Annotated in this window: 56 protein-coding genes and 1 tRNA gene (2 of these 57 cut by a window edge); 21 read left to right on the top strand and 36 right to left on the bottom strand. The window is 71.5% G+C overall.

Going from position 1 to position 54,961, the window contains the following annotated elements:
- The 5 genes from AC07F3_RS11965 to AC07F3_RS11945 form a co-directional block, all read right to left on the bottom strand.
- A protein-coding gene (locus tag AC07F3_RS11965; protein ID WP_479112961.1) for an alanine--tRNA ligase-related protein crosses the window boundary here: on the bottom strand, positions 1–1,115 show its 5' portion. It extends 61 nt beyond the left edge of the window; the window shows 1,115 of its 1,176 coding nt (coding positions 1–1,115); it begins with the start codon at positions 1,113–1,115; its stop codon lies off the left edge, out of view.
- A 389-nt stretch (positions 1,116–1,504) separates the two neighbouring features.
- Positions 1,505–2,818, bottom strand: a complete 1,314-nt coding sequence (locus AC07F3_RS11960; RefSeq protein ID WP_479112959.1) for an alpha/beta hydrolase family protein — start codon at positions 2,816–2,818, stop codon at positions 1,505–1,507.
- Positions 2,819–3,442: 624 nt separating this feature from the next.
- The gene (locus tag AC07F3_RS11955; RefSeq protein ID WP_479112957.1) at positions 3,443–3,943 is read right to left on the bottom strand and encodes a histidine kinase; all 501 of its coding nucleotides are present in this window, start codon (positions 3,941–3,943) and stop codon (positions 3,443–3,445) included.
- Between the two features lie 308 nt (positions 3,944–4,251).
- Positions 4,252–5,979, bottom strand: coding sequence for a TIGR03767 family metallophosphoesterase (locus tag AC07F3_RS11950; RefSeq protein WP_479113111.1), 1,728 nt, complete (start codon positions 5,977–5,979; stop codon positions 4,252–4,254).
- Between the two features lie 231 nt (positions 5,980–6,210).
- Positions 6,211–6,657: a MerR family transcriptional regulator gene (locus AC07F3_RS11945; RefSeq protein ID WP_479112955.1), complete on the bottom strand. Its 447-nt coding sequence runs from the start codon at positions 6,655–6,657 to the stop codon at positions 6,211–6,213.
- 99 nt (positions 6,658–6,756) lie between these two features.
- Between AC07F3_RS11945 and AC07F3_RS11940 the strand changes: the two genes are divergently transcribed.
- Positions 6,757–7,545, top strand: coding sequence for an amidohydrolase family protein (locus AC07F3_RS11940; RefSeq protein ID WP_479112953.1), 789 nt, complete (start codon positions 6,757–6,759; stop codon positions 7,543–7,545).
- Here AC07F3_RS11940 and AC07F3_RS11935 read toward each other — a convergent pair.
- Positions 7,532–8,149 carry a TetR family transcriptional regulator gene (locus tag AC07F3_RS11935; RefSeq protein WP_479112951.1) on the bottom strand — a complete coding sequence of 206 codons (618 nt, stop codon included), beginning with the start codon at positions 8,147–8,149 and terminating at the stop codon, positions 7,532–7,534. The two genes, AC07F3_RS11940 and AC07F3_RS11935, sit on opposite strands and share 14 nt — an antisense overlap.
- Before the next feature lie 178 nt (positions 8,150–8,327).
- Between AC07F3_RS11935 and AC07F3_RS11930 the strand changes: the two genes are divergently transcribed.
- Positions 8,328–9,173: a class I SAM-dependent methyltransferase gene (locus tag AC07F3_RS11930; protein WP_479112949.1), complete on the top strand. Its 846-nt coding sequence runs from the start codon at positions 8,328–8,330 to the stop codon at positions 9,171–9,173.
- A 54-nt stretch (positions 9,174–9,227) separates the two neighbouring features.
- Here AC07F3_RS11930 and AC07F3_RS11925 read toward each other — a convergent pair whose 3' ends face one another.
- Together AC07F3_RS11925 and AC07F3_RS11920 are read right to left on the bottom strand one after the other, a co-directional pair.
- Entirely contained in the window at positions 9,228–9,827 is a 600-nt protein-coding gene (locus AC07F3_RS11925) for a DUF2867 domain-containing protein (RefSeq protein WP_479112947.1), read from the bottom strand.
- A 171-nt stretch (positions 9,828–9,998) separates the two neighbouring features.
- Positions 9,999–10,394, bottom strand: a complete 396-nt coding sequence (locus AC07F3_RS11920; RefSeq protein ID WP_479112945.1) for an SH3 domain-containing protein — start codon at positions 10,392–10,394, stop codon at positions 9,999–10,001.
- A gap of 253 nt (positions 10,395–10,647) precedes the next feature.
- On the opposite strand from AC07F3_RS11920, the gene AC07F3_RS11915 reads away from it, so the two are divergent.
- Positions 10,648–11,304, top strand: a complete 657-nt coding sequence (locus tag AC07F3_RS11915) for a peptidylprolyl isomerase (RefSeq protein ID WP_479112943.1) — start codon at positions 10,648–10,650, stop codon at positions 11,302–11,304.
- 160 nt (positions 11,305–11,464) lie between these two features.
- The gene (locus tag AC07F3_RS11910; RefSeq protein WP_479112941.1) at positions 11,465–11,728 is read left to right on the top strand and encodes a DUF6225 family protein; all 264 of its coding nucleotides are present in this window, start codon (positions 11,465–11,467) and stop codon (positions 11,726–11,728) included.
- 90 nt (positions 11,729–11,818) lie between these two features.
- Here the strand turns inward: AC07F3_RS11910 and AC07F3_RS11905 are convergent, their stop codons facing one another.
- The 3 genes from AC07F3_RS11905 to AC07F3_RS11895 form a co-directional block, all read right to left on the bottom strand.
- Positions 11,819–12,793: an aldo/keto reductase gene (locus AC07F3_RS11905; RefSeq protein WP_479112940.1), complete on the bottom strand. Its 975-nt coding sequence runs from the start codon at positions 12,791–12,793 to the stop codon at positions 11,819–11,821.
- Between the two features lie 124 nt (positions 12,794–12,917).
- Positions 12,918–14,030 carry an alpha/beta hydrolase gene (locus AC07F3_RS11900; protein ID WP_479112939.1) on the bottom strand — a complete coding sequence of 371 codons (1,113 nt, stop codon included), beginning with the start codon at positions 14,028–14,030 and terminating at the stop codon, positions 12,918–12,920.
- Between the two features lie 226 nt (positions 14,031–14,256).
- Positions 14,257–14,694: a DUF4345 domain-containing protein gene (locus AC07F3_RS11895; RefSeq protein ID WP_479112937.1), complete on the bottom strand. Its 438-nt coding sequence runs from the start codon at positions 14,692–14,694 to the stop codon at positions 14,257–14,259.
- An 89-nt stretch (positions 14,695–14,783) separates the two neighbouring features.
- Here AC07F3_RS11895 and AC07F3_RS11890 point away from each other — a divergent pair, with 89 nt between their 5' ends.
- The gene (locus AC07F3_RS11890; protein WP_479112935.1) at positions 14,784–15,407 is read left to right on the top strand and encodes a TetR/AcrR family transcriptional regulator; all 624 of its coding nucleotides are present in this window, start codon (positions 14,784–14,786) and stop codon (positions 15,405–15,407) included.
- A gap of 76 nt (positions 15,408–15,483) precedes the next feature.
- Here AC07F3_RS11890 and AC07F3_RS11885 read toward each other — a convergent pair whose 3' ends face one another.
- Entirely contained in the window at positions 15,484–17,367 is a 1,884-nt protein-coding gene (locus AC07F3_RS11885; protein ID WP_479112933.1) for an ABC transporter ATP-binding protein, read from the bottom strand.
- 375 nt (positions 17,368–17,742) lie between these two features.
- Between AC07F3_RS11885 and AC07F3_RS11880 the strand changes: the two genes are divergently transcribed.
- Positions 17,743–18,990: a lanthionine synthetase C family protein gene (locus AC07F3_RS11880; protein ID WP_479112931.1), complete on the top strand. Its 1,248-nt coding sequence runs from the start codon at positions 17,743–17,745 to the stop codon at positions 18,988–18,990.
- A gap of 93 nt (positions 18,991–19,083) precedes the next feature.
- Here the strand turns inward: AC07F3_RS11880 and AC07F3_RS11875 are convergent, their stop codons facing one another.
- Positions 19,084–19,323, bottom strand: a complete 240-nt coding sequence (locus AC07F3_RS11875; protein ID WP_479112929.1) for a chaplin — start codon at positions 19,321–19,323, stop codon at positions 19,084–19,086.
- Positions 19,324–19,528: 205 nt separating this feature from the next.
- On the opposite strand from AC07F3_RS11875, the gene AC07F3_RS11870 reads away from it, so the two are divergent.
- The 3 genes from AC07F3_RS11870 (at position 19,529) to AC07F3_RS11860 (ending at position 21,096) form a co-directional block, all read left to right on the top strand.
- Positions 19,529–20,161, top strand: coding sequence for a hypothetical protein (locus tag AC07F3_RS11870; protein ID WP_479112927.1), 633 nt, complete (start codon positions 19,529–19,531; stop codon positions 20,159–20,161).
- The gene (locus AC07F3_RS11865) at positions 20,158–20,709 is read left to right on the top strand and encodes a hypothetical protein (protein ID WP_479112925.1); all 552 of its coding nucleotides are present in this window, start codon (positions 20,158–20,160) and stop codon (positions 20,707–20,709) included. The genes AC07F3_RS11870 and AC07F3_RS11865 overlap by 4 nt, the downstream gene beginning before the upstream one ends.
- Before the next feature lie 99 nt (positions 20,710–20,808).
- On the top strand, positions 20,809–21,096 hold the full coding sequence (locus tag AC07F3_RS11860; RefSeq protein WP_479112923.1) for a hypothetical protein: 288 nt from the start codon (positions 20,809–20,811) through the stop codon (positions 21,094–21,096).
- A 159-nt stretch (positions 21,097–21,255) separates the two neighbouring features.
- Here the strand turns inward: AC07F3_RS11860 and AC07F3_RS11855 are convergent, their stop codons facing one another.
- Entirely contained in the window at positions 21,256–21,750 is a 495-nt protein-coding gene (locus tag AC07F3_RS11855) for an NUDIX hydrolase (protein WP_479112921.1), read from the bottom strand.
- 197 nt (positions 21,751–21,947) lie between these two features.
- Between AC07F3_RS11855 and AC07F3_RS11850 the strand changes: the two genes are divergently transcribed.
- From AC07F3_RS11850 to AC07F3_RS11840, 3 genes are all read left to right on the top strand, one after another.
- Complete coding sequence (locus AC07F3_RS11850) at positions 21,948–22,322, top strand: hypothetical protein (protein ID WP_479112919.1); 375 nt, start codon at positions 21,948–21,950, stop codon at positions 22,320–22,322.
- Between the two features lie 600 nt (positions 22,323–22,922).
- A complete protein-coding gene (locus AC07F3_RS11845) occupies positions 22,923–24,398 on the top strand; it encodes a condensation domain-containing protein (protein ID WP_479112917.1) in 1,476 nt (491 codons plus the stop codon).
- Between the two features lie 195 nt (positions 24,399–24,593).
- On the top strand, positions 24,594–25,583 hold the full coding sequence (locus AC07F3_RS11840; RefSeq protein ID WP_479112915.1) for an alpha/beta hydrolase: 990 nt from the start codon (positions 24,594–24,596) through the stop codon (positions 25,581–25,583).
- 55 nt (positions 25,584–25,638) lie between these two features.
- On the opposite strand, the gene AC07F3_RS11835 is transcribed toward AC07F3_RS11840, so the two are convergent.
- Positions 25,639–25,890 carry a hypothetical protein gene (locus tag AC07F3_RS11835; RefSeq protein WP_479112913.1) on the bottom strand — a complete coding sequence of 84 codons (252 nt, stop codon included), beginning with the start codon at positions 25,888–25,890 and terminating at the stop codon, positions 25,639–25,641.
- A 541-nt stretch (positions 25,891–26,431) separates the two neighbouring features.
- Between AC07F3_RS11835 and AC07F3_RS11830 the strand changes: the two genes are divergently transcribed.
- Both AC07F3_RS11830 and AC07F3_RS11825 read left to right on the top strand, forming a co-directional pair.
- The gene (locus tag AC07F3_RS11830) at positions 26,432–27,502 is read left to right on the top strand and encodes a cytochrome P450 (protein WP_479112912.1); all 1,071 of its coding nucleotides are present in this window, start codon (positions 26,432–26,434) and stop codon (positions 27,500–27,502) included.
- Positions 27,495–28,694, top strand: coding sequence for a cytochrome P450 family protein (locus tag AC07F3_RS11825; RefSeq protein WP_479112910.1), 1,200 nt, complete (start codon positions 27,495–27,497; stop codon positions 28,692–28,694). The genes AC07F3_RS11830 and AC07F3_RS11825 overlap by 8 nt, the downstream gene beginning before the upstream one ends.
- Positions 28,695–28,725: 31 nt before the next feature.
- Here the strand turns inward: AC07F3_RS11825 and AC07F3_RS11820 are convergent, their stop codons facing one another.
- From AC07F3_RS11820 to AC07F3_RS11795, 6 genes are all read right to left on the bottom strand, one after another.
- Positions 28,726–29,361, bottom strand: a complete 636-nt coding sequence (locus AC07F3_RS11820) for a hypothetical protein (protein ID WP_479112908.1) — start codon at positions 29,359–29,361, stop codon at positions 28,726–28,728.
- 116 nt (positions 29,362–29,477) lie between these two features.
- Positions 29,478–30,848 (bottom strand): FtsW/RodA/SpoVE family cell cycle protein, encoded by a 1,371-nt coding sequence (locus AC07F3_RS11815; RefSeq protein ID WP_479113109.1) that lies wholly within the window; start codon positions 30,846–30,848, stop codon positions 29,478–29,480.
- A 211-nt stretch (positions 30,849–31,059) separates the two neighbouring features.
- On the bottom strand, positions 31,060–32,418 hold the full coding sequence (locus AC07F3_RS11810; RefSeq protein ID WP_479112906.1) for a cytochrome P450: 1,359 nt from the start codon (positions 32,416–32,418) through the stop codon (positions 31,060–31,062).
- 243 nt (positions 32,419–32,661) lie between these two features.
- The gene (locus AC07F3_RS11805) at positions 32,662–33,111 is read right to left on the bottom strand and encodes a hypothetical protein (protein ID WP_479112904.1); all 450 of its coding nucleotides are present in this window, start codon (positions 33,109–33,111) and stop codon (positions 32,662–32,664) included.
- A gap of 125 nt (positions 33,112–33,236) precedes the next feature.
- Positions 33,237–34,787: an MFS transporter gene (locus AC07F3_RS11800; RefSeq protein ID WP_479112903.1), complete on the bottom strand. Its 1,551-nt coding sequence runs from the start codon at positions 34,785–34,787 to the stop codon at positions 33,237–33,239.
- A gap of 269 nt (positions 34,788–35,056) precedes the next feature.
- On the bottom strand, positions 35,057–35,869 hold the full coding sequence (locus AC07F3_RS11795; protein WP_479112901.1) for a class I SAM-dependent methyltransferase: 813 nt from the start codon (positions 35,867–35,869) through the stop codon (positions 35,057–35,059).
- 293 nt (positions 35,870–36,162) lie between these two features.
- Here AC07F3_RS11795 and AC07F3_RS11790 point away from each other — a divergent pair, with 293 nt between their 5' ends.
- From AC07F3_RS11790 to AC07F3_RS11780, 3 genes are all read left to right on the top strand, one after another.
- Complete coding sequence (locus AC07F3_RS11790) at positions 36,163–36,375, top strand: hypothetical protein (protein WP_479112899.1); 213 nt, start codon at positions 36,163–36,165, stop codon at positions 36,373–36,375.
- A gap of 214 nt (positions 36,376–36,589) precedes the next feature.
- On the top strand, positions 36,590–37,156 hold the full coding sequence (locus AC07F3_RS11785) for a cysteine hydrolase family protein (protein ID WP_479112897.1): 567 nt from the start codon (positions 36,590–36,592) through the stop codon (positions 37,154–37,156).
- Positions 37,157–37,235: 79 nt separating this feature from the next.
- Positions 37,236–37,312: transfer RNA gene (locus tag AC07F3_RS11780), tRNA-Trp, on the top strand.
- A 59-nt stretch (positions 37,313–37,371) separates the two neighbouring features.
- On the opposite strand, the gene AC07F3_RS11775 is transcribed toward AC07F3_RS11780, so the two are convergent.
- From AC07F3_RS11775 to AC07F3_RS11760, 4 genes are all read right to left on the bottom strand, one after another.
- Positions 37,372–38,259, bottom strand: coding sequence for a hypothetical protein (locus AC07F3_RS11775; RefSeq protein ID WP_479112895.1), 888 nt, complete (start codon positions 38,257–38,259; stop codon positions 37,372–37,374).
- Positions 38,260–38,520: 261 nt separating this feature from the next.
- On the bottom strand, positions 38,521–39,516 hold the full coding sequence (locus tag AC07F3_RS11770) for an FAD binding domain-containing protein (RefSeq protein ID WP_479112893.1): 996 nt from the start codon (positions 39,514–39,516) through the stop codon (positions 38,521–38,523).
- Positions 39,513–40,004 (bottom strand): (2Fe-2S)-binding protein, encoded by a 492-nt coding sequence (locus tag AC07F3_RS11765; RefSeq protein WP_479112892.1) that lies wholly within the window; start codon positions 40,002–40,004, stop codon positions 39,513–39,515. The genes AC07F3_RS11770 and AC07F3_RS11765 overlap by 4 nt, the downstream gene beginning before the upstream one ends.
- Before the next feature lie 207 nt (positions 40,005–40,211).
- Complete coding sequence (locus AC07F3_RS11760; RefSeq protein ID WP_479112890.1) at positions 40,212–40,919, bottom strand: SDR family NAD(P)-dependent oxidoreductase; 708 nt, start codon at positions 40,917–40,919, stop codon at positions 40,212–40,214.
- A gap of 102 nt (positions 40,920–41,021) precedes the next feature.
- Between AC07F3_RS11760 and AC07F3_RS11755 the strand changes: the two genes are divergently transcribed.
- Positions 41,022–41,852, top strand: coding sequence for a helix-turn-helix transcriptional regulator (locus tag AC07F3_RS11755; RefSeq protein ID WP_479112888.1), 831 nt, complete (start codon positions 41,022–41,024; stop codon positions 41,850–41,852).
- 19 nt (positions 41,853–41,871) lie between these two features.
- On the opposite strand, the gene AC07F3_RS11750 is transcribed toward AC07F3_RS11755, so the two are convergent.
- Positions 41,872–42,303 carry a nuclear transport factor 2 family protein gene (locus AC07F3_RS11750; RefSeq protein ID WP_479112886.1) on the bottom strand — a complete coding sequence of 144 codons (432 nt, stop codon included), beginning with the start codon at positions 42,301–42,303 and terminating at the stop codon, positions 41,872–41,874.
- An 88-nt stretch (positions 42,304–42,391) separates the two neighbouring features.
- Here AC07F3_RS11750 and AC07F3_RS11745 point away from each other — a divergent pair, with 88 nt between their 5' ends.
- A complete protein-coding gene (locus AC07F3_RS11745; protein WP_479112884.1) occupies positions 42,392–42,961 on the top strand; it encodes a PadR family transcriptional regulator in 570 nt (189 codons plus the stop codon).
- A gap of 134 nt (positions 42,962–43,095) precedes the next feature.
- Positions 43,096–43,926: an ammonia-dependent NAD(+) synthetase gene (gene nadE, locus AC07F3_RS11740; protein ID WP_479112882.1), complete on the top strand. Its 831-nt coding sequence runs from the start codon at positions 43,096–43,098 to the stop codon at positions 43,924–43,926.
- 21 nt (positions 43,927–43,947) lie between these two features.
- On the opposite strand, the gene AC07F3_RS11735 is transcribed toward nadE, so the two are convergent.
- The 3 genes from AC07F3_RS11735 to AC07F3_RS11725 form a co-directional block, all read right to left on the bottom strand.
- Positions 43,948–44,256: a hypothetical protein gene (locus AC07F3_RS11735; RefSeq protein WP_479112880.1), complete on the bottom strand. Its 309-nt coding sequence runs from the start codon at positions 44,254–44,256 to the stop codon at positions 43,948–43,950.
- A 115-nt stretch (positions 44,257–44,371) separates the two neighbouring features.
- Positions 44,372–45,697 (bottom strand): efflux RND transporter periplasmic adaptor subunit, encoded by a 1,326-nt coding sequence (locus AC07F3_RS11730; RefSeq protein ID WP_479112878.1) that lies wholly within the window; start codon positions 45,695–45,697, stop codon positions 44,372–44,374.
- A gap of 306 nt (positions 45,698–46,003) precedes the next feature.
- Positions 46,004–46,708, bottom strand: coding sequence for a hypothetical protein (locus tag AC07F3_RS11725; protein ID WP_479112876.1), 705 nt, complete (start codon positions 46,706–46,708; stop codon positions 46,004–46,006).
- Positions 46,709–46,905: 197 nt separating this feature from the next.
- On the opposite strand from AC07F3_RS11725, the gene AC07F3_RS11720 reads away from it, so the two are divergent.
- Positions 46,906–47,769: an arylamine N-acetyltransferase family protein gene (locus AC07F3_RS11720; protein ID WP_479112874.1), complete on the top strand. Its 864-nt coding sequence runs from the start codon at positions 46,906–46,908 to the stop codon at positions 47,767–47,769.
- Between the two features lie 4 nt (positions 47,770–47,773).
- Here the strand turns inward: AC07F3_RS11720 and AC07F3_RS11715 are convergent, their stop codons facing one another.
- The 7 genes from AC07F3_RS11715 to AC07F3_RS11685 form a co-directional block, all read right to left on the bottom strand.
- Positions 47,774–49,018 carry a sensor histidine kinase gene (locus AC07F3_RS11715; RefSeq protein ID WP_479112872.1) on the bottom strand — a complete coding sequence of 415 codons (1,245 nt, stop codon included), beginning with the start codon at positions 49,016–49,018 and terminating at the stop codon, positions 47,774–47,776.
- A 10-nt stretch (positions 49,019–49,028) separates the two neighbouring features.
- A complete protein-coding gene (gene cseB, locus AC07F3_RS11710) occupies positions 49,029–49,754 on the bottom strand; it encodes a two-component system response regulator CseB (RefSeq protein WP_479112870.1) in 726 nt (241 codons plus the stop codon).
- An 89-nt stretch (positions 49,755–49,843) separates the two neighbouring features.
- Entirely contained in the window at positions 49,844–50,758 is a 915-nt protein-coding gene (locus AC07F3_RS11705; RefSeq protein WP_479113107.1) for an endonuclease/exonuclease/phosphatase family protein, read from the bottom strand.
- Positions 50,759–51,201: 443 nt separating this feature from the next.
- Positions 51,202–51,834: a DUF1707 SHOCT-like domain-containing protein gene (locus AC07F3_RS11700; RefSeq protein ID WP_479112868.1), complete on the bottom strand. Its 633-nt coding sequence runs from the start codon at positions 51,832–51,834 to the stop codon at positions 51,202–51,204.
- 311 nt (positions 51,835–52,145) lie between these two features.
- Positions 52,146–52,928, bottom strand: coding sequence for an SDR family NAD(P)-dependent oxidoreductase (locus AC07F3_RS11695; protein WP_479112866.1), 783 nt, complete (start codon positions 52,926–52,928; stop codon positions 52,146–52,148).
- The gene (locus AC07F3_RS11690; protein ID WP_479112864.1) at positions 52,925–53,941 is read right to left on the bottom strand and encodes an ornithine carbamoyltransferase; all 1,017 of its coding nucleotides are present in this window, start codon (positions 53,939–53,941) and stop codon (positions 52,925–52,927) included. Before AC07F3_RS11690 ends, AC07F3_RS11695 begins: the two co-directional genes overlap by 4 nt.
- A gap of 4 nt (positions 53,942–53,945) precedes the next feature.
- Positions 53,946–54,961: the 3' portion of an APC family permease gene (locus tag AC07F3_RS11685; RefSeq protein ID WP_479112862.1), read on the bottom strand. 349 nt of this gene lie beyond the right edge of the window; the window shows 1,016 of its 1,365 coding nt (coding positions 350–1,365); its start codon lies off the right edge, out of view; its stop codon occupies positions 53,946–53,948.

Raw genomic sequence — 54,961 nt, 5'->3', positions numbered from 1 at the left:
TGCAGATAGCCGTAGTCCTCCTCATCGAGCGGACCGGAGAACCGGCTCTGGGACAGGACACGGCGGCCCCGCTCCAGGAGCCGGGAGAAGCGCCGCTCCTCGTCGAGCAGCACGTCGCGCACCGGACCGGTGGGCCCCCGCTGCCCGAAGTGGTCCAGCGTGTGCGGGATCAGCTCCTCGGGCAGATCGCCGAGCGTGCGGGACGGGTCGCCCCGCCACAGGGTGGTGAGACCGCGCCGCACCAGACGCCGCAGGACGTAACCCCGCCCGGTGTTCGACGGCAGCACGCCCTCGCCGATCACGACGATGCTGGACCGCAGATGGTCGCAGACCAGCCGCAGCGAGGGTTCGTCCAGCAGCCAGAGCGACGGCACGGAGCCCATCCACGGCTCGAACAGATCGGTCTCGAAGACCGAGCTCCTGCCCTGGAGGACGGCGGCGAGCCGTTCGAGCCCCATCCCCGTGTCGACGTTCGGCCGGGGCAGCGGGGCGAGGGTGCCGTCCTCCCCGCGACGATGGCGCATCATCACGTGGTTCCACACCTCCACCCATCGTTCGTCGCCGGTCGGTGTGGACGTGGGCGGGGTGTCTCCGGTCCAGACGAAGATCTCCGAGTCCGGCCCGCACGGCCCGGTGGGGCCGTTGGACCACCAGTTCTCCTCGGCGGTCAGCTCCACCGGCACGCCGAGCTCCTCCCAGGTGCGCAGTGATGCGGTATCGGGCCCGCAGTCCTCGTCACCGCCGAAGACAGTGGCGTGCAGCAGCCCCGGGTCGACGCCGAAGCCATCGACCAGCAGGTCGTGGCCCCAGCGCAGGCTCCGCGAGCCCTCGTAGTCGCCGAGCGACCAGGAACCGAGCATCTCGAAGACCGTCAGATGGCTGCCGTCACCGACCTCGTCCAGATCCGTGGTGCGCAGACAGCGCTGAACGTTGACCAGCCGCCTGCCGAGGGGATGGGGGCGCCCTTCCAGGTAGGGGGTGAGTGGATGCATTCCCGAGGTGGTGAACAGCACCGGATCGCCCTGCGGCGGCAGCAGGGTCGATCCCGTGATGCGCCGATGACCCCGCTCCTCGAAGTACTCGACGAAGGTACGGATGATGTTCTCGGTGTTCATGACTGAGGATCCTTCGGTGTGGGGCAGCCGGAAGGGTCCGCGGGCACGGGGCGGGATGAGGAATCCAGAGGGGGAATCCGGGACGGGAATCCCGAGAGGATTCCGGAACGAGGAGTCCGACGCACCACCGGCGGGCCGTTTCCGGTCGCCGGGGGAGTGGGGAATGAGGTCAGGCGGCGGCAACCGGCGAGCTGGTCGCTCGCGCGGTCGCGCTGTCGATAGGGCTGATGACCTTCATGCCCTCCACGGTACCGAGCGCGTCGCCGTGCGGCACCCGAATTCCTGCCGGGGTGGTTGGCGCGCACTGCTGTGCGGGAGGGGCCCGGGTCTTCCTCCTCACGACCGTACCGTCGTCGGCGGGGCGGCCCGGCGCGGCGGATGATGTCCGGTCAGTCCACGAACCGTATGTCCGGAAAGCGGGCGGAGGGCTCGTCGAGCAGGGGCCGGTCCCGTCCGCGCAGCCACCGGTCGAAGAAGCCGGTTATATATGCCTCCTGCGCGGTCACCGAGCGCCCGGGCCGGACCGTACCCACGTTGGCGGCGAGGGTGTGCGGTGAAAGCCCCAACGGGCCTGCCAGTTGCGGTATTTCGGACTGGAGGTCGGTGTAGCTCGCATGCTCGGAGCCGGTGAGGGTGAGGTCCCTGAGCCAGCCCTGGCTGTGTTGCCACACGGCGTCCCAGGACGCCACCGTGTGGGGGTTGTCGCCCTCCTTGCCCATCAGGAGCAGCGGCCGGTCGACTCCGTCGGTGCCGACGGAGGACGGGTTGGCGGGGTCGTTGTCGCGCTGGGTGTAGCCCATGACGCCGTCCAAGTCGGCCGCGGCCCGTATCCGCGAGTCGTCGTGCATCGTCTGGGCCGCCGTGAAGCCTCCCGCCGACTGCCCGAACATCCCGACGGCGTTCAGATCGAGCGCCCCGCGCAGCGCGTCCGGCAGCCGCCCCAACTGGTTCAGCACGAACCGGGTGTCGGCCACCCGCACCGCCACGGACTTCTTCAGCAGAGCGGTGACCTCCTCCTTTCCCGCCTTGTCCGCCTTCTCGAACTCCCGCGGCAGCACCGTCTTCTCCACGCGGCCGCCCGGAAACTCCACCGCCCCCGCGTCATACGTGTGGTCGACCATCACCACCACGTAGCCGCGCGAGGCGAGCTCGTCGCACAGCGTCGTACCCAGAGTGCGAGGATCCCCGACACCCGGCGAGTACAGCACCACGGGGAAGCCGTGCGGGCGGTGTCGGGCGAGCGGCGCGTCGGTGTGCGCATGGCTTCGGGTGGCCGCCCAGTCGACCCGGCCCCGCGGTATGCCGGTCAGGTTGTTCACCGCGTCGAACCCGGCGGCCTCACCCACCTGCATCTGTGGGGCCCGCGGGTGCCCGGCCACGTCCCGCGCCGGATAGCGGACGCTGACCATCAGCTCGCGGTACGGCTGAGAGCCCACCCAGGGGTCGGGCCGACCACGATCGGTGAGATGGAGGGAGGTCGTGCCGACGGGGTAGGCACCCGTCGGTGTCGGCAGCGACACCCGCGCCATGGCTGCCGGAGGCGGGGGGCCCGACGCGCCCCATGGGCCCGACCGGCCCGAGGGATGCGACGGGCCCGCCGGGGATGTGGGCGCGGCGGCGGCCGTCGCCGCGCCCGTCAGGCACGCGGCCAGGGCCAGTGCGGCGGTGGACAGGAGCAGTCTGCGAGAGGACGACGTGGTCATGGATCAAGGCTGACGCAGCGGCCCCCCTTTCCACCATCGTGGAGCCCCCCGCTTCGGGGGTTCGGATTTTCCGAACCCCCCGGAAGGCGCACCCGATGCCCCGCGCCCTTGGTCTCGCTCACCGGAGTCCTCAACTCGCCTGAAACCAAAGCCAGTTGCAGTCACCACCAGTCGCCACCTCATCCGGCCGGAATCGCGGGCAGGCGGGAGCAGAGGCGATGGATTCGTCGCGGATGAAAGAGCGGGCCCGGCGAGTGAGGGGCTCGCCTGGTGGGGGGAGTACCAGGGAACCTGTCGGCCCACTCGCCGGGCGCCTTCCCGGTGGCGGCATGGGCGGCCAGGAACTCCCGCGACGGCTGCCCTGTGCCTCGTACTGCACACCGGGAGCGCGTGATGGTGCGTTCGGGCCGAGCGGGACGGGACCGGCCTTGCCACCAGAAAGACAGGTCTCTCACCTCTGCCTTCACCATCGCAGCGGGCAGGTGTCCTGTACAGGTCGATTCTGGACGGTGACGGACAGCGATGCGCGCGTCGACCTGCGGTAACCGGCCTGCGGAACAAGGGGGTTGAGCTGGCGCTGCGCACCGTCCGTGCCGTTCGTGCGCGCCGGGTCGCTCCGGTGCGTCACGCTTCTTCGGTGTCCTGCGCGGCCCGTTCCGCCGCCTCCACCTGTGCGGCGAAGTCCTTGGCCGACAGGCGTTGAAGGCTGCCGCCGTGGCGCTGGGCCAGCTCGTCCGCGGGCTGGGGAGAGGACTCGTGGAGATCGACGACCAGCATCGACGTACCGTCCTCGACCCGACTGCTCAGGACGATCAGGCCGGCGCCGTCCTCCAGGAGCTGACGGTTCTCCGCCGCGTTGGCCAGGGTGGCTCCCGCAGCGCTGCCGAGCAGGACGCCGATCGGGCCGCCGAGGAGCCCGACGAGACCGCCGACCAGGCCCCCGCCCACCGTGGGCACACCGGCGCCCCGCACATGGTTGTCGGGGACGTCCAGCAATCCCTCGGCCGACCGCTCCAGGATGGCCGCCTGGCGCAGCCCCGGCAGCGACACGGCCTCCTCGAAGGCCGCGCGGCACCGCGCCGCATCGGTGAACGAGATCAGCAGAACATGGTGGGTGTCCGCCATCGCAGGTGTACTCCTCGTCATCTGTCGCCCGACTCCCGGCCCTCCCAGTGGAACGCCCACCCGGCCGCCTCGCCAGGCGGACACGGCCGTCGGAGAACCGGGCCCGTCGACGGCGCCAGGCTCCATCGGCCGTCAGCGGACGGCCAACGAGGCGCGATTGGCCCGGTACGCACTGGGCGGCGACGCACAGCGTCCCCTGGGGCAGGAAGTGCGCCGCACACCTGCCGGGATCACGGTGCTGCGGTACGACGCGGCCGCTCGACCGTCCCTGGCGCGGGGCGGTCGAGCGGCCGCGGCGTGAGGCGCCGTCACTTGCCGGGGTGGGCCAGGAGCAGCTCGGTGTTGTGGTCGAGGGAGGTGCCGAGCTTGACGGCCGGGGTGGCGTACGGGTCGTTGTAGGACAGCTCGCGGTAGAGAGCGGCCAGCCCCCGGTCGGAGGTGTCCGCGAAGTCCGTCCTGTAGGGCGCGGCGGACTCGATGAGCGTGGTGAACAGTGACAGGGTTCCGTCGCCGTTGTCGGCCAGCTCGATGATGCGGGCGTGCTGCGGGTAGTCGATGTGGGAGGCGGTGTTGATCTCCCAGAAGGCGCGCTCGGGGACGGCGTGGCCGTGCGGGAGGATCCGGTTCTCGTGGGTGTGGCCGTTCACCCAGGCCACCACGTTCGGGTAGCGCTGGAGCAGCGAGACCAGCGCGTTGCCGTCGTGGCGCCCCTCGAAGGGGTGGTACGGGTCGGGCAGCAGGTTGCCCATCGTGGCGCTGGTGTGGTGGCTGAACAGGACGATGAGCGAGTCGCTCGAACCGCCGCGCACCACATGCCCGTCGGTGTCGTACCAGCGGGTGCTGTGCGACTTGAGCACCGATTCCAGCCAGTTGAGCTGGGCCGTGCCGAGTGAACCGTCCGCGAATCCGGCCCGGTTGGTGGTGTCCAGGCTGATGCCGAGGACGCCGCTCGCCAGCGGGAAGGTGTAGTACAGGTGGCCGCTGCTCGCCGCGTCCGACGTGAAGCCGTGGCCGACCGGCCCGGCGCCGGTGTGGGCGGGGTTCAGGTGGGCCTTGGCGAACTCGGCCGGGGTGAAGGGGCGACGGCGCTCGTCCGGGGTGACCCGGCGGATCGCCCCGCCGTTGGCGAGCAGCTTCCCGAGCAGGATGGCCGCCTGGGCCGGGTCGTGGCGAAGCGCGTACGCGAGCTTCGCCGCGGTGGCGTCGTCGCAGCCCTCGATCTTGCGGTCGCCGGTGTACAGGTCGTTGAGGAGACCCAGGTCGGGCAGGCTGCCCTCGATGCTGTCGTCGTGGTTTCCCACGGTCGTGTACCAGGGCACGCTGAGCCCCGGCGCGTCGAAGGGGCGGCCGGCGCCCGACAGGAAGCCGGGGATCTGCGGGAGCCCCTTGGCCTTGTAGGTGTCCTGGAAGGACGATTCAGGGTTCCAGTAGTCCGCGCTGCCGGAGTTCTGGACGCCCTCGTAGCGCGTGGGGTCGCCGCTGCTCGGGGTGATCCGACCGCCGCTCATGACGGTCAAGTACCAGTCCAGCTCGATGAGTTGATGGTTGTCGGTGTTGTCGCCGGTGGCCATCACCATGCCGAACGGCATTCCGGTGTACGGGCCCTGGCGCACGGCGTTGACTCGCTCGACCAGCGACGAGGCACCGCGCACCGTCAGGGTCTCCTGGGGGCGGTGAGCGCTGTCGTTGTACTGGGCGAGGTACTCGAACCGGACGGGCGACTCGGTGTCCGCCAGGTGCAGGTCGGTGAACTGGACGAAGGAGGCGAGCCCGGTGCGTCGGTCGTCCCGGCCGGATCCGGCGGCGGCCAGTTCGCCGCGGACCACCAGCGGCCATCCCGGCCCCGCCACGAGCCGCTTGTACGGGCCGTTGCCTATCGGCATCGCCGCCTGTTCGAGGGTGGTGCCGCCGATGCGCACGGCCCGCGCGGCGGTGGCCGCCAGGGCCCGGTCCTGCGCCGTCGCCGACCACAGGGCGGCCCCCGCGGCCACGGCGGACATCCTCGAAACGAACTGGCGGCGGCTCATCCCGCGCATGGGTATCCCCCTGGTCATGCGGTCAATTGAGGGCACGGTGCTTATCGGCCACGACCGTGCGGCCACACACTACTGGTGGGTAGTCGTATGTACAGGTGCCAGGAGGAAACTTGAGGGAAACAAGAGAGGGCAGCGCTCGACGAAAACACCACACTCCGGGGCGACTGCCAACGGGTCGTGCGCACACTCCCCATGGGCAGCCCGAGGTCCGTTCCTGCGCGAGGTCCGTTCCTAGACGGGCTCGGCAGCTCGGCCCTTCGTATACGGAACTCCCGCCGGGCCCCCGTCGAGTTCCGGCGGCGACACCGGAGAGGGATCGGAAACCGCCGATGCCCGCTCGGTCGCCGTGATGGTCCGCACCAGGATCTCCCTCGCCGAGGCGATCTGGGCCGCCCGCTCGTCCAGGGCGCTCAACTGCCCCCGCAGGGAGGCCAGTACGCCCGGACATGGCAACACCGTGGCGCTCGGCGTCGTACAGGGGAGCACCTGCCTGATGACGCGGGTCGGCAGGCCCGCGGCGAGGAGCGCGCGGATCCGCGTGACGGACTCCTCGGCGTCGGCGCCGTAGACCCGGTAGCCGTTGGGGCGGCGCTGGGGCGTGAGCAGGCCCATCCGTTCGTAGTAGCGCAGCAGGCGCTCGCTGGTCCCGGTCCGTTCGGCCAGCTCACCGATGAGCACGCGCGTTAGCCCTTTCGCACTTGACCTTCCAACAGTGTCAAGGAGCAACAGTGGGCGCCGGCGGCCGCATTCCCGCGGCCCGTGAACGAGAGGGCCCCAGTGATCATCGACGCCCACAGCCATGTGCACGACCCGGTGGACGTCCACCTCCGGCTCCTGGACGAGGCGGGAGTGGACCGAGCCGTGCTCTTCGGCACCCGTCCGCACCCCGAGCGGGCCACCGGCCTCGATTCGCTCCGCGACGAGATGGGCGCCCTGCACCGGGCGCTGGCCGGCGAGGGAGATCCGGACAACGGGCACCGCGTCGCACGGCAGGAGTTGGACGACGCTCTGGCCGCGCACCCGGAGCGGTTCATCGGGTTCGGGTCCGTGCGCACGGACCTTCCCGCCGAGCAGATCGCGGCGGTGGTTCAGCGGGACATCGTCGGACGCCGGCTGCGCGGCATCGGAGAACTCACCCCGCCCCCGGGCCAGGCCGCACGGCTCGCGCCCGTCATCGAGGCCGCGCACGAGCACGGAGGGCTGCCGGTCGTCGTGCACGGCTTCGCCCCGACCACGGCCGAGGACCTCCACACGCTGGCCGGGCTCGCCGCGCGGTACCCCAGAGTGCCGCTGATCGTGAGCCAGCTCGGCGGGCTCAACTGGATGACCGCCATCGAACTGGCCCGGGACACACCGAATATGTACCTGGAACTCTCCACGGCCAACGTCATCTTCGCCGTGAAGCTGGCCGTCCAGGAACTGCCCGAGCGCACCCTCTTCGGCTCGGACGCGCCCTATGGCGACCCCGTGCTCGCCCGCGCGACCGTCGAGCGCGTCACTCCGCCCGGCGAGCTGCGCGACCTCGTCCTCGGCGGAACCCTGGGGCGGCTGCTCAACATCCTCTGACCCCGTGCCCTTGCCGGAGGGCTCCCCCGACGAGCAGGTCGACCAGTCGCAGAGTCTGGTCGCGAGGGTCCGGCTCGCCCGTCCAGCCGGTCATCACCAGGTGGTGGAGCGTGCCGACCAGGGCGAGGCCGATCGTTGCCGTGTCGGTGGTCTCCGCGAGACGGCCGAGGCGGACCTCGGCGTCCAGATAGGCGGCGATCGAATCCTGGATGGCCCCGAACGCCGGAGCGCCCGCGTCCAGGGCCTGGCGAATGCGCAGGGAGGTGGCGGGGCGCGTCATCGCCAGGCCCGCCACCGTGGGGTCGAGCGAAGTGAGCAGGGCGAGGGCGAGACCGCCGAGGTTGTCGGCCACATGGGCCCGGCCGGCCTCTCCGGGCAGCTCCGCGGCCTGTCGCGCACAGCGGGCGAACCGGTCAAGGACCAGCTCGGCCACGAACTCGTCCAGGCCGTCGAAGTGCGCGTGCAGCATCCCCTTGGCGCAGCCCGCCTCACTGGTGATGGCCCTGCTGGTGAGCGCGGCCGGACCCTCACGGGACAGCACCCGTACCGCGGCGTCGAAGAGCCGCTCGCGGACATCGGGAATGGCAACTCCGCGCGGTGACATGGGGGCAACTCCTTGAACGTGGCCGTCGACGTGCGGGACGGAAGCGAGGCTACCTACGCGCCGCCTGTCAACCACCTTCTGCTGCAAGGGGATTGTCAGTATGGGCGCCCGCCCATACGCTTTGGGCGAGCGCCCATACTAGCTTCAGGGCGCCGCATCCAACAGGGGGCGGATCACCATGGGGCACATCGTCAACACCGCGCAGGCGCAGGCGTGGAACGGGTACGAAGGTGAACACTGGGCTCGCCACCAGGAGCGCTGGGACGCGGTGAACAGCGGCTTCAACCACCTGCTGCTCACCGCCGCGGAGCTCACGGACCGCGATCGCGTTCTGGACGTCGGGTGCGGGGCGGGACGCACCACGCGGCTGGCCGCCCAACAGGTGCCGGACGGCTCGGTGTTGGGGCTGGACCTGTCCGCGCCGATGCTGGCCCGTGCCCGCGAGTCCGCGCGGCGCGAGGGCGTCGGCAACGTCAGCTTCGTGCAGGCCGACGCACAGGTCCACGACTTCGTTCCGGGCACGCACGACGTGGCGATCAGCCGGTTCGGGGTGATGTTCTTCGACGACCCCCTAGCGGCGTTCGCCAACATCGCCCGCGCCCTGCGGCCCGGCGGGCGACTGGCGTTCGTCTGCTCCGCGGAGGCCCGGGGCAACGAATGGTTCCAGGCCCTGATGGAGCTGGGCGACATCCTGCCGGTCGGCGGCTTCGGGGCCCCGGGCGGCCCGGGCATGTTCTCCCTGTCCGAACCGGACGCCGTCCGCTCGCTGCTCTCCGCCGCCGGATTCGGGCAGGTGGAGGTGGTGAGGGCGCAGGAGCACGGGACGTGGGGCCGGGACGCCGAGGACGCCGCCGACTTCATGCTCGACTCGGGGCCGGGCCGCCACCTGCTAGGGCAGGTCGACGAGCGGGCTCAGGAGCGCGCTCGCCGCAAGCTGACGGGCATCCTGCGCGACCACGAGAGCGACGGCGCGGTGCGACTGCGCAGCAGCGCCTGGCTCGTCACCACCAACCGGCCGAACTGAGCAGGTCGTTCGGGACGGTCCGGCACCGGCTCGCGCGAAACCCGTGGGTGTACGTCAACTGGCCGTCGGCGCAGGCGGATTCGCCCGCCACTGTTCGCCGATCGACCGGATCATCGCGGGGTACACCCCGAGATGGCGCATGGGCCTGATGCCCGCCATGTACAGGGTGCCCAGGCGACCGTTGGGCTTCACCAGAATGGCCATCTGGCCGCGGTAGCCACCTGACTCGTCGGGGACCCAGCCGATGTGCAGCACCGCGTGCACCGTCTTGTTGGCCAGCTCGGCCGCCCACTCGTCGTGGGTCTGGTAGACGGAGGAGAAGGGGTCGCCGCCCTTGAACGCGGGCCCCTGGGGCCCCGCGAGAAGGTCTTCCGGAAGCCGGTCGCGCAGCGTGGACACTCGGCCGCCCACGCCCGCGTCGGCTTTGTCCCAGCCGAACAGCTTCCCGAGCTGCCACCGGACGGCGAAGAGGAAGCGCGGCACGGCGGAAGAGGGCTGCGCCACCCTGCCTTCCGCGAACAGGCGTACCAGGCGGTCGAGTTCGTCCGGACCGCCCGGAGTCGGCAGCGCCCACACGTCCTCAAGAGTGAAGTCGTCCGCGATCTCGTGGATCCGCCACGGCCTTGAGGTGTGCGCGGTTGCGGGGAGTCTCATGACGGGGCCCCTATCCATACGGCTATCTATACGGTTCCGTATAAGTCGAGGCTAGCACTGACGGGACGACGCCACATAGAGGGGGCGGTGGAGTGTGGCCGGAGCTCATCCCTCGCCAAAGGAGCGCCAACGGCCGTTGGTCAGGCGGACGTTGGCGCTCCGGGGGCTTCGCTACTTGCAGTACGGCACGGCCGCGAGGTTCTGCACGTAACGGGCGCTGACCCAACCGGGCTTGCCCGCGCCGAGCTTGTACCAGATCTTGTTGCCGTCGACGTTCTGGCCGGCCTTCTTGCACTCCAGTGCGGTGACCGTGCCCTGGGGCAGCAGGTTGAGCCGCTTGGAGGTGGTGTTCGCCTCCTGGTGGACCCACAGTCCGCCCTTGGCGACGACCTTGCCCGTGGGCCCGGCCGTCGGCGTGGCGGCGGGCGCCTGCTGGGCGGAGCCGCTGACGGGCTGCGGCGTCGGCGTCGCCGCCGAAGCCCCGCCCGCGCTGAGGAGGATTCCCGATCCGGCGAGGGCCGCCACGGCGCCTGCGGTGACGATCCTGCGCATGCCAGATACGTACATGCTGTTCCCCTTTCGTTCCCTTATGGGATGTGCGCCCTGTAGGACAGTGGATCGCGGCGATCCGTTCCACCCGGACCAAATAACTTCCGGAATGTGTATGGCAGTTGATGTGCCGATAGGACGTTCTCGGGTCCGGAGCGAGTGCGTTCGGCACGCGGGAGGGGCGGCCTCCCCCTGGGCGCATGGTGCGCGGACGAGGGGGAAGGGATGATGCGCCCATGTCACGCCCGTCCCTTCGGAAGGAACCCCTCAAGTGCTCCGCAGAAATGGCGCGTTGCTTGCCGCAGTCGTCCTGATCCCGCTCGCCACGGCAACGCAGGCAGGCGCCGCCACCCCGGCGCAACCGGCCGCGGCCTGCACCTACACCCCGGCCGTCCCCGCCGACAACTACAAGGGGATACCGGACTTCGACCCGGTCAAGGCCGCCCGTTCGTTCAACGCCACCCTGCGCACCAGCCAGGGCTCCATCACCTTCAAGGCGCTGACCGACAAGGCGCCGTGCACCACCAACTCCTTCCGGTTCCTCGCCGAGAAGCACTACTTCAACGGGACGCACTGCCACCGGCTCACCACCGCGCGGCTGTACGTGTTGCAGTGCGGCGACCCGACGGGCACGGGCAGCGGCGGTCCGGGGTACTCCTTCCCGGACGAGAACCTCACGGGGGCCACCTACCCGGCCGGGACGGTGGCGATGGCCAATGCGGGACCGAACACCAACGGCAGTCAGTTCTTCTTCGTCTGGAAGGACACCAAGCTCTCGCCCGCCTACACGCCGTTCGGCAGGGTCACCTCCGGGCTCGACGTCCTGCAGAAGATCGCGGCCGGCGGCGAGGACGACCAGAACGGCCCCGGCGACGGGTACCCGACGCTGCCCGTGAACATCAAGCGGGTGCAGATCAAGCGGACGTGATCACGCGGGACGGCGGGACATGATCAAGGCCGTGTGCCCGGGCCCGTGCGACCGCCCGGGCGCGGCAGATCCGTCCGGCCGCGTAGGCCAAGCGACTGCTGTTGTGGTTCCGTTGGCGGGGGAGCGCCGGGTGGGCCTCAGGCGCGGCTACTCTCCGCCCATGACGGACACTTTCCACCACGCCCCGCAGGTATGGACCGCGGGCCGCTTGCGAGAAGCTCTCACCGGCCTGCCCGACGACACCCCCATCCACATCGCCGTCGCGGACGGCCCCGGAGACTTCGAGGGCTACAGCGAGTACGCCCTGGTCGACCTGGAGCCCGTCGAGAAGGACCTCGGCGAGGACCCGGCGGCCAGCACCGAGGTCGAGTACACGCTGTTCGCCGACTTCAAGGCGGGCCAGTACCACGTAGACCTGGTCTGACCCGGGCGCAGTCCGCTCCGTAGGGCCCCGGGCGGGAAAGCGGTATCCGTACCGCTCCCCGCCCGGGGCCACGAGCCGCCGGACCGGGGCTCAGGCGTAGAAGTTGCGCTGCCACCGGTGCTTGGCCAGCACGGCCAGCTGGTCGGCGGTCAGCGCGCGGCCGTCGCTGAGGGCCGTGTTGCGCTCCACGTTGCGCAGGCTGCGCATGCCCGGAATGACGGTGGACACCGCCGGGGAGCTCAGGACGAAACGCAGGGCGGTCTCGGCGATCTCGTCCTGGGCGATGCCGAGGTCCTCGACGAGCGCGGCGACCCGCCGCTCGACCTGGGCCGGGCGGTCGCCCCTGAAGTACCGGTTGCGCCAGTCGCCCTCGGGGAACTTCGTGTCGGCGGTGATCCGGCCGGTGAGGCCGCCCTCGTCGAGGGCCACCCGCACGATGACTCCCACCCCGTGCTCGCGGCAGGCCGGGAACAGCGCGTCGTCGGGAGACTGGTCGAAGATGTTGTAGATGACCTGCACGCTGTCCACGACGCCGCTGCGCACCAGAGCCAGGGCGCTGTCGGGCCGGTGGTCATTGACGGACACGCCGAACAGGCGGATCGTGCCCTCGCGCTTCAGCTCGGCGATGGTCTCCAGCCAGTCGCCCCGGCCCACCCACTCGTCGTTCCACACGTGGAACTGCAGGACGTCGAAGTGGTCGAGGCCGCTCGCGCGCAGACTGGTCTCCAGGCTGGCGCGGATATGGGCGCCGGAGAACACCTGCGCCACGTCGGTGCCCTCGCGCGGCGGCCATATGCCGTTCTCCGGGGGCACCTTGGTGGCGACGAGCACCTCCTCGCCCGAGCCGGCGGAGCGCTCGCGCACCACCCGGCCGACGATCCGCTCGCTCTCGCCGTAGCCGCGGGCGGTGTCGATGAAGTTCACCCCCAGGTCGATGGCCCGGTGCAGGGCGCGTACGGAATCGTCCTCGGTGGCACCCACCCAGCTGGACGCCCCGATGCCCCACGCGCCGTAGCCGATCTCGGACACGGACAGCCCGCTGCGTCCCAGCTCGCGGTAGCGCACAATCGTCCTCCACGTCGTCGTCCGTTCCGGCCGCACCAGGGTGGCGGCCGGAAATCACGTTGACGATAGGTGACTTGACTGCGAGGGGCAGGCGATTTTTCCCGGTGGGCGGGGCCGGTCCGGGTCAGTTCGCGTTGAGCCGGGCGCTCAGCCACTCCAGGGACGGCGGAATCTCCCGGAGCCACGTGTTGAAGTTGTGGCCGCCGGAGTCGAGCGTGATCGAGGAGACCTGTGCGGGCTTCTTGACCTTGGCGATGAACTTCTTGGTCTCCTCCAGGTTGCTCTCACCCTGCTGCGACGTGGTGACCAGGAACGAGGAGTTGCCCTGGGGCAGGTGGTCGAGGGCCCACAGGAGGTCGGCGCGCTTCTCCTGGTGCTTGTTGCCGTGGAAGAGGTCGCCCGAGTCCATGTCCACGTCCGGCTTGTAGTCCGCGGAGAGGCCGATCCCCGCCGCGTACGCCTCCGGGTGCTCCAGAGCGATCTTCAGCGCGCAGTAGCCGCCCGTCGAGTCGCCGATGAACCCCCAGTTCCGCGCCTTCGTGCCGACGCGGTACGTGCCCGCGATGGCCTTGCGCACGTCGTCCGCGAAGAACGTCTCCGTCTGAGGACCGCCGGGGATGTCGATGCACTGGGTGTTGCGCGGCGGCGCCACGGTGGGCCGCATCATCACCAGGATCATCGGCTGGGTCTTCTTCTCCTTGGACAGCGTCCACGCCGTCTTCGGGTAGTGCAGCCCCTTGATGAGGTTCTCGGCCGTGCCGGGGAAGCCCGTCAGCACCACGGTGACCGGGAAGGACTTCTTCTCGAACCCCTTCTGGAAGTACTCCGGCGGCAGATAGACGTACGCCGGGGTGGCTATCCGGGAGCGCGCGCCCTGGATCGAGACGCTCTGCACCTCGCCGCCGATGCTGGGCTTCCCGGCGCCGGGAACGTCGACCTTCTGCTTACCGGCGATCTTCACGCCCGGGCTGGCCACCGCCTTCGCGTCGAGGACGCCCACGCCGTCCTGCTGGCCGAACAGATCCGCCCACGAGCCGTAGAAGAGGAACGTCTTGTTGGCCGCGAGACCCACGGCGGAGAAGAGCAGCAGCTGTACCGCGCACATCAGGCCCACCCGCCCGACAACCTGCCGCCACCCCTGCTTCGCCAGCCGCGGCCACTGCCATACGACGACGAGGGACAGCAGCACCGTGCAGAGCACGGCCAAGGCCAGAACGGTGGTACTTGTCAGCCCCATGGATCAAGAACACTCTCTGCAATTGGTCGTTCCGGACGCCGCCCCGGCGGACGCGTCCAGCCGCACCGACTCAGGGGTGCGCACCGAACTAGACAGGGATCCGGCGCGATCCGTTGCCTCGTGATCGCCAAGCTTTCGTCCGCGTACGGAATGTGGCGTAATCGGCCCCGATCGCGGACCCGGATGCCCTCCGGTCCGGTCTGGCGCGCCGGCGCCGTGTCGTTCGCTACGGCGCGGGGCGGGCCGCGGTGCGAGCCGACTCCCCGGCCGTGCGGCCGCGGGCCGCGGCCGCGCGTTCGTCGGCGGGCGCGAGCCAGAAGTAGAGCGGGGGCAGAGCGAGTTCGATGCCCATCAGGACCAGCTGGAACCAGTCCGGGCGGCCGAGAGCGGCCCACGACACGAGCCTGGAGGCACCGCCGAGGAAGAAGATCCCCGCGAGCAGACGCACCGCCCGCGCCGGGATCGGCGACTGCCGTGCCACCCAGATCCAGGCCAGTCCGTAGCCGAGGAAGATGGCGGCGAAGAAGCGCATCAGGCTGTCGACGGTCGGATTGGGCGAGCCCGCGCGCGGAACGGAGTCCATGCCGATGACGAGATGGACGGCGCCGATCAGCACATCGGCGATGCCCATCGTCCAGGAAAGCCACTTCAGGAGCCTGGCCACGGTGTGGTCCCCCTCCGCCTTACTAGGCAAGTGTCTACTAAGGCGACCATAGGTTCGTTGGTAGACACGCGTCAAGTAACCTGGGCGCCGTGACCGTGCGCCGCAGGCTGAGCCCCGAAGAGCGCCGCAGGGAGCTGGTCGACACCGGAGCCCGCCTCTTCGCGGCGAAGCCCTATGACGACGTGCTCATGGAGGACGTCGCCGAACGGGCCGGTGTCTCCAGGGCGTTGCTCTACCGCTACTTCCCCAACAAGGGCGCGCTGTTCGCCGCCATCTACCAGCAGGCCTCCGACCGGCTCCTGGACGGAACGCCGATCGACCCGGCGCGGTCGCTGTACGACCAGCTGTCCGCGGGGCTCGATGTCCACTTCGACTACTTCGCCGCGAACAGGCACACCGTGCTGGCCGCGAACCGGGTGCTCGCCGGAGACCCGGTGATCCAGGCCATCATCAACGACGAGCTGGCCGAGCTGAGCCGGCGCGTGCTCGACGCGACCGGTCTGGAGGGCCGGGCCCGGGACACCGTCTCGGCCGCGCTCACCGGCTGGCTGGTGTTCGTCCGCGCGCTGTGCGTGGACTGGCTGACCAACGAGACGCTCTCCCGGGCCGAGCTGCACGCCATGTCGGTGGGCGCCCTGCGCGGTGCGCTGGGCGCCGTCACCGATGTCGACCGGCTCCTCGGGCCGCCCACCCGAGCCGGCCGCCACGCCTGACCGACCCGGCTGTCGCCGACGAGACGGCCTACCGCCACCGCCGCGACGGCCGACCGCCGCCGGTCCGCTCGCGCGGTCAGCCGAGGGCGGGTGCGCCGCCGGGGCGTTCGAACTGGGTGCGGTACAACTCCTCGTAGCGGCCGCCGAGTTGGAGGAGTTCGTCGTGCGTGCCGCGTTCCACGATGCGGCCGTCCTCCACGACCAGGATCAGATCGGCGGAGCGCACCGTGGAGAGCCGGTGGGCGATCACCACCGCGGTGCGTCCCTCCAGCGCCTCACCCAGGGCCTCCTGGACCGCGGCCTCGGACGTGTTGTCGAGGTGGGCGGTGGCCTCGTCGAGGATGACGACACGCTGGCGGGCCAGCAGCAGGCGGGCGATGGTCAGCCGCTGGCGCTCGCCGCCGGACAGCCGGTAGCCGCGTTCACCGACCACGGTGTCGAGCCCGTCGGGCAGCGAGGCCACCAGACCGTCGAGACGGGCCCGGCGCAGCGCCTCCCACAGTTGCTCCTCGTCGGCGTCCGGCCGGGCCAGCAACAGATTGGCGCGGACCGACTCGTGGAAGAGGTGCCCGTCCTGGGTGACCATGCCGATCGTGTCCCGGATCGAGTCGGCGGTCAGGTCCCGTACGTCGATGCCGCCGAGACGCACCGTGCCCTCGTCGGCGTCGTACAGCCGAGGCAGCAGCTGGGCGACCGTCGACTTGCCCGCGCCCGACGAGCCGACCAGTGCCACCATCTGTCCCGGCTCGGCCCGGAAGGACACCCCGTGCAACACCTCGGTGCCGCCCCGGGTGTCCAGGCTGGAGACCTCTTCGAGCGAGGCGAGCGAGACCTTGTCGGCGGACGGGTAGCCGAAGCGCACGTCGTGGAACTCCACGGACACCGGACCCGCGGGGACCGCACGGGCCTCGGGCTTCTCCGCGATGAGGGGCTTGAGGTCGAGCACCTCGAAGACCCGCTCGAAGCTGACCAGCGCGCTCATCACCTCCACCCGCGCCCCGGCCAGCGAGGTGAGCGGCGCGTACAGCCGGGTCAGGAGCAGGGCCAGCGAGACGACCGCGCCCGCTTCGAGGGTGCCGTGCAGTGCGAAGTAGCCGCCGAGCCCGTAGACGAGGGCGAGCGCGAGGGCCGATACGAGGGTGAGGGCCGTGATGAACGCGGACTGCGCCATCGCCGTACGGACGCCGATGTCGCGCACCCGGCCCGCCCGCGCGGCGAACTCGGCCGACTCATCGGCGGGCCGCCCGAACAGCTTGATCAGGGTCGCGCCCGGCGCCGAGAACCGCTCCGTCATCCGGGTGCCCATCGCGGCGTTGTGCTCGGCTGCCTCCCGCTGGAGCCGCGCCATTCTGGTGCCCATGCGGCGCGCGGGCAGCACGAACACCGGCAGCAGGACGAGCGCGAGCAGCGTGATCTGCCAGGAGATGCTCAGCATCACGGCGAGGGTGAGCAGCAGGGTGACCAGATTGCTGACCACACCGGACAGCGTGTTGCTGAAGGCGCGCTGGGCGCCGATGACGTCGTTGTTGAGGCGGCTCACGAGCGCGCCGGTGCGCGTCCGTGTGAAGAACGCGACCGGCATCCGCTGGACGTGGTCGAAGACGGCGGTCCGCAGGTCGAGGATCAGCCCCTCGCCCAGTGTCGAGGACAGCCACCGGCTCACGATGCCGAGCGCCGCCTCGGCCAGGGCGATCGCGGCGATGAGCAGGGCGAGCCGCGTCACGGTGCCGCCCTGCTTGCCGCCGACGATCGCGTCCACGACCCGGCCCGCCAGGAGCGGCGTGGCCACCGCGAGCAGCGCCGTCGCGACGCTCAGGACCAAGAAGAGGGCGATGCGACGCCGGTGCGGACGGGCGAACGCGCCGATGCGGCGCAGGGTGGCCCGGTTGAAGGGGCGTCGTTCCTGCTGGGCGGTCATGACGTTGTGGAGCTGCGTCCACGCGGTGGCTTCCATACTCATGCGAGGAACGTACGACCTCGACCGAGCTTGAGGTCAATGATTCACCGCAACAGGACCGCCGAGGGTCGATGATCTTCCGAGTGTCGTCGTCGACACCCTGGACGCGGAGGGCGCGCCCGGCCGCCCGGTGCCGTACGCAGGGAACGCCCCCTGCTCGATACGCTGACCGCCCCGGTGCCGGACGCGCCCCAGCTGCCCGCGCATCAGCCGCCGCCTCCAACTCGCCTGTCGGCAAAGGGGTTTGTTCCCGCAAGCACGTACCGTGGGGTACGTGCTCCTTCAGGAGGAACCGGTCGGTGCGGGCCGGTCGACGCCGAGCCCATGCCCTGGCCAGGCGCGTCTTCGAGGCGTACGGCGCCCGCGCCCGGGGCGCTCGTGACCGTCGAGGCCGAGGCGCTCTCCAGAGAGCGGGCGCGGGAGGTCCTCGACTCGCTGGCCGCGCGGCTGCGCGCCCCGGACGCGCTCCGCACCGAGCGGGTCGACTCGCTCGCCTTCGGGCACCCGGGCATCGCCCTGCTCTTCACCGCCCTCGCCGCAGACGGGGACACCGAGGCCCGGGCGGCCGCCCACGCCCACCTCGCCGCCGCGCTCCGCCCCGCCGGCGGACTGCGGGCCTCCGGGCTGTACGGCGGGGCGGCGGCCGTGGCCTTCGCCGCCCGCCACGCCGCGACCGGACCCGACGCCCCCCGCTCGCTGGTGGACGCAGTCACGCCCCGCGTCGCCGGGTCCGCCCTGCTCCGCGCACATGCCCTGCGCGCCGGGCGGGCCGCGGGCACCGGCGTACCGCCGCACCTGTACGACACGGTCTCGGGCGTGTCGGGCCTCGCCCGGCTGCTCCTCGCGCTCGATCCGCACGGCCCCGCGGCGAGGGAGTGCCTGGAGGCCTTGGTTGACCTCGCCGGACCGGCCGCCACCGCACACGGCACCCTGCCCGGCTGGTGGACGGCGGACGCCCCCGGGCCGCGGGGGACGAGCCCGGACTTCCCCAAGGGGCACCTCAACTTGGGCCTGGCGCACGGCATTCCGGGCCCCCTCGCCCTTCTCGCCGTCGCATACGAGCAGGGCGTACGCGTGCGGGGCCAGGAGGAGGCGATCGGACGGTTCGCCGGGTGGCTGATCGGGTGGGCGCACGAGGACGCCCATGGAACGTACTGGCCCCTGACCGTACGGGCCGAGGACGAGCTCAGCGGCGAGCGTCCCCGGAACCCGCCGACGCGAGACGCCTGGTGCTACGGCGCACCCGGCGTCGCGCGCGCCCTGTTCCTGGCGGGACGCGCGCTGAACGAGCGGGGGTGGCAGGAATGGGCCGCCCGCTCACTGCGCGCGACACTCGCCCGGCCGGTCGGCTCCCGGGCCCTGGAGGGGCGGGGACTCTGCCATGACGCCGGGGGCCTGTTGCACATCGCCGCACGCATGGCGTACGAGCTGGAGGACCCGCAGATGGCCGATCAACTGCCCTACCTGGCAGGGCAGTTGGTGAGCCGCGAGCCGTCGGGTGGGGCGGGGTTTCTGGAGGGGGAGGCCGGGACGGCGTTGGCTCTCCACACCTACGTCGAGGGACCTGCGGGCCTCGCGATGGGCCCCGAACCGCTCGGCTGGGACGCGGCGTTGCTCCTCGGCTAGGTCAGCCACGGCAGGGAAGCGCGGCTGAGGACGCCCGACCGCCCCGGAACCAGACCGCGGCTCCGGGGCGACGTGGTGTGGCGGAGGCGGGGATCAGCTCGAGTGGCAGGTGTTGTTGGAGGCCGGGTTGAGTAGGCCGATGATGTCGATGGTGTCGCCGCACACGTTGACCGGGATGTCGACGGGAATCTGGATCACATTGCCGGACACGACCCCGGGGGAGTCCTTGGCCACGCCGGTCGGCGGCTCCGGGTCCGCGGCAGCGGCTCCGGCGCTGCCTATCACGGCGGTGGCGGCCAGGACGCTTGCGACGAGAGCGGTGCGAATACGCACGGTTTCCTCCTGTATGTGAGGGATGACCCTCACAGCCTCTCCGCACCGGGCCCTGGTGGAAAATCGCGTGACCCGATGGGGTGAACGCCGCCGCGGTCCCGTGGGGAAAGCCGCTTGCCGAATACCGCGTTTATCCGGCCTCCTCGCGCCTACTCGCACCAGGACGGCCCGTGGTGCGGGCCGTCCACCGACGGGAAGGCAGGCCATGTCCAGTGGTGTCCTCATCATCCTCATAGCCGTCGCGGTGATCGTCGTCGTGGCGGCGGTTCTCGGAACGTTCCTCGCGCGCCGGGGCAGCGGTCTGCGCCGCCGGTTCGGGCCGGAGTACGACCGGACCGTCGCCCAGCACGACGGCGACGTCAAAGCCGCCGAGAAGGACCTCGACGAGCGGGTCCGGCGGTACGGCAACCTGAAGGTCGAGCCTCCGACGCCCGAGGCCCGCAGTCGCTACGCCGTCCAATGGGCCCGCGTCCAGGAGGAGTTCGTCGATTCGCCCACCCGCGCGGTCGCCCACGCCGAGGCACTGCTCGGCCGGCTCGCGCAGGAGCGCGGCTTCCCGGACGGCTCCGCGGAGGAGCAGCTGGCCGCCCTCTCGGTGCACCATCCCCAGCACCTCGACGGCTACCGCCGGATCCGTGGCGTGGCGCACGGCGCGAACGGGCGTGAGCCCAGCACGGAAGAGCTGCGCGAAACCCTCGTGCAGGCCCACGAGTTCTTCGCGGTTCTGACCGGGGAACGTCGGGGTGGCAAGTCCGGGGGCACCACGCCCCGAAGCGGCCGGCACGCGTCCCGCGGCGGCCTGCGGCACAGCGACATCGCGCGAGGGAGTCAGTCATGACCCAGGCCGAGCGACCCCAGCCCGGGCAGCCCGTACCCGACCAGCCCCTGGTCGAGCGGCCCGCAGCCCAGCAGCCCACGACGGAGCAGCCCATGACCGACCGGCCCATGACGGGTCGTCCCGGGTCCGAAGGGCGTGTACCGGACCAGGGCGTGCCCGTCCGGCCCCTGGCCGAGCGGCCCGCCGCGGGTCAGGGTGCGTCCGACGCGTTCGCCTCGGACCGGCCCGACTCCGGTCGGCCCACACGGGAGGCGGGGCCCGACGGCGACGCGGAGGCCGACAGGGTGCTGGCGCCGCAGGACCGGGAGAAGTTGCAGCTCAGGATCCAGCAGGCGGTCGGCGGCTTCGTGGACGATCCTCGCTCCGCCGTGAAGGAGGCCGCCTCGGCGGTCGACGCCCTCGCCGAGCAGATCGTGGAGACCCTCGAACGGCGGCGCGGCACCCTGCGTTCGTCCTGGAAGGACGCGTCCGGCGGGACGGGCACGGAGGACCTGCGCATGGCCCTGCGTGAGTACCGGCGCCTCGCAGAGCGTCTGCTCAGCCTATGACCCCCGACACTCCCCGGCTTCGGACGGGCGCGGCCCCGCACCCCACGACGGTTCTGCGGTCCAGAGACTCAACCCACCAGTAGAGGCAAGGAGTTGGACATGTCCAGGCGCTATGGCGGCAATCCCGCGGCGACCGGCATCCTCATCATCGCGGACGTGACGGCACTGATCCTGATCCTGTGGATCGCCTTCTTCCTCATGAACGCCAACACGGCCAACGACCTCGTGTCGTGGGTCCGGAACGCGGCGGACTGGCTCTCGGGCTGGTCGCGCGACATGTTCAACATCAGGTCCGACGCGTGGCGCACGGTGGTCAACTATGGCCTGCCCGCGGTCGTCTACCTGCTGATCGGTCACGCGGTGGCGGGCCGGGTGAACCGTCCCTGACACCGGAGGCCCCAGGGAGCTGAAGGACCGCAGACACTGAGGACGCTCGGCGGGGGCCGGGGAGGGGCGGCACGCTCCTGGCGCCGCGGGGAGGGCCGGGCAAGGCCCTGGTTGTCGGGAGGGCCGGGAGTTCTGGATGGTCCAGAGCTCCCGGCCCTTTCAGCGGGTCAGGGCGAGGTAGCGGCCGTAGGCGTCCCGGCTGTCCGAGACGAACGTCCAGCCCGCCATCGCCGCTCCGAGCTCGTCTTCGGTCAGCCAGCCGTGCCAGGCGACTTCGGTCGCGTCCGGCACGACCTCCGCCTCCGCCACCACGGCCTCGTACACCGCGAACCAGTACGGGCTGAGCTCGCCGTCGCACAGGAACGTGAAGAGCGGCCGCACCTCGGCCGCCACCCCCAGCTCCTCACGCAGTTCCCGGCGTGCCGCGTCCTCGTAGGACTCGCCCACGTTCACCGCACCGGCCACGAGCCAGCTGTACTCGCCGGGGAACCGCGCGCTGTGCTCGGGACGCCGGTGCACCAGATAGCGGCCGTTCGCATCGCGGCACACCACCATGGCCATCCGGTACAGCCACCCCTGCCGCACCGCCTCGCCGCGCTCGACGACGCCCAGGACGCGATCGTGCTCGTCGACCCGCTCCACCTGTTCACCCATGGGCCGATCCTCTCCCACAGGGTGCGCGGCACATGGGGCGGCCCCACACAGAGCGGGCCCCCATGGGGCGCCCCCACGTGTGGGCTGGCTCCTGGCTCACTCGTTCGGCAAGGTCGGCTGGCCGTCCCGCCGAGGGTGCCGAAGAGTGGATCAAGAGTGGGTTGACCTCCATGCCGTCCATTTGATGAGGAGCGTTCATGCGCCGTTGTGCCACCGTCGCCGCGATCGCCCTGTGCGGTGCTCTCGCCGCCAGTACCGCAGCCCCTGCCTTCGCCGCCGCCCAGCCGCCCACCGCGTCCGCCCCGGTGGCGCCGCCCGCGCCGCCGGACGGGCGGGTCGGTGCCGACGACCTCAAGACCGAGCTCGCCGAGATGATGAAGGAGGTCAACCAGCTCATCGCGGACGAGAAGAAGGACATCGCGGATACGAAGAAGGAAGTCGACGCGGACGTCGCCAACATCAAGAAGGAGGTGGAGGCGATGCTGAAGGAGATCGCCTCCATGGTCAAGAGCGACGTGGCACAGGCCAAGCCGACGACGCCCACGACGCCGACGGTGCCGAAGACCGGCTGACTCCCTCCTCCTCCCGCCCCGCCGCGGTCGAGGGGAGCAAGACGCCTGGAGACGGGGTCAGTTCGCCGCCAGGAAGGGACTGCGGCGACGTGGAGCGGCGCGGTGAGTCCGGGGCGTGATGGCGCGCGGGGTGGCGCACGCGACTCGATGGGGTGGATTTGCGTGCCCGAGGGCGCTCATCCCGCGTTGGTCACCGCATGACCGTATTTCCTGAGCCGCGGTACGCCGCTGCCGCCATCCCACGCCGGCCGGATCCGCGAACGGATCTCCCCGCCCCGGGAGTTGGCCACGCCGCAAAGCGGGACCGGCTACGTGAAGGGGGCGAACTCCACGTGCTGACCAAGGGGTTGGGAGGCGGCGTTATGAGCGTCCGCTGCGACGGAACGGCCCTGAGCTGGTTCACGGCCGCACGCCCGCCCCGGAAACGGCCCCGGGAACACGCGGCAGAACCTCCCCGCCCGGGCCGCTTCCCCTGCCCGGCCGACTCCCCGGCGGCGGCCCGGAGGATTGGCCCGCGCGGGCGCGTCCTCGCGGGGCATCCGGCTCCCTCGACCTGCTGCCCGCCCGTGCTCCCCGCCGGTTTGTGAAGGGAAGACTCCCGTGCGAATTACCGACATTCACGGCTGCGAGGTCCGTCCCGGACGACTGGTCGAGTGGAGTCTGGACCCCGCCATGGTCGAGGCCGCCACGAGCCAGCCCGATGACTCCCGGCCTCCCGCCTACGTGCAGGAATCACATATCCGGACGGCCCGTTCGGTGCGCCGGGACGGCCTGTTCGTGCCGACCTGGCTCGGCGCCGCGTTCGACATTTCCGGGCCCGTCGACCTCGACGCCCTGGAAGAGGCCCTGCGCACCTGGACACTGCGGCACGAGACGCTGCGCAGCGGCTTTCGCTGGGTCGGCGACGAGATGCGCCGGTTCACGGCCGGGCCCGACGACGTGGCACTGCGCCGGGACGTCGTGGGCGACTTCACGGACGGGGAGGAGCTGAGCCACCATCTCCAGGACCGTTTCGATGTGGCGGCGGATGCGCTCGGCTGGCCGAACTTCCTGTACACGGCGGTGGTCAGGGATGAATCCACCAGTGTGTACATGGCGTTCGACCACAGCAACGTCGACGCGTACTCGATCCAGCGCATCCCCTCCGAGATCCACGCGCTCTACTCCGCGCGGATCGCGGGGCTGAGCGAGGAGGCGGCGCCGGTCGGCAGCTACGTCGACTTCTGCGAGATCGAGCGTGCCAGTGCGGACCAGGTCGACGACACGCACGCGATCGTGGCGCGCTGGCGGGAGTTCATCACCCGCTGCGACGGCAGGCTGCCCGCCTTTCCGGTGGACCTGGGTCTCGAACCCGGCGGCAGGCTGCCGGAGCAGAAGCTCCTGTACGAAATGCTGGTGGACGACGCGGACGCCGCCGCGTTCTCGGCGTACTGCCGGCCCTTCGGCGGTGGCCAGGTGGGCATCCTCGCGGCCACCAGCCTCATCGTCCACGACATCGGCGGCGAACCCGTCTACCGCACCGTGGTGCCCCTCCACACCAGGGCCAAGTCCCGCTGGGCGGAGTCGGTGGGCTGGTACGTCGGCGGTGCCCCGATCGAGATCCCGGTGGCGGGGGCCCTGGGCTTCGACGACGCCCTCACGATGGTCCACGGTGCGCTGCGGGCCAACAAGTCCCTCGCCCATCTGCCGATCGCCCGCGTGCTGCGCCTGCTCGGCTCGGACTTCCGCCCGACGTCCCCCGATCTCTACTCGATCGTGTCGTTCGTCGACGCGCGGGACATCCCGGGGGCCCGGCAGTGGGCCGAGCAGAAGGCGTACGCCATGCTCAGGGTGTCCTACGGGGACCAGGTCTGTGCCTGGTTCACCCGCCTGCACGGGGGGCTGCACCTGGCCATCCGCTACCCGGACACGGCAATTGCCCACAAGAACATCCACCGCTATGTGGAGCAGCTCCGGGAGCTCGTCACCTCGGTCGCTCGCAGCGGCGGCGTCCGGCCCACCCCGCTGCGCGCACGCGGGGAGCGTGCGGTTCCGTCGCCCAGGCCGAGCAGCGAGACGACCCGGCTGACCCTCTGAGCCACCGGCCGGCGCGGCGGAGGCCCCACGGGGTGGCGGCGCTCCATGGGTTCGGCCCACACGTGGTGAACCCACGGTTGGGCCGGGAGCGCCTCTCGCGCACACGGGGCCGCGACTGGTAAACCGTTGGAGCCGTCGGACACCGGACGGCTCGGCGGTGCCAACAGAGCCTGGGGCTCACACAAAGGGGTCGGGATGCGTCGCGTACCGGTCGTCACACTCGTCACGTTCCTGCTCGCCGTCCTGGCCGGCGCCCTCACGGCGGGGACAGGCCATGCGCAGGACCGGCCCGTACGTGCCGACGACGGAGCGCGGGTCGTCGCCGAACAGCGGGTCGGCCCCCGTCAGCTGGATCTCACCATCGACTCCCCGGCCCTGGGCACGAGGGCGCACGTGCGCCTGCTCACCCCGGACGGTTGGTCGCCCGGCAGGCACGACTGGCCGGCGCTGTGGCTGCTGCACGGCTGCTGCGGGGGCTACGCCGACTGGACGAAATACACGAACGTCGCTCAACTCCCGCAGCTGCGCCACGTATTGGTCGTCATGCCGGAGGCCGGGGCGGCCGGCTGGTACAGCAACTGGTGGAACTACGGCAAGGGCGGCGCGCCCCGCTGGGAGACCTTCCATCTCAGCGAGGTCAAGCAGATCATCGAGCGCGGCTACGGCGCGGGCGGACGGCGCGTCGCGGCGGGGCTGTCGATGGGAGGCTTCGGCGCCCTCTCGTACGCGGCCCACCACCCCGGCTTCTTCCGGGCCGTCGCCTCCTACAGCGGAACCGTGCACCCGCTGCTCCAGGTGCCCGGCGGCTTCGGCCCCGAGTGGTTCCTGAACCTCGACCGGCAGGTGGGCGTCGATCCGTACGCCATCTGGGGCGACCCGGTGCGCCAGCGCTCGGTGTGGGCCGCACACGATCCCACCGTCCAGGCCGGTGCGTTGCGCGGGCTGCCGATCTTCCTGTCCTGCGGGAACGGGCAGGCCGGTCCGTTCGACCCGCCCGGGGCGAAGGACCCGAGCGAGGCCTTCTTCGAGCAGCAGAACCGGGCCCTCGCCGCCCGCCTGCGCGCCCTCGGCAGCCCGGCCGTCACCGACTTCTACGGGCCCGGCATCCATGAATGGCCGTACTGGCAGCGCGAGTTGGGCCGGTCCCTGCCGATGCCGATGCTGCTGTCCGCGCTCCGGGGCTGACGCGAAGGTGCGCGTCGTGGGTGTCTCCGGGCGGGCCGGCCGGGAGCGCGCCTGCTCACAGCAGAAAGAGCACGAGGACGACCAGCGCGAGCACGGCCCAGGTGAGGACGCTGAGGCGGCTGCCGCGTCCCCTGGGGCGGCCCTGGTTCCACTCCGGTTGTGACCTGAGGTCGCGGAACCGCTCGCGGCGCTCGACGCGTACGGCCCGCTCCTCGCGGGTCAGCGGGCAACCGGGCGGCGGTGCGCTGTCCGGGGCGAGGTTTCCCCGGCAGGGGAAGGGCCGGGACGAGCAGACCGGGCAGCTCACTGGGCGTCCTCACTCGTGGGTCTCGAAGCCGGAGCGGTCTACAGCTTACCGGCGGATTCCCTTGCTAGCAGGGCCCCGCAGGCGTTGAAAGGTATTCCCGGGCATCCCGCGATGACCGTTCGGGCAGGGTTTTCCGGAACGCCAGAATGAATGTTTGCGAGAAGTTCCCCATGGGCTCCGGTGCCCCTTCGGGCAAAGAAATGCGCAGCCATTGACAACGCTCGCCGCAGCCAGCTTCACTTCCCCTCAGCGGCCGGAGATGGCCATTTCGTTACCCCCAGGTGGCGGAATTGCCGCGACTGGTACCGCAGTTCACATTCGGATATGCATGAGAGGAAGGGATCAGTCATGGCGAAGATTATTGCTGCCCTGCGCGCCCGTGGCCCGGTCAAGAAGAGCGAGCCCAGCCTGAAGCAGGCCGCCTGGTACTTCTGGTACTAAACCGAAGGCCAATCCCGGGCCCGCACACAACGCAGGCCGACTGAATTCCGGTCAGCCGCGTGTGCGGGCCCTCCGCATTTCATTTTCCGGAGCTCTTCGTATGCCACCCGCCTTGACCCGTCCCAGTCGCCGCACCACGGTTTTCGCCCCGCGCCTCCAGGCTTTGCTGGACGAGCACCTCGGCAAGGACCTCGTACGCCTCGAACCCGACACCATCGGCATCGCCGGTGCGGAACTCTCCGACCGCATCCTGGCCGCACGGCGGGCGACGGAGACCGAACGTCCCACCTTCAAGCCCCTGCACGGCCGGTCGATCTCCAAGACGGAGGCGTCCTCGGTGATGCGCACGGTCGGCAAGGACGTCCGCGCCGCGCTCGAACAGCCGAACCCGCTGCCGGAGTGGACGGACCTGTCGGGGCCGTGGCCGATCACCGGGCACCGGTTCCTGAGCGACTTGGTCCTGCGCGACGACCCGTACCGGCTGCGCATCCTCATGTCCCGCACGCTGGAGAGGGACCCCCGGCTCACCTGGACCACCATCGTGGCCGGTGCGGCGCTGCCCCGCCGGCCCGCGCCGGGCCCCCACCTCACGCACCTGGCCAACCTGTTCGCCGAGGCGCGCAGCTACGACGACCGGCGCTACGCGATGGGCATCTACCGCCGCGCGGCCGCCCCGGTCTGCTTCACCGTCTCCACCCTCGTCGCGAACGCCCTGTGGCTCGGGTCGCCGTTCGCCGACGACGTCTCCAACCGGGACATCCTGTACGAGGCGATGCGGCTGCTGCCTCCGTCCTGGAACCTCCTGCGCAACCGGTCGCCCGAATACCCGGCCATCGACGACCGCATCGGGCAGGAGGACGACCTCCTGATGCTGCCCCTCCTCACCCACCGCGACCCCGCCCTGTGGGAGGCGCCGAACGAGTTCCGCCCGCAGCGCTGGGAGGGCCTCGACCCGGACAACACCCCCGGATACATGCCGTTCGGGCACGCCTCGGAACGGTGCTGGGGCCGCCACATGGTCATGCCGCTCGCCGAACTCCTCCTCGACCACATCCGCCGCACCAGCCTCGTGGTCGCCCCGGGGCAGCGGTCCGCCGACGTACCCTTGGTGGGGCTCCTGGGTGTGAAGACCGTCCATGTCGGCCACCGGAGCAAGGTGCGCCATGTCTGACATCGAGACGCTCGATCCGTCCTTCTACGACGACGCCCACGCCACCTACCGGCGGTGGCGCGAAGAAGGCGGGGTGCGCCAGGCCCGGTATCCGGGACCGGCCCCGGTGGAGGGCTGGGTCGTCACCTCCTACGCCGAGGCGAAGCGGCTGCTGGCCGACCAGCGGCTCTCCAAGGGCGGGGCGGCGGAGAGGTTCGGCCGCCACATAGGTCTCACCCAGGGTCCCGGCAGTGCCCTGTTCACCCACATGCTCAACTCCGATCCACCGAACCACACGCGGCTGCGCAAGCTCGTCCAGAAGGCGTTCACCGCCCACCGCACGGCGGCCCTGCGCCCCATGATCGAAGCCCATGTGACCGGGCTGCTCGACGCCTGGGAAGGCCGGGACGAGGCCGAGTTGATCAGCGAGTTCGCGCTGCCGCTGCCGCTGGCCGTGGTGTTCGACCTCTTCGGCGCGTCCGACGCCGATCACGAGGCGCTGCGGATCAGGGGCAACACCCTCGACGGCGGCGAGGGCGACGGCGAGGTGTCGGTGTTCACCGCCGAGTCCATGGCCGCCTACCTTCGCGCGCTGCTCGCCCTCAAACGCGAACGGCCGGACGACGGGCTGCTGTCCGCGCTGCTTGGGGCGGGCGAGGAGGGCGAGGAGGCGCTCACCGAGGACGAGATCACCTCGATGGCCTTCCTCCTGGTCGTCGCGGGCCACCAGACCACGGTCAACCTGATCGCCAACGGCGCCTACACCCTGCTCACCCATCCCGGCCAACTGGCCGCGCTCCAGGCGGACTTGACGCTCATGCCGGGTGCCGTCGAGGAGATCCTGCGCTACGAGTCGCCCTCGGGCCTCGCCTCGTTGCGCTACGCCGCTGAACCCGTCACGGCCGGGGGAGCGGTCATCGGGGAGGGCGAGTTCGTACAGGTCTCGCTGCTCGGCGCCAACCGCGATCCCCGCGTGTTCGCCGACCCCGACCGGTTCGACATCGGCCGGCAGGACGCCGCCCGGCATCTCGCCTTCGGCCACGGCATCCACCACTGTCTGGGTGCTCCGCTGGCCCGCCTCCAGGCCGAGATCGCCCTCACGCACCTCCTGACCCGCCATCCCCGCCTGCGGCTGAGCGAGGACCACGCGGTGCGGTGGCAGGCCAACCCCCGCCATCGCGGCCTGCTCTCCCTGCCCCTGCGGCTGAAGTAGCCGCGGGGGCACGGCTACGGGCGGCCGTCTGTCACTGCTTCGCCGCGCAGATCACGTCGTAGGGCCGGCCGAGGGCCATCGTCAGGCGCATGGGCTCGGTGGTTCCCGCCGGGCACTGCGAGGTCTCCTTGGTGAGGTCGAGCACCTTGTACGCCCCCGCGCCCGCCGAGGCGCACGGGACTTCCTTCGCCGTGGACGTGACGCAGTCGCCCTTGACCAACTGGCCGCCGCCGGCGCCGGGATCGCCGGGGTGACTGCCGGAGAGGTTGCGTCCGCAGATGGTCTTGGAGGGGATTCCGCCGCCCTTGCTCTTCTTGCCGTAACTGACGCTCACCTGGACGATGAGGTCGGTGCCGGCCGGACACTGGATGGCGTCCGGCATGAAACTGGCGCCCTGCACGTCAAGGGCCTTGAAGGTGGCGCCCGATGCGTCGCAGCCGAGCGGCTTGTAGCCGTTCGGCGCGTCGTCCGGGTCGGGTCCCCCGCAGTCGCCCACCTTCCACTCCCCGCTGTCGTGCGAAGCGGACGCGGACGAGCCGTCGTGGCCGAAGAGCTTGGACGCGCCGAAGCCGAGGCCCAGGATCACCGCGAGAATCACCAGGGAGGGGAGGCATCCCCCTCTTCTGCGGCGCTGGTTGGGCGGGTACGTGCGGCCCGGGTCGACCATGGTGTTTCCCCTCCTGGGAACGGTGTGTGACGTGACCACAGGTGTGGACGCGGCATGGACACCTCACGGTTCCGGACGGAACGGACCGGGTGACCCTCCTTTGAAGGGGTCCTGGACTACCGGGAGTGCGGGGGAGGCACCGGCTCGCGGCGTCGCTGGGCACTGTCGCTGATGCGGATGAACAGCGCGACCATCAGCCAGTTGGCCACCATGGAGGAACCGCCCTTCGCGAGGAACGGCAGTGCCTTGCCCGTGAGGGGGATCAGCCCCGTGACGCCTCCCGTGACGACGAACACCTGGAGCACCAGGGCGCTGGCCATTCCGGTGGCGAGCAGCTTGCTGAAGGGGTCGCGGGCCAGCAGGCCGATGTGGAATCCACGCTGGGCCAGCAGCCCGTACAGGAGCAGGACCGCCATCACTCCCGCCAGGCCCAGTTCCTCGCCGACGGTGGTGAGGATGAAGTCGCTGTTTCCGGCGAAGCCCACCATCTCGGGGTGCCCCTGGCCCAGGCCGGTGCCGGTGACGCCACCGCTGCTGAAGCTGAACAGGGCGTTCCCCAACTGGTCGGACAGGCCCGCCTTCCGGCCCGCCGCGGTGAAGGCGTCCATGGGGCGCAGCCAGGCCTCGACGCGGCCGTGGACGTGCGGTTCCAGTGAGCCGACCACCCCCGCCCCGACGACGGCCATCAGCAGTCCGCACACGACCCAACTGGTGCGCTCGGTGGCCATGTACAGCATGATCACGAAGAGGCCGAAGAAGATGAGCGAGGTGCCGAGGTCCCGCTCGAAGATCAGCACCAGGAGGCTGAGGGCCCAGATCCCCACGATCGGGCCGAGCTGGCGGCCGGGCGGCAGCCGCATGCCGAGGACGCGCCGGCCGGACAGGGCCAGCGCATCGCGGTTGACGGTGAGGTAGCCCGCGAAGAACACCGCGATCATGATCTTCACGAACTCGCCGGGCTGCACGGACAGCGGGCCCAGCATGATCCAGCGCTTGGCGCCGAACTGGTCGGCGCTGAAGAACGCGGGAGCCATCAGGAGCGCCAGGGCGACGGCCATCATCAGGTAGAGGTAGCGCTGGAGCCAGCGGTGATCGCGCAGGACGAGCAGCAGTACGACACAGGCCGACACCCCGATGACCGTCCACACCAGCTGTCCGTTGCCCGCCGGGGTGATCTTCAGGCGGGGCAGTGCCACATACGTGATGTCCAGCCGGCGCAGGAGGACGAGGCCCAGGCCGGTGAGGAGCAGCGCGAGCGGCAGGAGCAGGGGATCGGCCCGGGCCGCCCAACGCCGTACGGCCAGATGCGGAACCAGTGCCAGCAGGAAGACGGACACGGCGAACCCGGTGAACCCCGACGGCAGCCGCCCCTGCATCGTCAGGCCCGTGCAGGCGTGGCCGCCCACGGTGAGCAGCACGACGAACACCAGCAGCCAGCCCTCGGTACGCCGCCTGTTGGGCGCCTGGGCGAAGGTGGCGAACGACATCGTGTGGCCGAAGGCGTCCTCGGGCGCCTCGGACCGTGACCGGGCGGCGTTCGTCGGTCCCCGCACGTATGACCTCCACCTTCAAGAGCCCGAGGCCCAGGTTCCTCGCATCGCCACCGATCGTGGTGATCACGCGCTGAAGGACGGTGAGGGGCGGGAGGTGGTTCCGCTTCCGGTTCGCGGCCGAGGGGCGGGGAGGCGTGCGCGGGTCTCAGCCGTCGGCCGACTTGCCGCGGGGTTGGCAGGTCACGGTCAGGGGGCCGGGGCCGAGGGTGCCGCGGACCTGGACGGTCATGGTGCTGCCGGGGTCGGGGTGCAGGGACCAGCGGGAGCAGACCGTGGCCAGGGCCAGCGTCATCTCGATGAGGGCGAACTGGTCGCCGATGCACTTGCGGTTCCCGCCGCCGAAGGGGACCAGCGCGCCCCGGGGCAGCGTGTCGGCGCTCTGGGTGGCCCAGCGGTCGGGGTCGAACCGTTCCGGGTCGGGGAACAGCTCGGGGCGGTGGTGGAGGAGGTAGGCGCTGTAGAGGAGGGCGGTGCCCTTCGGGAGGTGGCTCCCGGCGAGGGTGGTGTCGGCGGTGGTGACGCGGGTGAAGAACCAGCCCGCCGGATACAGGCGCAGGACCTCGTTGATGACGCGCCGGGTGTACTGCAGACCGTCGAGGTCGTCCGTGGTGGCGGTGCGTCCGGCCAGCGTCCGGTCGACCTCGGCGTGTACCTGGGCTTCGGCCTCCGGGTGCTGGCTGAGCAGCCACAGGGCGAACGCCAGGCTGTTGGCGGTGGTTTCGAACCCGGCACCGATCATGACCATGAGCTGGTCCCGGATGTCCACGTCGCTCATCGGCTCGCCGGTGTCGTCGTTGCGCGCGGCCAGCAGCATGGAGACCAGGTCGTCGCCGCCCGGGGACGCGCGGCGGGCGGCGATGATGCCGTCGATGGCCCGGTGCAGCCGGTCGCAGGCGCGGCGGTAGCGACGATTGGCGGGGGTGGGCAGCCGGTACAGCGGGCCCAGCGGCAGCATGACCCGCTGGTAGATGCCGTCGATGACGGTGTGCAGGCTCTGCTGGACCTCGGCGACGGCCTCGTCCTGCGCTTCGGCGGCGAGCACGCTGCGGGTGACGATGCGCAGGGTCAGGGTGGTCAGCGCGGCGGTGACGTCCAGGCGCAGGCCGGGCCGCCAGCGGTCGGTCATGCGGTCCACCTCCTCGCCCATCACCACGGCGTACCGCTCGATCCGGTCGCTCTGGAAGGCGGGCTGCATCTGGCGCCGCTGCCAGCGGTGCTCCTGCCAGCCGGCCATCGGCAGGCTGCTGCCGAAGAGCACGCGGGCCTTGTCGAAGAAGGGCCCGCCCTTGTCGAAGGTGCGCGAGTCGGTGAGCATGCGGTGGGCCGCGCCGGGCTCACAGACGACGTACGCCGGCCAGGGCCCCATTGCGATGCGTACGAGATCCCCGTGGGCGGGCAGCGAGGACAGGAACTCCAGCGGGCGCGCGTGGAGTTGCCAGGCGTGACCGAGCAGCGGCCAGGCTCCTGGGGCCTTTCCCGTACGGGCGGGAAGCGTCGTGCTCACGGCGGGGTACCTCCGGAAGGAAATCGGCCGCGGCGGGGCTCTCGTCGTCCCCGGATCCCGAATATCCTCCCCACCTCGCAGGCGTGGAACCCGGCGCGAAGCAGCACGGGCGGCGCGGGACCGCGCTCCCCGGCGCCCCGGTGTGCGTCCGTGCGGGGGTGGAAGTGCCTTGCTGTGTACGCGAGTTGGAGGCAGAGGGGCCCGGCCGTCCCGTCGGCGGGCGGGGGCTGCCGCTCGGGCGGCCTAGCCCATCGGCAGGCAGATCACCTGGGCCCGGAAGGCGCGGTCGACGGGCCCGGTGTTGGTCATGGTGACGTGCCACGCCTCGCCGAGCGCGTGCGAGGCCACTACGGCGAGGCCGCTGGAGTCACCGCCCCGGTACTGGAAGCCGCCACCGGTGACCGCCGTTCTGTCGGGGCACCTGGCGATGGCGGTCTCGGAGGCGCCGGGCGCGACCGTCATCTGGGGGCTGAGGAAGATGCGCGGAACCTTCGCCGTTCCGGCCGCTCCCGCGGGCCCCTGCGGCCCACCGGGTCCCGGGTGGCTCGGGCAGACCGCGAAGGCGCCGGTGCGCGCACACGGTCCGTCACCCCCGTCAGGGGTGTGGGCCGAGGCGGCGGGGGCCGTCAGCACCCCGATGCCTACGAGCGCGGCGGTGGCCACGGCCCGGCGGGCGGTCCTGCGAGTGTTCATGGTGGTCTCCTCCAGTGGGTGGCGCGCGATCAACGGTTACTATCCGTGACTACTCGTCACCCTGCCTCACCCCATGAGGAGCCGCCATCTGAAGGCCTCCGGCCGCCTGACCGGGGGGCCGGGCCTCAAGGGCCGGGGGCGGGCCGCGCGCCCTGGAGGCGTTCGAGGTCGGAGGGACGCACCTGGATCGCCAGCAGCGCGATCAGCGCGGCCACCACCGCGAAGATCGCGGCCACGATGAAGGCCGTGGAGACTCCGGACGTGAGGACCTGATCGCTCCAGGGCCGCGGAAGTTGCCCCGTCCGCCGGAACATCAGGCGCTGCGCCGGGTCGGCCTGGCCCAGGAACCTGGGTACCTGGTCGGTCGCCTCGTTCCGGCTGGCCGTTCCGAACACCGTCACCAGAATGGACAGACCGAGTGAACCACCCACCTGCTGCGTGGCGTTGAGCATGCCGGAGGCGGCACCCGCCTCGTGCGGGGGGACGCCGGAGACGGCCATCTGGGTCAGCGAGACGAAGTTCATGCCCATGCCCAGGCCGAAGACGAGGATCGGACCCAGGATGCTCCCCGCGTAGGTGGAGTGGATGTCCGTCTGCGTGAGCCAGGACAACCCGCCCGCGGCCAGGATCGCGCCCGTCACCATGAAGGGCTTGGGGCCGTAGCGCGGCAGCAGCTGGGAGGCCAGTCCCGCGCCGACCGCGATGATCGCGCTGACCGGAAGGAAGGCGAGACCGGCCCGGAGCGGGCTGAAGCCGAGCACGTCCTGGACGAACAGGGTGAGGAAGAAGAACATGCCGAAGATCGCTGCGGCGAGGCTCAGCATGATGCCGTACGTGCCCGCGCGGTTGCGGTCGGCGAACATGCGCAGCGGGGTGATCGGTTGCGGCGAGCGGCGCTCCACCAGCACGAAGACGAGAAGGAACACGACCGCGGCGGCGAACGACCCCAGCGTGAACGGGTCGCGCCAGCCCTCCTGGGCAGCCCGGATGAAGCCGTAGACCAGCGCGACCATACCCAGCGTGGACGTCAGTGCCCCGGCCACGTCGAAGTGGCCGACATGGCGCTGCGACTCCTCGATGTGGCGCGGAGTGGCCAGCAGGATGAGCACGGCGATCGGCACGTTGACGAACAACACCCAGCGCCAGTCGAGCCATTCGACGAGCATGCCTCCCGCGAGCAGGCCGATGGCGCCGCCGCCCGCGGAGACCGCGGCGAAGACACCGAACGCCCGGTTGCGCTCAAGCCCTTCGGTGAACGTCGTGGTGATCAGGGCGAGCGCCGTGGGCGAGGCGATCGCGCCGCCCACGCCCTGGACCGCCCGGGCCGCGAGCAGTTGGCCGGAGCTCTGCGACAGACCGCCGAGCAGCGAGGCGAGCGCGAAGAGGAGGACACCGCACATGAAGACCCGGCGCCTGCCGAGGATGTCGCCGGTCCGGCCGCCCAGCAGGAGCAGCCCGCCGAAGGTGAGGGTGTAGGCACTGACCACCCAGGCCAGACCGGTGGTCGAGAAGCGCAGCGCGCTCTGGATGTGCGGAAGGGCGATGTTCACGATGGTGACGTCGAGCACCACCATCAACTGGCACGAGGCGATGACCAGGAGCGCGATCCCCTTGCCGCCGCCTCTCCTGCCGGGGGCTGCGGTCTCGATCGTGGGTGTCGGCTGCGAACTCGTCATGGGCGGACCTCGCCCTCGCGTGAGGGGCAGTGGGCGGTGACGTCCACTAATCGACCTTATGCCCCGGTGTGAGCCACTACCAGTCGATCAAGGCCCGCTGCGGGGAAGCGGTACGGCCGCGCCCTCTCGATGACCCTGACGGTCGGCCGGGACGCGAGGGCCGCCGTGAGCGGCGCCGAGCCCAGCAGCGGAGCGCGCGGGCCGCATGCGCGCACGGTGAAGCCACGGGCACGCCGAGCCGAGCGTCCGGGCACGGGGGAGGGCGGCGGTCAGCGTCGGGCGTGAGCGAGCAGGGCGGTGTGGGGGAGTGCCAACTGGCCGGTTGCGTCGGCGAATTCGGTGCTGAGGACGTCGAAGTGGCGCTTGATCTCCGCAAGGGTGTGGTGCGGCTGGCTCGCCAGGGTCTGTCCGATGGCGCCGACCCCGGCCGCCGCGCCACCCCACCACTCCTCGGCCGGGGTGCGGTGCTCCCAGTGGAGCCGCTCGCAGACCACGTCCTTGAGGCCCGCCGAGGTGAGCAGGTCGGCCAGCCCCGTTTCGGTGCGGGGGAAGTCGTCGCCCGGGGCCAGGGCCGGAAGGTGGGACGGCCGGGCCGCGCCCGCGGCTTCGACGGCCCGGCCCAGCAGGGTCTGTCCCGCTGCCGCGGGCGCGGCCCAGATCGTGACGGCGAGCCGGCCGCCCGGGCGCACCACGCGGCGCAGCTCGGCCAGTGCGGCCTTGGGGCGGCCCACGTGGTTGAGAACGAAGTTGCCGGTCACGGCGTCGAACATGCCGTCGGAGAAGGGGAGTTGAGGCAGGACGGCCAAGTGGATATCGGCCGAGGGGACGGCCCGGGCGGCCAGTTCGACCATGCTGATCTCTGCATCGACCCCGGTCACCGCCGCGCCGCGCTCACTTGCCGCGGCGGCGGCCGCGCCCGTGCCGGTCCCCACGTCCAGCACCCGCACGCCCTGTCTGACCCGGGCGGCGTCGAGCAGCCGGGGGACCGGGTGGGCGCACAACCTGGCGAAGCCGTCCGCGTACGCCTGGGCCCGACCCGCCCAGATCCGCCGCTCGCTCGCGTCGAAAGCCGTGGACTCCACCGGTGACCGCCTCTCTCCCCGTCTCGCCGCGACAGCTGTGCGCGGCGCGGCCTCCTACTTCGCGCCCCTGCGGACGCGCATCCTGGCACCCTACGCACCACGGTGCCGCGCGCGTTGAACAGCCCGCGTGACCGGCTCCTGCCCGGGGTTCCTCGGGTATGGTGCAGCACCATGTCCCGCCGCCCGATGTGTGGGTAGGATCCGGGAAGGGGGGTGCTCGTTCTTCACATTCCTCCCCAGCCATCTGACTACCACGGGCACTGCCGTGGACAACGGAGGAGCGAACAGTTGTGGTGACGCTCTACGTATTGCTCGGCCTGCTCGTCGCGGGGGCGGCGTTCCTGATCGTCACGCTGCTGCGGCGCGGGAACGCCCGTACCGAGAACGCGGACGGTCTCCTGATCGAGCAACAGGGCCGGACGCGGGCGCATAGCGACCGGGCCTCCTTCGGCACCTTCGCGGTACACAACGCCCCGCCGACGATGACCGACCACTACCGCACCTGACCACTCGTCAGGTGCCGTGCCGGACGGGTCCAAGAGGCCCACCGGCGCCGGTGCGGCACGTCCTCTCATCTCGACGGCGGCGTCGAGATCGCCCGGCCGTCGACGAACCCTCGGAGTAGGTCACTTCCACGTCGTCACAACTCGGCTGATTTACTGGGTGACTTGGCGGCGCTTCCGGTGAGGGAGTGGTCCGGGGAAGGGACGGGACGTAGGCATGGGGAACAGCGCCCTGCTCGTGATGGATGTCCAGCGGGACATCGTGGAGTTGGCCGACCAGGAGGGTTCGGGGTATCTGCCCGGCGTTCGCCGGGCGATCGACGGGGCCCGCGCGGCGGGCCTGCCGGTGATCTACGTGGTCATCGCGCTGCGGCCGGGGCAGCCCGACGTGAGCCCGCGCAACAAGGTGGTCACGGCCGCGGTGGAGGCAGGGCTCTTCAGCGAGGACGCGACCGGCACGCAGGTCCACCCGGCCATCGCGCCGGAGCCGGGCGACATCGTCGTGACGAAGCGGCGGGGCAGCGCGTTCTCGGGCAGTGACCTCGACCTGGTCCTCAGGGTGCGCGGCATCGACCACCTCGTGCTCTGCGGCATCGCCACCAGCGGGGTGGTGCTGCACACGCTGTGCCAGGCCAACGACCTCGACTTCGGCCGCACCGTACTGAGCGACGCCTGCCTCGACCTGGACCCCGAGGTGCACCGGTTCCTCATCGGGAACCTGTTCCCGCAGTGGGCGGACGTGCTCACCGTGGACGACTGGGTGCGGGCGATCACGCCCCGGTAGGCGAGGAGAGAGGTCCTGGGGAGGCCGGGAAAACCGGTGGAGAACGGTGAGCCACACCTGGCAAGGTAACGTCTGTCGAAGGGGTGTAGCTCAGTTGGCCAGAGCGCCGGTCTCCAAAACCGGATGCCGCAGGTTCGATTCCTGCCACCCCTGCCATCTCCACCCGGGACACCCGGGCAACTCCTCGCCCCTGTCCGGTGGGCGCATACCACCCCTCACGCGGACGTGGCGGGAGTGGGGGAGCCGGGCAGGACGAAGGCGTAGACGCGCTGTGCGGTGCACCCCTTGCAGGTGCCGATGAGACGGGAGACCAACCGGCCGTCGGACTCCGCGAGGGAGTTGCGCCACAGGCAGCGGAACTCCCCGCAGGCGCAGGTGCGTTGGGCGACGTCGTGGAGTGCGTCCAGGGAGGAGCCGTGTTCCTCCTCCGGCGCCGGCCGGGCCGGGTCCTCGGGGCCTGGAAGTCCGTACCGCGCCCGCTTCCACGCCAGTCGTTCCGCGGGTATGCACCCCTCGCCCCGGCAGTCGACACATCTGCCCGGCCCGTAGTTGCTCGCTCGGCACCAACACCACCCCCAGCCGCCGCCGGTCGTGCTGCGGCAGGTGCCCTCGCAGTCCGGGCACACCGCCCAGCCGTGGCAGTCCTCGCACAGCATGCCGTCGGCCGTGCTGAGGGTGAAACGCGGCTGCCGCCACCCTGGGTCGGTGAACTCCACCGGCGTCCAGCCGGTGAACGTCAGCAGCCCGCACCCGTCGGGCACATGGATCCTGACCTCGCATCCCTCGCGCCGGGCCGAGGCCGTGGAGGCCGTCCCCCACCCGTGCGCCTCCCAACCGGCCGCCCTGAACGCGCCAAGCACGGCGTCGAGACCGGGCGCTGCCGCGCGGTCATCGCCGACGGCGACCAGGAACAGGGAACGGTGGCCCAGGGGTTCGGGCTCACGGAACGGTACCGGGTCGCTCCACGCCCGGACGACGTCCGCACGGTGCTCGGGACCGAGGGCGCGGGCGATCTCCAGGAGCTGGTCCCTCAGCCACGGGGCACCGCTGGTCGCGGGGACGGGTTCGAGATCCCGCCCCTGCCCTGCGGATCCATCGGTCATCCCGGGTACCCTCCCTGACCCGCGGAGGAGGTGTGTTCGCGACGCGGCCGCGTACGCTGTCCGCCCGCCCGCGACCGGCCCCGCATGCGCCACCCCCGCCCACTCGCGCAACCCCGCCACAGGGAACAGTAGTTGACCCCGTGTTCCCCGGCGTTCTACGGGGATGTCGGCGCCTACGCAACCCTGCCCGGCCTGCGCCCCTCGGACTCTCCCGACCGGTCACCGAGGTTCTGGGGCGAGGTCCGGTCAGCCGGGCGGCGCTCAGGTCCTGCGGCCCGCGACCGACATTGCGCCGAGCACCTCCTGGGCCAGGCCCCGGGCGAGCTCCACCTTGTAGGCGTTGTGCCGCAGCGGAACGGCGTGGACCAACTCCGCCTCCACGGCCTGCGCGACGGCCTCGGGGCCCGGTTTGGTGCCCAGCAGCGCGGCCTCGGTCTCACGGGCCCGCCACGGCCGGTGCGCGAGACCGCCGAACGCGACCGCGATGTGCCGCACCACCCCATGGTCCAGCCGCACCACGGCGGCGACCGACGCCAGCGCGAAGGTGCCCGACGCCCGGTCGCGCGCCTTGCGGTAACGGGAGACGGTGCCCGTCGGCAGCGGCGGCAGCAGTACGCCCGTGATGAGCTCGCCGGGCCGGATCACCGTGTCCTGGTCGGGCCGGTCCTGCGGCAGCCGGTGGAACTCGGTCACCGGGACGCTCCGCACTCCGCCGGGGCCCACCAGCTCGACCAGGGCGTCGAGCGCCGCGAGCGCCACGGCCAGATCGGAGGGGTGGGTCGCCACACAGTGGGGGGAGTGACCGAGGACCGCGTGCTCGCGGTTGACGCCCTCCAGCGCACCGCAGCCGCTCCCCGGAACCCGCTTGTTGCAGGGCCGGGACAGGTCCTGGTAGTAGCCGCACCGCGTGCGCTGAAGGAGGTTGCCCGCCGTGGTGGCCATGTTGCGCAGCTGACCCGAAGCCCCGCTCAGCAGCGCCTGTGCCAGCACGGGATAGCGCTCGGCGACGGCCGGATGGGTGGCCAGATCGCTGTTGCGCACGGTGGCCCCGACCCGTATCGAGCCGTCCGCCTCCTCCTCGACGCGGTCAAAGGGCAGCCGGGTGATGTCGACGAGCACGTCGGGCCGCTCGATGCCGGCCCGCATCAGGTCCACGAGGTTGGTGCCGCCGCCCAGATAGCGGGCTTCGGGACGGCCGCCGTGCGCGGCGGCCGCCTCCGCCACGTTCCGGGCGCACACATAGGCGACCGGCTTCACGTGATCACGTCCTGAGTCTCCGCGGCCCTGCTCGGGTACGCCCCGCACCGGCACAGGTTGCCGCTCAACTGCTCTTGGACCTCGGCCGCGCTGAGCCGCACGGGGAGGTCCTCGGGGAGTTCCATCTCGGTGACGACGGCGGGCTGGCCCATCCCGGCTCCGGCGGGGGCGTCGGGGGTGCAGTAGCCGCACTGGAAGGCGTCCCGTTCGACGGCGGGCCGCCGCAGGGGGTGGAGGTCGCGGTGCGCGCCCGAGGTGGCCGGGAGGCCCTCCACGGTGACGACCTCGCGCCCTACCTGCGCGACGGCCAGGAGCAGGCAGCTGTTGACCCGTCGGCCGTCGAGCAGCACCGTGCACTCCCCGCACCGGCCGTCCTCGCACCTCTTCTTCGAACCGGTCAGGCCCAGGCTGTCGCGAAGAACCTCCAGAAGGGTGGCGCAGTGCTCCAGCTCGACGGTGTGATCGGCGTCGTTGACCCGCAGCGTCACACGTGAGTCGGTCGCACCCGGGCGAGCGGCCTGGGCGCGAGGCCCCGGGCCGCCTTCACTTCGGCCGTGTCTGGTTTCCATGTTCACGGGCTCCTCGGTCCGGACGGCCAGCAGCCTGACCGCGTACCCACCCTCGTACAGCTCCCTGTCTCCGGCATCTCGACGAAGGCAGCGCGACGACGGTGTTCCGGCGCCCGTGCGGGCGGACTACCAGGGAAGCGGGCCGTTGGCGTCGAAGTAGCCGCCGGTGGGGCCGTCGGGACCGGTCTGGGCCATGCGGACGATGATGTCGGCCCCCTGCTCGACGGTCTGGACGCCGGTGTTGCCGTTCAGGTCGGTCCGGGTGAAGCCCGGCTCGACCGCGTTGATCCGCATGGCCGGGAACGCCTTCGCGTACTGCACGGTGATCATGTTGACCGCGGTCTTCGACGCCGGATAGGCGACGCCCGGGTATCCGTACGCCGGTGAGGACGCGTCGGTGACATGGGTCAGGGAGGCCAGGCCGCTGCTCACGTTCACGATGACGGGGGCGGCAGAACGCCGCAGCAGCGGGAGGAAGGCGTGGGTGACGCGGACGGTGCCGAAGACGTTGGTCTCGAAGACGCTCCGCATGTGGTCGGCGGTCGCGTCCGCCGCGCCGACCACCGTGTTCCCGGCCTCTCGGACCTCGATCCCCGCATTGTTGACCAGGACGTCGAGACCGCCGCCGGCCTCGACGACCTCGACCGCGGCCCGCACCGACGCGTCGTCGGTGACGTCGAGCCGCACGGTCCGCGCGCCGAGCCGTTCGGCGGCGAGCCGGCCGCGTTCCTCGTCGCGGCTGGCGAGGTAGACGGTGTGGCCCGCGGCGACGAGGCGGCGGGCGGTCTCGAAGCCGAGACCCTTGTTCGCTCCGGTGATCAGTGTGGTGGTCATGGCTCCATGCTGGCGGCGCGGGCGGACGGCAGCCAGGAGTCCCCGCTTCCTGGGACTGCCAGTACCAGGACGATTCCCCGGGCGACGGTGCACAGTGGGGGCATGGCGAGCACGGAGTTCGGACGGATGGTGCGGCACTGGCGCGACCGGGTCGGCCCGGAGGCGGCCGGGCTGCCCACCGGAGGCCACCGGCGCGCGGCCGGGCTGCGCCGCGAGGAGCTGGCGATGCTCGCCGGGATCTCGGTCGACTATGTGACCCGGCTGGAACAGGGCCGGGCGGCCAACCCGTCCGAGCAGGTCGTCGAGGCCCTCGGGCGGGCGCTGCGGCTGTCCGCCTCCGAACGCGAGCACCTGTTCCACGCCGCGGGGCTCGTGCCGCCCGGGCAGGGCACGGTGCCCGCGTACATCACGCCGAGCGTGCACCGGATGCTGGACCGGCTCAGCGGCACACCCGTCGCGGTCTCCGACGCCTCGTGGACGCTGCTGCTCGCCAACCCGCTGTACACGGCGCTGATGGGGGAGCGGCAGGGGCGGGACCGCAACGGTGCGTGGCGCGCCTTCGTCGGCTCGGACGGCCGGGTGCGCCACTCCTCGCAGTCCCGCGACGCGCTGCGGAGCGCGGTGGTCGGCGACCTGCGCACCGCGCTGCGGCGGTATCCCGCGGACCGCAGGCTTCGGCAGCTGGTCGCCGACCTGCGGGCGCACAGCGACCGGTTCGCCGACCTGTGGGACGGCGGAGCGATGGGCCACCACGAGGCATCCCGCAAGACCGTCGACCACCCCGAGGTGGGGGCCGTGACCCTGGACTGCGATGTGCTGAGTGTCGCGGGCAGCGACCTCCGCATCATGATCTACACGGCCGAGCCCGGCAGCCAGGACGCGGAGCGCCTCGAACTCCTCGCGGTCCTGGGCACCCAGACCCTCGCCGGATAGCGGGGCCGGGTCGCGGCGGCTAACGCTCGGCGGGAGCGGGGGCGAGCCCGTCGGCGACCAGGCCCGCCAGCACCGCCTGGCCCAGTGCCTGCACGGCGGACTGCGGGCGGACCATCACCGTGAACTCCTTGATCAGGCCCGCCTCGTCGAACTGGAGCAGGTCGATGCCGTGGACCTGCCTGCCGTCCACGGTGGCCCGGAACGGCAGGACCACGGACGGGGCCTCCTCGCCGTCGGCGCTGGTCTCGGCCGTGCCCTCGAACCGCCCGACGTAGCGCAGGTCCTCGAAGACGCGCAGCAGGACTCCGAAGAGCCCGAGCACCATGGGCCTGCCCTCGAACGGGACGAACTTCACCGGGCTGTACAGCCGGACGTCCTCGGTGAACAGGCCCTCGAACGCGGCGAGATCACGCTTCTCCACGGCGGCGCGGAAGCGATCGGCGGTCTCCATGACAACCCTCCTCATACTCAACAATCTGACTAGTCAATTTCTTGAGTATGATGCAGCGCAGGACGAGGAAAGGGAAGGGGGAGCCGCGATGGCCCTGCGACATGCGGTGCTCGCCGCGCTGCTCGACGGCGAGTACAGCGGCTACCAGCTGGCCAAGGCGTTCGACATCGGCGTCGCCAACTTCTGGCACGCCCTGCCCCAGCAGCTCTACGCCGAGCTCACCAAACTGGAGAAGGACGGGCTCGTCGCCGGGCGCCAGGTGGTCCAGGAGACCCGGCCCAACAAGCGGCTCTTCTCCGTCACCGAGGCGGGCCGCGCCGAGCTGGAGCGCTTCGCCGCCACCGCCTCGAAGCCGTCCTTCATCCGCGACGACCTGCTCGTCAAGGTCCAGACCGCCGACCGCATCGGCACCGCCTCGGTGATCGAACAGCTCGAAGAGCGGGCGGCCGCCGCCGACGCCAAGATCGAGCTGCTCGGCGCGCTGCTGCGGCAGTTGAGGGGCGAGGCGAGCGAGGAGGAGTTCCTGCTCCACGGCGAGCGCGTCGGCCCCTATCTGACGTGCCTGCGCGGCCTGGCCTTCGAGCAGGAGCACCGGGACTGGTGCCGAAGGATCACGGCCGTCCTGAAGAAGCGGCGGACGATCCGCGCCGAGAGCTGAGCGGGTGCGTACGGCGAGGGGTGCGCGTGCCCGCGCACACCGGTCCGGGCCCGGCGCGCCGGACCGGCTTGGTTAGGGTGGGCGCGACAGCACATCCACCGCACGAACACCGTGAACCGGAACAAGGAGCAGACGTGAGCGAGTCGGCGTCCATCGCCCTGCAGCAGGAGATCGCCCGGGAGCTGGAGGTCGCCGAGATCTTCGAGGCCGAGCGGGAGATCGAGCGCCGGGTGGCCTTCCTCGCCGAGCGGCTGACCTCCACGGGTCTGCGCTCCCTCGTCCTCGGCATCAGCGGCGGCGTCGACTCCACCACGGCCGGCCGGCTGTGCCAGCTCGCCGTGGAGCGCGCCAGGGCCGCCGGACACGAGGCGCGGTTCTACGCGATGCGGCTGCCCTACGGTGTCCAGGCCGACGAGCACGACGCGCAGATCGCGCTGGGCTTCATCCGCGCCGATCACGTGCTGACCGTGGACATCAGGCCCGCGAGCGACGCCGCGCTCCAGGCGGCGCTGGCCGCCGGGGTGGGCTTCCGCGACGAGGGCCACCAGGACTTCGTGCACGGCAACATCAAGGCCCGCCAGCGCATGATCGCCCAGTACGCGGTCGCCGGCGCGCACAACGGACTGGTCGTCGGCACCGACCACGCGGCGGAGGCGGTCTCCGGGTTCTTCACCAAGTTCGGCGACGGCGCGGCCGACCTGGTGCCGCTGACGGGTCTGACCAAGCGGCGGGTGCGGGCCGTCGCGGACGCCCTGGGCGCCCCCGCCGAACTGGTGTGGAAGACCCCCACCGCCGACCTGGAGACCCTCGACCCGGGCAAGGCCGACGAGGACGCCCTCGGTGTCACCTACGACGACATCGACGACTTCCTGGAGGGCAAGCCGGTGGACGGGCGGGCCTTCGAGACGATCGTCAACCGCTACCGCCTCACCGAGCACAAGCGCCGGCTGCCCGTCGCCCCCTGACCGGCCGGGCCCGCGGGCCCGCTACTGGAGGTGGTGCTTCTCCACCAGGACGCCCGCGATGAAGGCCAGCGCCGCGACGATGCCGACGGCCAGGAGCAGCGTCAGCCACGGCAGTTCACGCCACGGCGCGCTGCCCGGCTTCCGCGCGGCGTCCGGCGCGGGCGGGGCCGCCTCGACGTGGGCGGCCCGCATCTGCTGGGTGCCCGCGGTCGCCGGCTCGGGCGCCCCGGCGGGCACCGCGTTGAGAACGGGCGAGGTGGGGGAGGCCGGGGCGTCCGGTGCGGGGGCCTGGCCGTCGGGCTTCGTGAACGCGTCACGGTCTCGGACCATGTCTTGGGTACTCCCTTGTCCTGGTGGGTGCGTTGGCGGTGGGGCCGTGACGGCCCGGTGGACCCGGCGCGCGGCGCTGCGGCCGCGCGTCCGGCCGGGCCGGGTCACCGTGGGCTCAGGGCGCCACGGTGGTGATCCGCACCTTCTGACCCTGCGTCAGACCGCTGGTGATCTGGGTGTTGGTGTCGCTCTCGACGCCCACCGTCACCTCCGCGGGGTGCGCGGTGCCGTCCTGGGCGACCACGGTGACCATGCGCTTGGTCCCGGTGCCGCTCAACGCCGCGGTCGGCACGAACAGGGCGTCGGACGCCTCGCCCGCGACGATCTGGACGGTGACCCCCTGCCCGGTGTGCAGGTCCTTGGTCGGGCCCATGAGGTCGAGCGTCACGGGGTACTGCGCGCCGGCGCCGACACCGCCGTTGACCGCGAGCGTACTGACCGACAGGACCTTCGCGTTGAGCACGGTGGTCGACTGCGCGGTCAGGGTGACGGTGGCGTTCTGGCCGGGCTTGAGCCGCAGGGCGTCGGCCTCCGAGACGTTGGCCTTAACCTGCATCCCGGTCGGGTTGGTGAGGACGATGAAGCCGGTAGGCGCGGCGGTGGTGCCGCCCGTGGCGGCGGGGGCCGGTGCCGTACCCGCCGTGGCGCCCGGTCCGGCGGCGTAGGTCGTGCCGGTCACCGTCTGGCCGACCGAGGCGGCCACCGAGGCGACCGTGCCGTCGACCGGCGCGGTCAGCACCGTGCCGTCGAGCGTGCGCTGCGCGGTGTCCAGCGCACTCTGCGCCTGGGACACCTGTGCCTGGGCCTGGATGAGCAGGTTGGGGTCCACGGACGGGTTGGCGACGGGGACCACGTCGACGAAGGAGGCGTTGCGCACGGACATCTGGGCGGCGGTCACGCCCTTCGGCGACGGGGAGCCGGTCCCGCTGGGCGAGCCCGAGGGGTTCGTACTCGGGCTGGGTGCGGTCGAGGCCGACGCGGACGGGCTCGGAGCGTGGCTCGGGGCTCCCGACGGGTTGCCGCCGGCGCCGGGCGGGGGGCTGGCCGGCTGGCCCTCCTGCACCTTGCCGAGGTTCGCCTTGGCGGCCACCAGTGCCGTCTTGGCCTGGGCGAGCGCCTGGCGCGGAGCCGTGTCGTCGACCTTCGCGAGTACCTGGCCCTTGGTGACCTTGTCACCGGCCTTGACCTCGACCGCGGTCAGTTGGCCGCCGGTGGTGAAGTTGACCCCCGCGTCGCTCGGCGAGGTGAGCAGCCCGGCCCCGGTGACGGTCGCCTGCACTTTTCCCGTGGAGACGGCGGCCGTCCGGGTGTCGGTGCGCGTGGGGCGGGAGGTGTCGCCGGAGTTCACCACCGCGTAAGCACCGCCCACGGCCGCGATGAGCACTACACCGAGCGCCGAGTTCAACAGGACGGCTTTATGCAGCCGCGGAAGGACCTTCATGTCCGGGAGCCTGCCAGTCGCTCCACGTGGCCGCCATGTCCCCCCGGCCAAGCTTCCGGACCAGGCGTTTTGATAAATGATCATGGGGCGGTCGTCCGCAAGGGCAACCGTGTAGGTCGCGGAGCGTAGTCACACGCGCCCCAGCTTTCAGAGTGCCTCATTCCTGTCCGACACCGCAGGATTTTCCTTACACAGGGTCGTCAACACCCCTTGGCAGCGGGGGAAGTGAGGCGCACGCTGAACGTGCGGGCCGGGCCGCGCCGGGCTTCCCCTCCCCGGTGTGGCCGGCTCGTTCCTGACGCTCTGTCAATGGCTGCGCCGATACCGCGAGGGCCCCCGGGGTTTCCCATTCCTGGCCCGACCCGTGGGCGCCCGCCCCAACTGCCGCTCCAGGACGGGGTCGTGGACCGTCAGGACGGCGGTGGTGATCAGCAGCGCGAGGCCCGCGAGCTGGAAGCCGGCCGCCCACCACCACAGGAGGCCGCTCTTCGCCGTGAGGAGCGGGGCCACGACGCCGCCCGGCGAGTACACGACGGTCCGGGCCGCCCCTCTGGGCGCGGGACACGCGCCGGCCCGGGGGAGTCTCTCGGTGTTGCCGTCCGGCAGGTCGACCCAGCACTGGAGGTACTTCGTGCCGTGCGACCCGGTCTCCGTCGAGGCGTACGCGATGGTGGCCGTCCCCTGCTTTCCGGTGAGGGCCAGGAACGCGTCCGGCGCGTGCACCGCGCCGACGACCATCAGGACGCCGCCGGCCCAGTACGTCGCCCGGGCCCAGCGCGGTACGGGTCTGCTGCCGAAGGCGATGTGGCGCAGCACCCAGGCGTAGAGGACGATCAACATGATGAGGCCGAAAACGACCCCCAGGCCGAAGTCGAGCAGCGCGGGGCCGAACGTGCTCACCACGGCGACCACCACGACGACGGCCCACGCCACCGCCATGCCGCGCGGCCCGAGCCCACGTACCGCCGCGGCCGGCCGTTTCCCGCCGCCCCTCTTCCCGCCGCCGCTCATCGCGCCCCACCCTTCACGAAGTGGCCGGAAGTCTCGCACACCCGGCTGTGGCCGCGTCAGGGCCGGTCACCAGGAACACCCGTCGCACCGAACCGGCACCGACCGGATGCGATGGATCGGAGACCGGGCGGAATAGCACCCCGGCCAAGATCGCTTAACGCGCTAAGTGACATGACAACACCAAGGAGACGCTCCCCATGTGGAACGGCGACGCCCTCGACCTCGACGCCTATCTGGCGCACCTCGGATACGAGGGGGACCTCACCCCCTCCCTGGCGACGCTGCGCGCGCTGCACCGGGCTCATGTGCTCTCCGTACGGTGGGAGAACCTGGAGGCCGTGCTCCGCAAGCACCGGCCGCTCGACCTCGCCTCCGTCCAGGCCAAGCTGGTCGCCAACCCGCGGGGCGGCACCTGCTTCGAGCACGTCACCCTCTATGCCGCGGCCCTGGAACGCCTCGGCTTCTCGTTCTTCGTCGTCCAGGGCCGGGTCCGCATGGGGTCGACCAGGATCAGACCCGAGACGCACGCCATGGTGATCGTCGAGCTGGAGGGGAAGCGCTGGCTCAGCGACATCGGCTTCGGATCGAGCCCGCTGGAGCCCATCGAGCTGACCGACGCGACGGACGTGACGGACGGCGTGTGGGAGTACCGGCTGAGGCGGCAGGAGGTCTCCCCCGGTGAGGAGGGGTGGGCGCTCTACCAGCCCGCGGGCACACGCGAATCGCCGGACGGGCACACCGAGTTCACCGCGGACGGGTGGATGGTCCGGCACACCTTCACGCTCCACCGCCAGTACCCGGTCGACCTCCAGGTCTCCAACCACTTCGGCGCCTCGCACCCGCGCTCGGCCTTCAGCGACCGCGTCTTCCTCCAGCGGATCCACCCCGAGCGGCTGCACCTCCTGGACAACCGCACGCTGACCACGGTCAGGCCGGGAGTGCCGGGGCCGCCCGAGAGCCGCGAGCTGGAGCCGGACGAGGTGCCCAAGGTGCTGAGCGACGTCTTCGGGATCGAGCTGTCCGCCCAGGACATCGAGCTGCTGCTGCCCAAACTCACCTGAACCCTCAGGGCGCGTCCGCGAGTTCGAGGGTGGCGACCGCGCCGCCATCCGGCGCGTTGCCGAACGTCAGCCGGGCGCCGAGGACGGCGGACTGGCCGACCGCGATGGTCAGTCCGAGGCCGTGTCCGTGGCCGCGTTCGGCCGACTCGGTACGGAAGCGCTGGGGTCCGTGGGCGAGCAGGTCGGCGGGGAACCCCGGACCGTGGTCGCGCACACTGACCCGGCTCCCGGCGACCGTGACCACGACGGGCGCCGCGCCGTGCCGGTGCGCGTTGGCCACGAGGTTGGTGACGATCCGCTCCACCCGGCGCGGATCGGTCTCCACGACGCGGGGGGCCTCGACCCGCACCTCGGCTCCTGTCCCGCCCCGGCGGACCACGTCCGCGACCAACTCGCCCAGCGGGACCGCGTCGTGCCGGGGCTCCTCGGCTCCCGCGTCGAGGCGGGAGATCTCCAGGAGATCCTCGATCAGGGCGCGCAGCCTCGCCACCTCCTCGCGGACCAGGCCCGCCGCCTCGTCGTGACCCGGGAGCAGCCCCGCGGCGGTGACCAGGCCCATCATGGGCGTACGCAGCTCGTGGGCGACGTCGGCGGTGAACCGCTTCTCCGACTCCAGCCTCCGCTGGAGGGCGGCGGCCATCGCGTCCATGGCGGCGGACATCTCGGTGATCTCGTCACGCGCCCGGCCGGAGGGCCCGATGCGCGCGTCCAGGTCCCCGTCGGCGATCCGGCGCGCGGTGCGGGCGCCCCGGCGCAGCCGCCGGTTGATCGGCTCGGTGGCGAGCGCGGCGAGCGGCACGACGAAGACGAGGGCGAGCAGGACGGCCTTGACGATGCTGCGGTCCAGGAGCTGAAGGCCGCGCACCTCGGCGCTCATGTCCGTCCGCACGGAGAGCACCTGGCCGTCCACCCGCACGGCGGCCCACATCCAGTACCAGTTGGGCGGCCGCTGGTCGTACCAGAGGGCGTACGTGTCAGACGGGTGCGCAGTGGCCAGCCGGTCCCGCAGGGGCGCCGGAAGCTCCCGCTCCGGCCTGAGGTCGGCCGCCGCGGGCCTCTTGCCGGTACGACTGAACTCCTCTTCCGCGGAGCGCAGTTGATTGACCGAGCGGTCCGTTCCCGTCCGCCGTCCGTGCTCCGCGGTCGCGTTGTGGACGAGGACACCGATGACGGTGGCGACGGCGCAGCAGGCGGCCGCGGCCAGCGCGGCGATCTTCCAGCGCAGCGCGCGGGGGTTGAGGAATCCCATGACCGGCGTCTCAGGTCCGCACGAGCTTGTAGCCGAAACCGCGCACGGTCTCCACGCGGTCGGCACCGATCTTCTTGCGCAGCCGCACCACGCAGAGGTCGACGACCCGGGTGTCGCCCTCCCAGCCGTAGTCCCACACCTCGCGCAGCAGGCGCCGCCGGTCGAGCACGACGCCCGGGTTCTCCGCGAAGGCCAGGAGCAGCCGCAGCTCCGTGGGCGTCAGCGGGACGGGCTCACCACCCCGGCGCACCCCGAGGCCCAGCGTGTCGATGCTCAGGTCGCCGAACACGAGCAGGCCGGGCGCGGTGTCCCGTTCGGGCCCACCGGCCGGCTTTGCCGGGGCCGGGGCGAAGGTGGCGCGCCGCAGCAGGGTCCGGATGCGGGCCACCAGGATGCCGATGTCCACGGGTTTGACCACGTAGTCGTCGGCCCCGGCCTCGAGCCCGGCCACCACGTCGAGGGCATCGCCGCGGGCGGACATCATCAGGATCGGTACGAGGCTCTCCTCGCGGATGCGCCGGCACAGCCCGATGCCGTCCAGCCCCGGCAGCATCACGTCCAGGATGAGCAGATCGTGCTTCCCGGCCCGGTGGGCCTCCAGGCCGTCGAGCCCGTCGCCCGCGACCGACACCTTGTACCCGTAGCGCTCCAGGGCCAGTTGGACGGAGCGCCGGATGACGGCGTCGTCCTCGACGACCAGCACCCTGACCGGGTCAGGGACCACGGGTCCAGACAAGGGGACACCTTCTTCGCAGCATTCGTGCCGATGAGTGATCGAATCGTAGTCAGGGGATGTCCTGGCGTTCGGGAGCCGGGCGGAGCCCGTCAGGCGACGTCTCGTCGGATACGGAGGGACGCCGCCACCGGCAGGTGGTCGCTGCCGGTGTCCGGCAGGGTCCACGAGGAGGCCGGGGTGATCCCCTTCACCATGATCTGGTCGAGGCGGACCAGGGGGAAAGCGGCGGGCCAGGTGAAGCCGAACCCGCTGCCCGCCTCCCGCTGTGCCGAACGCAGCGGCCCGGTCAGCGGATCCAGGGCCGAGTCGTCGACCGAGCCGTTGAAGTCGCCCACCACGAGGACCCGGGGCAGCGGCTCGGCCCGCACGGCCGCGGCCAGCTTCGCGGCCGACTCATTGCGCCTCGCCGTGGCGAAACCGGACGTCGGCAGGACCCGGACCGAGGCGAGGTGCGCGGCGTAGAGGGCGACCGGCCCCTCGGGCGTGGCGACCGTGGCGCGCAGGGCCCGCGTCCAGGGCATGATCTCCAGCGGCTCGACCGCCGTGAGCGGGTACTTGCTCCACACTCCGACGCCGCCGCGCAGGGCCGAGTAGGGGTAGGCCGCGGCCAGTTCCTGTTCGTACGTGGACCGCGCGGTGGCCCGGCGGGGCAGTTCCTCAAGCGCCAGTACGTCGGCGCCCGAGGCGGCCAGAGCCCGGGCGGTCCTGCCGGGGTCGGGGTTGTCCTCGTCCACGTTGTGGCTGACCACGGTCAGGTTCCCGCCGCCCGAGCCCTTGTTCACGAGGGTCCCGGCGAACAGCACGCACCAGACGACGGCGGGGGCCAGGACGGCGACCGTCCCGAGCGCGGAGCGGCGCGCGACCGCGAGCGCCAGCAGGCCCAGCACGCTCAGGCCCGTCCAGGGCAGCAGCGTCTGCACCAGGCTGCCGAGATTGCCGTCGCCGTTCGGAACAAGGTCGTTGAGGGCCATGACCAGGGCGCAGAGCAGCGCGGACCCGGCTATGAGTCGTCCTCGCCGCCATGTGCCGTTCCGCCATGTGTGGCGGCCCCACGTGCCGTGGTCCCCTGTGCCGCTTCCCCATGTGCGCGGACGCCATGTGTGCGGATTCCATGTGCCGGGCCGCCACCGGCCGCCGCGCTGTGAGGGGGCGGGCTGCTGTGGGGCGCTGCCCTGAGGGGGCGGGTTCCCCGGGCCCTCGACTGGGGGAGCGCCGTCAAGCGGGGCATCCGTGGATCGCTTCGCACCTGTGGACACGTCGGCTGCCTCCCGAAGTCAGGACTCGTACACCGGATCCGGGTACGCCCACCAGTCTTCGTAAGGGCCGCTTCCAGCTGGTCATCGGCAGGATTCGAGCACCGCGCGGATGTGTAACAGCCGTGCTTCAGACACTCTCCTCGTGCTCCCTGCCCCCTGCTCCCCGCGGCCGTACGCCCGCACGTGGGCCGTCAGGCGGGCTTGCGGAGCAGCCACTGCCCGAAGGTCCGCCGGGGCGTGCGCACCTTGATCCGGCCATAGGCGAATCCGCCGGTCAGCTCCACCCGGAGCCTGGGCGGCGTCCCGGGATCCTCGGAGCCGGGGACCGCGCCTTTGGAGAAACTCATCGACAGGGAGTCGGCGTTCACCACGACGCCCGGCCCGGTCACCAGGAGCAGGGTTCCGCCGCGCATGTTCATGTCGATGTGGAGGGCGTCCCGCGTGATCACCGCCTCGGTGAAGTCGAGCGTCACGTCGCACCAGGACACCTGGAGCTCCATCCGCCGCGGCACCGCCCAACGGCCGTCGCGGCGGACCGAACCGGCCTGTTGCTCGATCCGCACGAGGTCCTTCGCCTCCCCGGCGGGCGCGTCGGAGGTCGTCAGGGGCGGCAGGTCGGCGGTGAGGACGGCCAGCTGGTCCAGGGTGCGGGCGGTCAGCGCGGCCTCCAGGCGCTGGTCGAGCTCGGCCGCGTCGAGGAAGCCGTCCCCGGCCGCGACGCGCAGCAGGTCCACGGTCCGGTCCCGGTCGGCGTGCGAAGCCCTGAGGGGCGGCGGCCCATCGGCCTCGTCCGGCTGATCCGTGGGCGGCGTCTGTCCCGACATGTCCCCATCCCGATCTCGTGGGTGGCGCCTCGACGCCTGCGATGGACTTACGTTATATCGCGTTAGGGCGGCAGCCAAGCCCGGGGGACAGATGCCGGTCGAGGCGGCCGCCGCGCGGTCGGGCGAGCTTCGGAGAGCCGTGAAGGCCCCGGGCAGGGGGTGCGGTCGCACGACCCCGGCGGGAAGCCCGAGGCGATCCCGCCGGGAGGATGTCCACAGCGACCCTTCGGGTGGAGATCAGGGAAGGCCCCGCGCAGGGGGTGCGGTGACACGAACCCGGCGGGAAGACCGAGGCGATCCCGCCCGTATGCCTACAGCGTCCCTCCGCCGTCCACCGTGAGCACCGCTCCCGTCACGAAGGACGACTCCTCGCCGAGCAGGAAGCTCACGGCGTCGGCGATCTCCCGTGGTTCACCGACGCGTCCCAGCGGGCGATCGGCCGCCTCGGCGTAGAACTCGGCCACGGGGCGGCCGAGTTGACGTGCCTCGCGCTCCAGCATGGAGGTCCTTACGTCGCCGGGCGCCACGCAGTTGGCGCGGATGCCCGCCGCCGCGTGGTCGAGCGCCAGTGCCTGCGTCAGCATCACCACGCCCGCCTTGGCCGCGCAGTAGGCGGCGGCGCGGCGCCCCGCCCGCAGCCCCCAGCCGGAGGCGATGGTCACGATCGAGCCGCCGCCCGCCTTCGCCAGCCGCGGAATCGCCGAGCGGCAGGTCAGGAAGACCGAGTCGAGGTTGTCCTCGAAGGTGGCCTGCCAGTCGGCGGGGGTCAGTTCCGTGACGTCGCCCCGCCGGATGCTGCCCGCCACCGTGCACACGCCGTGCAGCGCGCCGAAGCGATCCACCACGGATGCGAGCAGCGCCTCGACGTCGTCCGGACGCGCCAGGTCGCAGCCGAACGGCTCCGCCCGCCCGCCGGCCGACCGCACTTCCAGGGCGACCTCCCGGGCCGCGTCGGCGTCCCGGTCCACCACGGCGAGCGTGGTCCGGTGGTCGGCGAGCCGTCGGCACACCGCAGAGCCGATGCCGCCCGCGCCTCCGGTGACGAGCACGACGCGGTCCGACTCCACGCCGCGCACACCGCTCGGGCCGTTCATCGCGGACTCCCGCCGGCCGAGGCGCCCGCGGGGTCGTCCGTGGGCGACGGGGAGCCGAGCACCATCGCGAGCAGGGCCTTCTGGGCGTGCAGACGGTTCTCCGCCTGCTCGAAGATCAGCGAGCGGGGCCCGTCCTTGACCTCCGCGTCCATCTCCTCGCCCCGGTTGCTGGGCATGCAGTCCAGGAACGGCGCGTCCGGCGCGGCCAGCGCCATGAGCGGCTCGGTGACACGCCACCGGTCCGCGAGCCGGGTCCGGGCCTGCCATTCGTCCTGCCCGGTCGACTGAAGGGATTTCCAACTCTGTACGTACACCGCGTCGGCGCCCCGCACCGCCTCCGCCATGTCGTCGCAGAAGTCGAGCCGCGCCCCGGACCCGGCGGCGAGGGCCTGGGCCTCCTTGACGTACCGCTCGTCGAGGTCGAAGCCGGGCGGATGGGCGAACGTGACGTGATGGCCGAGCTGCGCGGCGGCCAGCAGCGAGGAGTGCAGCACGCCGGGCGTCTTCTGCCGGGAGGAGTACGCCCAGGTGTAGACGACCCGGCGCTGTGGCAGCCCGTCGCCGAAGCGCTCGCGCAGCGTCAGCAGATCGGCGAGCACCTGGCAGGGGTGTTCCTCGTCGTCGAGTGCGTTGACGACCGGTATGGAGGAGTGCTCGGTCATGGTGTGCAGCCGTCGGTGGCCCGCGCCGTAGTCGGCCATGTCGTACCAGCGGACCACGAGGGCGCTGAGATAGCGGCTCAGGACACCGGCCGTGTCCTCGACCGTCTCGTGGTTGGCCAGGCGCAGTTCCTCAGGACCATAGGTGTAACTGCGGCCGCCGAGTTGTGCGGCGGCCACTTGGAAGGAGACGCGGGTACGGGTGGACGGCACATGGAAGAGAAGACCCAGGTCCTTCCCCGTGAGGTAGGTGTGGGTGTCCTCGCCGCTCTTCATCCGCCCGGCGAGGGCGAGCAGGGAGCGCAGTTCGTCGGCGGAGAAGTCGGTCATTCCGAGTATGTGGCGGCCGAGCAAGGCGTCACCTCTCTCGTTGGTCGTGCTGGGAAGGGTGGTGCGGTGCCGTGTTCTCGTGCGGTGGGGCGAGGGCGCCGGGCGCGGAAGCTCGGCGCCGTCCGGTGCGCTCGCGCCCGGTCAGCCACCGCTCGACGAGCATCGCCGCGGTGAACATCGCGGCCGCGTAGCCGACGCTGACGCCCATGAAGGGCAACATCAACACGGTCACCGCGGTGACCAGGTAGTTCGTCCAGCGCATCGGTCCGGTGCGGACGAGACGCAGGGCGGACAGGAAGGCCAGGAGAAAGACCAGCAGGTAGGCGGCGGACGACGCCTTGATGAGGACCGCCTCGTCGGAGTCGGTCGCGAGCAGCAGGCCGAGCGTGAGGCTGTACCCCGGAACGAGCGCGAGCACGGCGCGCGTCGGAGTGCCGGTGCGGGGCGAGAGGTGGCTCAGACCGCGCGGCACGAGGCCTTCGCGGGCCAGTGCGAAGACGACCCGGGAAGTCCCCAGACACCACGCGTTGGTGGTGAGCACGAGCAGCACGGACGCCACCAGATAACCGGCGGTTGTGTGCTCCCCACCCATGGCCGTCCTCAACAGACGGGTGAAACCGGTCAGTCCCTCCTCCGTGCTCTGGTCCGGGGGCAGGGTGAGGGCGACCGTGAGCGCCATCGCGAAGTAGAGGACGCCCACGATCCCGACGGCACACAGGATGCCGCGGGGGAAGGTGCGGGCCGGGTCGCGCACCTCTTCCGCGATGGGGGCCGCGTTCTCCCACCCGATGAAGCCGAAGAAGCAGATCAGCAGGCAGTCGCCGAGGACGCCCCAGCCGTGCGGGGCGACCGGGGAGAGATGGGTCGTACTGCCCTGGGGAAGTGCGAGGGCGATGACGGCGCACAGCACCCCGGTCACCACCACGAGCACGGCGAGCTGGACGTGTCCGCTGACCTTCACGCCCAGCAGGTTCAGTGCGACACAGCCGAGGATGACCACGGCTCCGGCCGCGAGCGAGGCCCGGTTGGAGGCGCCGGGTGCGA

It is taken from the genome of Streptomyces sp. NPDC045846 (assembly GCF_056431605.1).
This window is presented reverse-complemented; position numbering and strand designations above follow the sequence as displayed.

What these genes read in the sequence shown, in the direction of transcription:
- AC07F3_RS11935 (WP_479112951.1), bottom strand. Translation starts at nt 8,149, where the DNA reads ATGTCACCGCGCGGAGTTGCCATTCCCGATGTCCGCGAGCGGCTCTTC.
- AC07F3_RS11805 (WP_479112904.1), bottom strand. Translation starts at nt 33,111, where the DNA reads ATGAACACTCGCAGGACCGCCCGCCGGGCCGTGGCCACCGCCGCGCTC.
- AC07F3_RS11785 (WP_479112897.1), top strand. Translation starts at nt 36,590, where the DNA reads ATGGGGAACAGCGCCCTGCTCGTGATGGATGTCCAGCGGGACATCGTG.
- AC07F3_RS11930 (WP_479112949.1), top strand. Translation starts at nt 8,328, where the DNA reads ATGGGGCACATCGTCAACACCGCGCAGGCGCAGGCGTGGAACGGGTAC.
- AC07F3_RS11825 (WP_479112910.1), top strand. Translation starts at nt 27,495, where the DNA reads ATGTCTGACATCGAGACGCTCGATCCGTCCTTCTACGACGACGCCCAC.
- AC07F3_RS11720 (WP_479112874.1), top strand. Translation starts at nt 46,906, where the DNA reads ATGTGGAACGGCGACGCCCTCGACCTCGACGCCTATCTGGCGCACCTC.
- AC07F3_RS11925 (WP_479112947.1), bottom strand. Translation starts at nt 9,827, where the DNA reads ATGAGACTCCCCGCAACCGCGCACACCTCAAGGCCGTGGCGGATCCAC.
- AC07F3_RS11960 (WP_479112959.1), bottom strand. Translation starts at nt 2,818, where the DNA reads ATGACCACGTCGTCCTCTCGCAGACTGCTCCTGTCCACCGCCGCACTG.
- AC07F3_RS11840 (WP_479112915.1), top strand. Translation starts at nt 24,594, where the DNA reads ATGCGTCGCGTACCGGTCGTCACACTCGTCACGTTCCTGCTCGCCGTC.
- AC07F3_RS11885 (WP_479112933.1), bottom strand. Translation starts at nt 17,367, where the DNA reads ATGAGTATGGAAGCCACCGCGTGGACGCAGCTCCACAACGTCATGACC.
- AC07F3_RS11760 (WP_479112890.1), bottom strand. Translation starts at nt 40,919, where the DNA reads ATGACCACCACACTGATCACCGGAGCGAACAAGGGTCTCGGCTTCGAG.
- AC07F3_RS11900 (WP_479112939.1), bottom strand. Translation starts at nt 14,030, where the DNA reads ATGGGGCTGACAAGTACCACCGTTCTGGCCTTGGCCGTGCTCTGCACG.
- AC07F3_RS11920 (WP_479112945.1), bottom strand. Translation starts at nt 10,394, where the DNA reads ATGTACGTATCTGGCATGCGCAGGATCGTCACCGCAGGCGCCGTGGCG.
- AC07F3_RS11715 (WP_479112872.1), bottom strand. Translation starts at nt 49,018, where the DNA reads ATGGGATTCCTCAACCCCCGCGCGCTGCGCTGGAAGATCGCCGCGCTG.
- AC07F3_RS11775 (WP_479112895.1), bottom strand. Translation starts at nt 38,259, where the DNA reads ATGACCGATGGATCCGCAGGGCAGGGGCGGGATCTCGAACCCGTCCCC.
- AC07F3_RS11700 (WP_479112868.1), bottom strand. Translation starts at nt 51,834, where the DNA reads ATGTCGGGACAGACGCCGCCCACGGATCAGCCGGACGAGGCCGATGGG.
- AC07F3_RS11820 (WP_479112908.1), bottom strand. Translation starts at nt 29,361, where the DNA reads ATGGTCGACCCGGGCCGCACGTACCCGCCCAACCAGCGCCGCAGAAGA.
- AC07F3_RS11735 (WP_479112880.1), bottom strand. Translation starts at nt 44,256, where the DNA reads ATGGTCCGAGACCGTGACGCGTTCACGAAGCCCGACGGCCAGGCCCCC.
- AC07F3_RS11855 (WP_479112921.1), bottom strand. Translation starts at nt 21,750, where the DNA reads ATGGGTGAACAGGTGGAGCGGGTCGACGAGCACGATCGCGTCCTGGGC.
- AC07F3_RS11695 (WP_479112866.1), bottom strand. Translation starts at nt 52,928, where the DNA reads ATGAACGGCCCGAGCGGTGTGCGCGGCGTGGAGTCGGACCGCGTCGTG.
- AC07F3_RS11950 (WP_479113111.1), bottom strand. Translation starts at nt 5,979, where the DNA reads ATGCGCGGGATGAGCCGCCGCCAGTTCGTTTCGAGGATGTCCGCCGTG.
- AC07F3_RS11815 (WP_479113109.1), bottom strand. Translation starts at nt 30,848, where the DNA reads ATGTCGTTCGCCACCTTCGCCCAGGCGCCCAACAGGCGGCGTACCGAG.
- AC07F3_RS11750 (WP_479112886.1), bottom strand. Translation starts at nt 42,303, where the DNA reads ATGGAGACCGCCGATCGCTTCCGCGCCGCCGTGGAGAAGCGTGATCTC.
- AC07F3_RS11955 (WP_479112957.1), bottom strand. Translation starts at nt 3,943, where the DNA reads ATGGCGGACACCCACCATGTTCTGCTGATCTCGTTCACCGATGCGGCG.
- AC07F3_RS11850 (WP_479112919.1), top strand. Translation starts at nt 21,948, where the DNA reads ATGCGCCGTTGTGCCACCGTCGCCGCGATCGCCCTGTGCGGTGCTCTC.
- AC07F3_RS11860 (WP_479112923.1), top strand. Translation starts at nt 20,809, where the DNA reads ATGTCCAGGCGCTATGGCGGCAATCCCGCGGCGACCGGCATCCTCATC.
- AC07F3_RS11870 (WP_479112927.1), top strand. Translation starts at nt 19,529, where the DNA reads ATGTCCAGTGGTGTCCTCATCATCCTCATAGCCGTCGCGGTGATCGTC.
- AC07F3_RS11730 (WP_479112878.1), bottom strand. Translation starts at nt 45,697, where the DNA reads ATGAAGGTCCTTCCGCGGCTGCATAAAGCCGTCCTGTTGAACTCGGCG.
- AC07F3_RS11800 (WP_479112903.1), bottom strand. Translation starts at nt 34,787, where the DNA reads ATGACGAGTTCGCAGCCGACACCCACGATCGAGACCGCAGCCCCCGGC.
- AC07F3_RS11830 (WP_479112912.1), top strand. Translation starts at nt 26,432, where the DNA reads ATGCCACCCGCCTTGACCCGTCCCAGTCGCCGCACCACGGTTTTCGCC.
- AC07F3_RS11910 (WP_479112941.1), top strand. Translation starts at nt 11,465, where the DNA reads ATGACGGACACTTTCCACCACGCCCCGCAGGTATGGACCGCGGGCCGC.
- AC07F3_RS11865 (WP_479112925.1), top strand. Translation starts at nt 20,158, where the DNA reads ATGACCCAGGCCGAGCGACCCCAGCCCGGGCAGCCCGTACCCGACCAG.
- AC07F3_RS11725 (WP_479112876.1), bottom strand. Translation starts at nt 46,708, where the DNA reads ATGAGCGGCGGCGGGAAGAGGGGCGGCGGGAAACGGCCGGCCGCGGCG.
- AC07F3_RS11745 (WP_479112884.1), top strand. Translation starts at nt 42,392, where the DNA reads ATGGCCCTGCGACATGCGGTGCTCGCCGCGCTGCTCGACGGCGAGTAC.
- AC07F3_RS11755 (WP_479112888.1), top strand. Translation starts at nt 41,022, where the DNA reads ATGGCGAGCACGGAGTTCGGACGGATGGTGCGGCACTGGCGCGACCGG.